Annotated in this window: 24 protein-coding genes (1 of these 24 running past the window's edge); 18 read left to right on the forward strand and 6 right to left on the reverse strand. The window is 75.7% G+C overall.

The annotated features are described in order from the left end of the window. Positions 1 to 397, reverse strand: partial view of an aldo/keto reductase gene (locus BJP25_RS18870; protein WP_075976297.1) — the 5' portion only. The gene continues 551 nt to the left of window position 1, outside the view; the window shows 397 of its 948 coding nt (coding positions 1-397); its start codon is at positions 395 to 397; its stop codon lies beyond the left edge, outside the window. A gap of 74 nt (positions 398 to 471) precedes the next feature. Between BJP25_RS18870 and BJP25_RS18875 the strand changes: the two genes are divergently transcribed. Continuing rightward, a complete protein-coding gene (locus tag BJP25_RS18875; RefSeq protein WP_075976298.1) occupies positions 472 to 2,049 on the forward strand; it encodes an APC family permease in 1,578 nt (525 codons plus the stop codon). 63 nt (positions 2,050 to 2,112) lie between these two features. Here the strand turns inward: BJP25_RS18875 and BJP25_RS18880 are convergent, their stop codons facing one another. From BJP25_RS18880 to BJP25_RS36280, 3 genes are all read right to left on the reverse strand, one after another. Then, on the reverse strand, positions 2,113 to 3,564 hold the full coding sequence (locus BJP25_RS18880; protein WP_084794181.1) for a DUF885 domain-containing protein: 1,452 nt from the start codon (positions 3,562 to 3,564) through the stop codon (positions 2,113 to 2,115). Further along, entirely contained in the window at positions 3,561 to 4,799 is a 1,239-nt protein-coding gene (locus tag BJP25_RS18885; RefSeq protein WP_075976300.1) for a cation:proton antiporter, read from the reverse strand. The genes BJP25_RS18880 and BJP25_RS18885 overlap by 4 nt, the downstream gene beginning before the upstream one ends. 84 nt (positions 4,800 to 4,883) lie before the next feature. Beyond that, on the reverse strand, positions 4,884 to 7,784 hold the full coding sequence (locus tag BJP25_RS36280) for a helix-turn-helix transcriptional regulator (protein ID WP_075976301.1): 2,901 nt from the start codon (positions 7,782 to 7,784) through the stop codon (positions 4,884 to 4,886). Positions 7,785 to 8,253: 469 nt separating this feature from the next. Between BJP25_RS36280 and BJP25_RS18895 the strand changes: the two genes are divergently transcribed. From BJP25_RS18895 to BJP25_RS18940, 10 genes are all read left to right on the forward strand, one after another. Then, positions 8,254 to 9,465, forward strand: a complete 1,212-nt coding sequence (locus tag BJP25_RS18895; RefSeq protein ID WP_158075681.1) for a phytanoyl-CoA dioxygenase family protein — start codon at positions 8,254 to 8,256, stop codon at positions 9,463 to 9,465. Positions 9,466 to 9,479: 14 nt separating this feature from the next. Continuing rightward, the gene (locus tag BJP25_RS18900; protein ID WP_084794183.1) at positions 9,480 to 11,126 is read left to right on the forward strand and encodes a fatty acyl-AMP ligase; all 1,647 of its coding nucleotides are present in this window, start codon (positions 9,480 to 9,482) and stop codon (positions 11,124 to 11,126) included. After that, positions 11,126 to 20,455, forward strand: a complete 9,330-nt coding sequence (locus tag BJP25_RS18905) for a non-ribosomal peptide synthetase (RefSeq protein ID WP_075976304.1) — start codon at positions 11,126 to 11,128, stop codon at positions 20,453 to 20,455. The genes BJP25_RS18900 and BJP25_RS18905 overlap by 1 nt, the downstream gene beginning before the upstream one ends. Continuing rightward, entirely contained in the window at positions 20,452 to 27,498 is a 7,047-nt protein-coding gene (locus BJP25_RS18910; protein ID WP_075976305.1) for a hybrid non-ribosomal peptide synthetase/type I polyketide synthase, read from the forward strand. The genes BJP25_RS18905 and BJP25_RS18910 overlap by 4 nt, the downstream gene beginning before the upstream one ends. Further along, positions 27,495 to 28,523 (forward strand): methyltransferase, encoded by a 1,029-nt coding sequence (locus BJP25_RS18915; protein ID WP_075976306.1) that lies wholly within the window; start codon positions 27,495 to 27,497, stop codon positions 28,521 to 28,523. Before BJP25_RS18910 ends, BJP25_RS18915 begins: the two co-directional genes overlap by 4 nt. Further along, positions 28,520 to 29,821, forward strand: coding sequence for a cytochrome P450 (locus BJP25_RS18920; RefSeq protein ID WP_075976307.1), 1,302 nt, complete (start codon positions 28,520 to 28,522; stop codon positions 29,819 to 29,821). The genes BJP25_RS18915 and BJP25_RS18920 overlap by 4 nt, the downstream gene beginning before the upstream one ends. Before the next feature lie 22 nt (positions 29,822 to 29,843). Next, positions 29,844 to 30,509: a DUF6875 domain-containing protein gene (locus BJP25_RS18925; protein WP_075976308.1), complete on the forward strand. Its 666-nt coding sequence runs from the start codon at positions 29,844 to 29,846 to the stop codon at positions 30,507 to 30,509. Then, a complete protein-coding gene (locus BJP25_RS18930; protein ID WP_075976309.1) occupies positions 30,506 to 31,660 on the forward strand; it encodes an FG-GAP repeat domain-containing protein in 1,155 nt (384 codons plus the stop codon). The genes BJP25_RS18925 and BJP25_RS18930 overlap by 4 nt, the downstream gene beginning before the upstream one ends. Before the next feature lie 5 nt (positions 31,661 to 31,665). Beyond that, positions 31,666 to 31,875, forward strand: coding sequence for an MbtH family protein (locus BJP25_RS18935; RefSeq protein WP_269844556.1), 210 nt, complete (start codon positions 31,666 to 31,668; stop codon positions 31,873 to 31,875). 106 nt (positions 31,876 to 31,981) lie between these two features. After that, on the forward strand, positions 31,982 to 33,367 hold the full coding sequence (locus BJP25_RS18940) for an MFS transporter (RefSeq protein ID WP_075976311.1): 1,386 nt from the start codon (positions 31,982 to 31,984) through the stop codon (positions 33,365 to 33,367). Between the two features lie 170 nt (positions 33,368 to 33,537). Here BJP25_RS18940 and BJP25_RS18945 read toward each other — a convergent pair whose 3' ends face one another. Beyond that, positions 33,538 to 34,362 (reverse strand): serine/threonine-protein kinase, encoded by an 825-nt coding sequence (locus BJP25_RS18945; RefSeq protein WP_075976312.1) that lies wholly within the window; start codon positions 34,360 to 34,362, stop codon positions 33,538 to 33,540. 224 nt (positions 34,363 to 34,586) lie between these two features. On the opposite strand from BJP25_RS18945, the gene BJP25_RS18950 reads away from it, so the two are divergent. The 7 genes from BJP25_RS18950 to BJP25_RS18980 all read left to right on the forward strand — a co-directional run bounded on the left by BJP25_RS18950 (position 34,587) and on the right by BJP25_RS18980 (position 42,401). Next, positions 34,587 to 36,164: a hypothetical protein gene (locus tag BJP25_RS18950; protein ID WP_198943551.1), complete on the forward strand. Its 1,578-nt coding sequence runs from the start codon at positions 34,587 to 34,589 to the stop codon at positions 36,162 to 36,164. Next, positions 36,161 to 36,592 carry a hypothetical protein gene (locus tag BJP25_RS18955; protein ID WP_075976314.1) on the forward strand — a complete coding sequence of 144 codons (432 nt, stop codon included), beginning with the start codon at positions 36,161 to 36,163 and terminating at the stop codon, positions 36,590 to 36,592. Before BJP25_RS18950 ends, BJP25_RS18955 begins: the two co-directional genes overlap by 4 nt. Beyond that, positions 36,589 to 38,346: a hypothetical protein gene (locus BJP25_RS18960; protein WP_075976315.1), complete on the forward strand. Its 1,758-nt coding sequence runs from the start codon at positions 36,589 to 36,591 to the stop codon at positions 38,344 to 38,346. Before BJP25_RS18955 ends, BJP25_RS18960 begins: the two co-directional genes overlap by 4 nt. Before the next feature lie 62 nt (positions 38,347 to 38,408). Then, positions 38,409 to 39,257, forward strand: coding sequence for a class I SAM-dependent methyltransferase (locus BJP25_RS18965; protein ID WP_075976316.1), 849 nt, complete (start codon positions 38,409 to 38,411; stop codon positions 39,255 to 39,257). Position 39,258: 1 nt separating this feature from the next. Then, positions 39,259 to 39,987 carry a class I SAM-dependent methyltransferase gene (locus BJP25_RS18970; RefSeq protein WP_075976317.1) on the forward strand — a complete coding sequence of 243 codons (729 nt, stop codon included), beginning with the start codon at positions 39,259 to 39,261 and terminating at the stop codon, positions 39,985 to 39,987. Beyond that, a complete protein-coding gene (locus BJP25_RS18975; RefSeq protein ID WP_075976318.1) occupies positions 39,987 to 40,826 on the forward strand; it encodes an LLM class flavin-dependent oxidoreductase in 840 nt (279 codons plus the stop codon). Before BJP25_RS18970 ends, BJP25_RS18975 begins: the two co-directional genes overlap by 1 nt. A 156-nt stretch (positions 40,827 to 40,982) precedes the next feature. Further along, on the forward strand, positions 40,983 to 42,401 hold the full coding sequence (locus tag BJP25_RS18980) for a DHA2 family efflux MFS transporter permease subunit (RefSeq protein ID WP_075976319.1): 1,419 nt from the start codon (positions 40,983 to 40,985) through the stop codon (positions 42,399 to 42,401). A 50-nt stretch (positions 42,402 to 42,451) separates the two neighbouring features. On the opposite strand, the gene BJP25_RS18985 is transcribed toward BJP25_RS18980, so the two are convergent. Further along, positions 42,452 to 43,135 (reverse strand): HAD hydrolase-like protein (locus BJP25_RS18985; protein ID WP_075976320.1); only part of this gene is annotated, 684 nt, incomplete at its 5' end.

Consider the following 43,135-nt stretch of genomic DNA (forward strand, 5'->3'; position numbering starts at 1 on the left):
CGACCGGCACGTCGGGGTCGACGCGGTGCAGGAAGTAGATGTCGACGTGGTCGGTGCCCAGCCGCCGCAGGCTCGCCTCCAGCGCCGACCGCAGGTACTCCGGGCGGCCGTTGAGGGAGAAGTCGTTGCCGTCGAAGCGAACCCCGCCCTTGGTGGAGAGCACGACCTCCGACCGCCTGCCGCGCAAGGCGCGACCGACCAGCTCCTCGTTGGTGAACGGCCCGTAGACGTCCGCGGTGTCGATGAGGGTGACGCCGAGGTCGACCGCCTGGCGGATCACGCTTTCCGACGTGCTGTCGTCGCGGCTGCCCGGGTCGTAGGCGAAGGACATGCCCATGGTGCCCAACCCGATGCGCCCGCACACCGGCCCACCGGCACCCAGGTTCGTGGTAAGCATGTCGCCATCCTAGTTCAGCTGCGCCCGCAGCTGTGTTCACAACCCGTGCCCACCAGTTCCTCTGTGGAGGCAGCATGACCACGACCGATTCGGTGCGGCCGTTACCGGGCCAGGACGACAAGCTCCGGCGGGAGCTGGGCTACTGGAGCCTGACCGGCATCGCCTTCGGCGGGATCATCGGCTCCGGCTGGCTGTTCGGCTCGTTCTACGGCGCCCAGGCCGCCGGGCCCGCCGCGGTCCTGTCGTGGGTGATCGGCGGGTGCGCCCTCGGGCTGGTGGCGCTGGTGCTCATCGAACTCGGTTCCGGCACACCGCAGGCGGGGGGCCTGGTCCGGTGGCCGTCGCTGGCCAACGGGCCGCTCGCGGGGACCCTGGTCGGGTGGGCGATGCTGCTCGCGGTGGCGAGCACGATGGCCGCGCAGGCCTCGGCGATCACCCAGTACGCCGACCGCTACCTGCCCGGCCTCTACGTCGACGGCGCGCTGACCCCGCTCGGCAAGGTGGCGGGCGCGGGCCTGCTCCTCGTCCTGGTCGCGCTGAACTGGTTCGGCGTCAAGCTCTTCGCCCGGCTGAACCTGCTGGTCACCGCGATCAAGGTGACCATCCCGGTCCTGACCGTGGTGGCACTGGTCCTGTCCGGCCTGCACCCGGAGAACGTCGCGGCGGGCGGTGGTTTCGCCCCGTTCGGCTGGCCCGCCGTGCTGACCGCGATCGCCAGCGCGGGCATCATCTACGGGCTCGACGGCTTCGCCGCCCCCATCGACCTGTCCGGCGAGGCCCGCAACGCCCGCCGCGACATCCCCCGCGCCGTGCTGACCGCCATCTGCCTGTCGATGCTGCTGCACGTCGTGCTGCAACTGACGTTCGTGTTCGTCGTCCCCACCGACAGCCTGGCGGGTGGCTGGCAGGGCATCGACTTCTCCTCGCCCTTCGGTGAGCTGGCCCTGCTGCTCAACCTGAGCTGGCTGGCCACCATCATCTACGCCGACGCCGTCTTCTCCCCCTCCGGCTCGACCTACGTCATCGTCGCCGCGGGCAGCCGCGAGACCTACGCCGTCGCCAAGAACAAGGCCCTGCCCCGCCGCTTCGGCCGGGTGAGCGAGCGCGCGGGCGTCCCGCGCAACGCCATGGCCCTCAACTACGTGCTGGCCGTCCTGTTCCTGCTGCCCTCCAGCGGCTGGCAGCAGATCATCGGCGTCGTCGGCGTCCTGGCCGTGCTCACCTACGCCCTGTGCACCGTCGCCGCCGCGTCGTTCCGGCTCGCCGCCCCGCACCGGCTGGCGGGCTGGGTCCGCGGGCTCGGCTGGATCGCCCCCGCGGGCTTCGTCGTCGGTTCCGAGCTCATCTACTGGGGTTCCTGGCAGAACCTGCGCATCGCCCTGCCCCTGCTGGCGGCCTCCACCCTCCTGTTCGCCGCACTCCGCCGCCGCGACCTCGACATCCGCCGCGAACTGCGCACCGGCGCGTGGCTGGTCTGCTACCTGGCCTGGCTGCTCCTGGTCTCCGCCCTGGGCACCTTCGGCGGCAGCAACCTCATCCCCGCCCCCTGGGACACCGTGCTGGTCGCGGCCCTGGCCCTGCTGACCCACCGCTGGGGCGCCCGCTCCGGCGCCGCCTTCCTCCGCAGGCAGGACGAGCCCACCGGGGCCTGACACCAGCCTGACACCAGTCTGACGCCGGTCAGCGGGGCGACCTCCCACGGGCCTGGTCCGAGGTCATCGGCGCAGTGCCGCGCGCAGCGGTGCCAGCCCGATCGGTCCCAGCGCCAGCGCCTCGGCGTAGAAGTCGCGGCGGTTGCCCGCGCGGTCGGCGAGGTCCTGCCAGGCCAGCGCTCCCCAGGTGTAGGTGAGCGCTTGGCCCGGCCAGGCCGCCGAGCGCAGCACGGTGAAGTACAGCCCGCCCGCGTCGAAGGCGGACTCCTCGGCCAGGAACTCCGCTGCTGCCTGCACCGACCACGGGTGGCCGGTGTCACCGAGGGGGACTCCGGTGTGGACGGACAAGTCGGCTAGCGCCATCGCCGCGTTGAGGCGCAGGCCCAGCAGGTAGCCCAGGTGCTCCGCCCTGGTCGGCAGCGCGCCCGCGGCCAGTGCCAGGCCCTCCGCGTGCACGGCCCAGCCCTCGGAGTTGCCCGCCACCGGTCCGCAGGCGGGTAGTGGGGCAGCGCCCAGTTGCACGTGGTGGCCGGGCACGCCCTCGTGGTGCACGGTGGTCACCTGGCTCCACATGGGCCGCGGTGCCGGGTCGCTGACCGGCCAGACGAGCCTGCCCCGTCGGCTGCCGTCGGCGGCGGGCGGCTGGTAGCGCACCGGGCCCGGCTCCTCGCGCACGTCGACCTCCAGCTCACCCAGCCCGGTGACGGGCAGGTCAGTGCTCGCCGCGCCCACCCTCGCGACCAGCCACGCGCGCAGTTCGGCCGGGCCCGCGACCTGCCACGCCGGGTCCGCGTCGAACGCCGCGCAGGCCGCGCGGACGCCCTCGGGGGCCAGCGCGGCGCACTCGGCTCGCACCCGCTCCAGCTCGGTGAGCAGGCCCGCGCGCAGGTCTTCCGGGGAGACGTCCTCACCGAGGTGGAAGCGGGCGGCGGCGCGGTAGCGGTCGGGGCCGATGCCGGGCTCGTCGCGGGAGCCGGGGAGCACCTCGGTGGCGAGCACGTCGGCCAGTTCCGCGTACCCGGCGCGCGCGGCGGCCGCCTCGGGGGTGTCGCCGAACTCCACGCCGCCGTCGGCCCACGAGCGCACCGCGCCGAGCACCATCTCGACCTGGTTGCGCACCGGCGCCACCGGGGCGTGGCGCAGGGTCTCGGCGTAGCCGCGCAGCGCGCGGGGCACACCGGCCAGCGCCTCGGCGGACGCCTCGGGGTCTCCTGCTGCCAGCAGCGCGGTGACGTGCTCGCGCAGCTGCATCGGCGGGCTGGCGATGAGGTTGACCTCGGCGTCGAGGAACGCCTCGGCGTGCGCCGCCTCGGCGGTGAGCCGTTCGGCGAGGGCGGCGTCGTCGCCGGGGTCGGTGCCGCGCAGCAGCTCCGCGCGGGCGGCCCGGCCGTCCGGGGAGTAGTCGGTGAGCGCCCCGGGCGGCACCGGGGTGCCCGCCAGCGCGGCGCGGACGGGGTCGAGGGTGGCCAGCCGCGCGGCGAAGTCCGCCGCGGTGGCCATCTGCGCTGAGCTCATGCTGCTGCCGCCTTCTTGGTCTCGGCGCGCACCAGGCGCGCGTGCAGTGGTCCGGTCATCGCCGTGGTCACGAGGGTCATGAGGATCAGCGCCAGGTAGAGCGCGGGCGGCAGGATGCCTGCCGCGAAGGCGGCTTGGAGGACCACGAGTTCGGTCAGGCCGCGGGTGTTGAGCAGGATGCCCAGCTCAAGCGCCTCGGGGTGCGGGCTGCCGCCCAGGCGGGCGCCCAGGTAGGTGCCGCCCACCTTGCCCAGCACGGCGAGCGCGACCGCCACGCCGGTGGCCACCCAGGGGACGCCGTCGATCCGGGCGGTGAACACGCCGATGCCGGTGACGAAGAAGAAGACCGGCACCAGCACCCGGCCCACCCGCGCCACCGGGGCCACGGCGGCGGTCCACCCGCCGTCCGGTCCGTCGTGCGGGATCGCCAGGCCGAGTGCGAGGGCGAGCAGGATCTCGTTGACGCCGAAGGTCTTCGCCACCAGCGACAGGCCCACCGCGCTGAGCCCGATGAGGACGGACAGGGCGAGGTGGGCGCGTCCGGCGGGGACCTTGCGCAGCAGCACGGCCAACACCGCGGCGAGGAGACCGATGCCCACCAGCACCCCGATCCGGCCCAGCACCGCGGCCGGGGTACCACCGCCCGCCACCGCGATCGCCAGCGCCAGCGCGGCCCACGCCACCAGGTCCACCAACGCCGCGGCGCTGAGCGCCAACCGGGCTGTGCGGGTGCGCATCAGGTCGCGCTCCACCAGGATCCTCGCCAGCACCGGTACGGCGGTGACGGTCAACGAGATGGCCAGGACCAGCACGTACGCGGTGGCGGGCGCGGTACCGCGCAGCGCGGGGCCCTGGCCGAGCAGCCACACCGCCATGGCGACGCCGAGCGCGGCGGGCAGCACCAGCGTCCCGACGACAGCGCCGACGAGCACGCGCGCCCGCGGCGCGGCCGTGCCGGACTTGAGCTCGTGGCCGACACCGACCATGAACAACCCCAGTCCGCTGTGCGAGACCACCGACAGCGCGTCCAACCTGCCGTCGCCGAACAGCGCCTCCCGCAGACCCGCGCCCCCGACCCACAGCAGCAGCGGACCGGCGGCCAGGCCGAGGGCGATCTCCCCGACCACCTCCGGCTGGCCGACCAGCCTCGCCAGCCACGCGCCCAGGCGGGCGGCGGCCAGCACCACCACGAGCGCGAGCAGCGCGAACGCGGCCCAGCGCAGCGCGTCGGGCATGGCTTCTCCGTTCAGGAGCAGGGAAGGGTGGGCGGGAAAGGCTGGCAGGGCAGGGCAGGGTGGGGCGGGAGGCGGGGCGGGGGATCAGGCCCGGTGGGCGAGCGCGCCCCCGGCGACCGGCCTGCACCGGGCGACCACGCTGGCCACCGCGGCCCGGGAGCCGACGCCGAACTTGGCGAAGATCCGGGTCAGGTGCGCCTCGACGGTCTTGTCGCTGACCCCGAGCCGCTGGGCGATCTGGCGGTTGGTGTGCCCGCTGGAGACCAGCGTGGCCACCTGCCGCTCCCGGGCGGTCAGCGCGTCGAGCCCACCCTCGGCCTGCGGCTGCCCGCCGGAGCTGTCGACCTTGCGCTGCTCGGCGATGGCCTGGCGGACCAGGCCGTCCGCGCCGCACTCGCGCAGCAGCTGCTCGGCGCGGAACAGCTCGCCCTCCGCGGTGCGCCTGCCCGCGGCCAGCAGCCCGCAGGCGCCGACCAGCCGGGCGCGGCCCGCCAGCAGCCGCCGCCCGCGGGCGGTGAACCCGGCGTCGGCGCGCGCGGCCAGCGCCGCCGCGGCACCCGGGTCCCGTGCGGCGACCAGCTGGGCTCGCGCGCACTCGGCGAACGGTGCCCAGTGCAGGCCGAGGCCGTCGAGCGCGGTGACCCACTCGCCCGCGCGGGCGGTGCGGCCCGCGGCCAGCTCGACGCGCACCATCAGCTCGCCCGCCTCCGCCCTGGCGGGCGGGAACAACTCGGTGATCATGGTCGTGGGGCAGCGGTCGTCGGCGAACACCGTGCCCGCCGCGGCCAGCGCGCCGACGTGGTCGCCGCCCGCCAGCCTGGCCTCGGCCAGCCCGAGCCAGGTCATCGGCCACCACGCGGTGCGCGCCCGGCCGGTGACGGCGGTGGCCGCCTGGCCCGCGGTCACCGCGGCGGCTGCCGCGCCGCGCGCGGCCTCGGCCCGGCACCGGGCGAACAGCGCCGTGGCGCGCAGCTGCGGGGCGGGCAGCACGGCGGCGGCCTCGACCGCCTCGGCCGCCCACTGCGCCGCGGTGGTCACCGCGCCCAGGTGCAGGGTGGCCGTGGACAGGGCGCTGAGCAGCCGGGGCAGGTCCACCGCGCGCCCGCGCGCCTTGGCCAGCGCCACCACGTACTCCAGGTGGCGCACGGCGTCGGCGCCGTCGTCGACGTGGACCAGGCACCAGGACAGCCAGAGCACGCCGTCGACGTGGCGCAGCAGGTCGTCGTCGGTGAGCCGGTCGGTGAGCTCGCAGGCCTCGGCGGCCAGCGCCCGCCCCGCCTCGTGGTCGTCGACGCCGAGCCTGGCCAGCGCGGCCGCGGCCAGCGCGCGCAGGTGCAGGCCCCGGTCGTCGAGGTGGGCGGCGGCGCGCGCGGCGGCCTCCGCCCGGTCGACCTCGGGGTCGACCTGGTGCGAGCCCGCCAGCACCGCGTTGACGGTGCGCTCGACGACCAGCGCCACCTGCTCGGCGCCCGCGGCCCCGGCCTCGGCGCCCGCCAGCGCGTCGCTGGTGGCGGTGACGGTCTGGATGTGCCTGCCCAGCAGCCGGGTGGCCATCGCGCGGGCCACCACCAGCCGGGCGCGGCCGGGCCAGTCGCGCGGGTCGAGCAGCTCCATGGCGTGCGAGTGCGCGGTCTCGCTGTCGACCAGCCTGCCCGCGCGGGCCTGCGCCTCGGCCAGCGCCAGCAGCAGCTCCCGGCGGCGCCCGCGCGCGGCGGGCCGGTCCGGCAGCAGCCGCAGCGCGGTCTGCAACCACTGCGCCGCCGACGCCGGGTCCCGGGTCAGCGCGGCCCCGGCCGCCTCGGCGAGCAGCTCGACGGCCGCGGTGTCCCCCGCGCCCGCGGTGCGCTCCAGGTGCGGTGCCACCGCCAGCGCGGACGCCCCGCGCCCGCGCAGCACCGCGGCGGCCCTGGTGTGCGCGGCGATCCGCTCCCCCGGGCCGATGGCCCGGTAGGCCACGTGCCGCACGACCGGGTGCCGGAAGGCGAACCGGGACGAGGTGCCCAGCTGGCGCACCAGGTCGCGGCCCGCCAGCTCGTCCATGGCGGCGAGCACCGCGCCGGGGGTCAGCTCGGCGACCTCGGCGACCAGGCAGGTCTCGAACGGCTCGCCGAGCACCGCGGCGGCGCCCGCCGCCGCCCGCACGGTGGGGTGCAGCCCGGCCAGCTCGGCGCGCAGCACGGCGGTCAGCCGCAGACACGGGCCGTCCACCTCGGTGCCGTCGGCGCGGCGCGAGTGCGCGAGCACCTCCAGGTAGTAGGGGTTCCCGCCGCCCGCGCGGTGCACGGCGGCGCGCTCGGCCACGTCCAGCTCCGGGGCGGTGGTGGCCAGCAGCTCGTCGGCGGCGTCGCGGTCGAGCGGTTGCAGCGCCAGCACCAGGTGCGGGCTGAGCTTGGCCGCGCTGCTGAGCGGGGCGCCCAGCCAGGGCACCGACTGCCGGGGCCGGTGGGCCATCGCGACGAGCACCCGGCCCACCGGTGGGTGGCGCACCAGGTGCACGAGCAGCTCGGCGGACTCGCGGTCGGCCCAGTGCACGTCGTCGAGGAGCACGACCAGCCCGTGCGGCCCGGAGAGCTCGGCGAGCAGGTCGCGCACGGCGCGGTGCAGCTCGCGGCGCGCCTCCGGGGCCGGTGGCGGGGCGCCCGCGGCGCCCGCGCGGTGCAGCCCGGCCAGCGCGGGGTGCGCGAGCAGCTGGGCCCGGCGCGGTTCGGCGGCCTCGGCGAGGTGGGCGTCGAAGGCGTTGGCGAACAGCGCGAACGGGGTGGCGCGGTCGGCCTCGACCGCCCGCGCGCTGAGCACGACCATCCGCGATGCCGCGGTGTCGCGCTGGAGCTCCAGCAGCAGCCTGCTCTTGCCGACGCCGGGGTCGCCGATGACCTCGACGGTGCGGGCCCGGCCCCTGCCGACCTCGGCGACGGCCTGCGACAGCAGGCGCAGCTCCGCCCCCCGGCCGAAGATGGTCCGGGTGGTCGCGGTGTCGCGCCTCACCGCTGGTGGGCAGGCGATAAGCGGGCGCTGACCCGGGTGGTGATCGTTTCCCGTGGTGCCTGCATGGGTGAACCCGGGTGCATTTCCGCGCTCCTAACCCCCGTGGCCTGCGTTTCGTCCTGTCTACCCGGAAAAGCACAAACACGGCAAGGCTGACCTGCCACTTCACCCGGTTGGTCCACCTCTATTTCACGCTGCGTGATTTGGTTAAGCCGGTCAAGGGGGCAGGGGGCGTCAGGGATTTCCCTAACTTGCCGGGTGGGGGGTGGGGCGACCTACGCTGGCAACCACGAAGGGGGAGGATTGCCCGGCGCCCCGGGGAGCGGGCGCACGGCGGCCGCGGCGGGAGCCGCAGGGAATCGACCGACCTCCTCGCTGTCCCCCGGTACCCATTCCGCGACATCCGCGCGGTATTGCGCTGGGCACTGGAACCGCACGCTGAAACACGGGAGCTGGAATGCGCGAACTGGTGGATTCGACACCCATCGCGGCCGACCCGGACGCCCTGCGCGCCCGCGTCGCCGAGGACGGGTACGTGTTCCTGCGCGGGCTGCTCGAACCAGGACCAATCCGGAAAACCGCTCACCAGGTGCTGGCCGCATTGCAGGCCGAGGGCTGGCTGTCGCCCGACGCCGAGCCCGCCGAGGCCGAGCTGCTGCCGCCCGCGCGCGACTTCAAGAACGCGAACTTCGTTCCCGGTTATGCGCGGGTGCAGAAGGTCGAGGGCCTGCACAGCCTGCCCCACCAGCCCGCGCTCACCGCCGTCCTGCGCGCGCTGGTCGGCGACGACGTGTTCTGCCACCCGCGCAAGGTCGCCCGCCTGGTCTGGCCGACCGGCATGGGCACCACCCCCGGCCTCTACGTCCACCAGGACTTCGTCGTCGAGGGCGTCGCCGACATGTTCACCACCTGGGTCCCGTTCGTCGACTGCCCCCCGGAGCTGGGCGGGCTCGCGGTGCTGACCGGCTCGCAGAACCAGGGCGTCGCCCCCCGCTTCGACCACGTCGACCAGGACGACGACCGGTGGGCCACCACCTCCTACCGGGTCGGGGACGTGCTGCTGTTCCACTGCCTGACCGCGCACGGCGCACTGCCCAACCGCACGTCGCGGCTGCGCCTGTCGGCCGACTACCGCTGGCAGTCGGCGGCCACCCCGGTCCCCGCGGACGCCCTGCGCCCGCACCTGTTCGGCGCGCTGCCGGACTGGGACGAGCTGTCCGCGGGGTGGGCGGAGCCCGGCTGGGTCACCCCGCCCGCGGGCGTCCGCACCGTGGAGCGCACCGGCGGCGAGGCGGCCAGCGTCCCGCCGTCGCGGTTCGTCACCGTGCCGGAGCAGTCGCCCACCGACGGTGAGCACGTCGTCCTGGCCGGCCTGTTCAACAACATGAGGGATGCTTTCCAACCGGCGCGGGCGGCGGGCCGCACGGCCGCGATCGACTACCGGATCACCGGCCAGGACGGCGCCGACCACCACTGGCGCCTGGCCGTGGCCGACGGGGGCTGCACCGTGGTGACCGACCCGCCCAGCCCCGGCGAGGTGACCATCAGCTCGGCCTTCTCCGACTACCTCCGGATCGTGTCGGGAAAGCTCGACCCCTTCGCCGCGCTGTCCACCGGCAAGCTCCGCATCGAGGGTTCTCCGGAATTGGCCGTGGAACAGCTCACCTGGTTCAGGGACTGAGGACGGATCCTGCGATGATTATTCCCGCTTTCGATTCCTTCTCCGCCATCCTCGCGCACCGCGCGGAGCGGACGCCGGACCGGGTGGCATTTCGTTTCGTGTTTGGCGACGACGTCCGCGAGATGACCTACGCCGAATTGTTCGGGAAGGTCTCGGACGCCGCCGCCACAGTGCGCGAACGGGTGCGGCCGGGCGAGCGGGTGCTGCTGATGCCCGCCCCGGGGCCCGGTTTCGTGGTCTCGTTTCTGGCCACCCTGCATTCCGGGGCGATCGCGGTGCCGAGCTATCCGCCGGTGACCGCGCGCAACCTCGACCGGCTGCGCGCGGTGGCCGCCGACGCCGACCCGGTCGCCGTGGTCGCCGAGACCCCGGTGCTCGACCTGCTGCCCGCCGACGACCCGGCGTTCGCGGGCCTGGTCAGGCTGGACGCGGCCACCCTGGGGCAGGGCGGTGCCCGCGTCGACCCGCGGGCCTGGTCACCGGCGTTCCTGCAGTACACCTCCGGCTCCACCGGCACGCCCAAGGGCGTGATGGTCAGCCACGCGAACCTGCTGCACAACAGCGCCGTCATCGCCGCGCAGATGCGCCTGGACGAGACCTCCGAGCTGGTCAGCTGGCTGCCGCCCTACCACGACATGGGCCTGGTCGGCGGCGTGCTGCAACCGCTGTTCGCCGGGTTCCCCTGCACCCTGCTCTCCCCGCTGGAGTTCCTGCAGCAGCCGATGCGCTGGCTGCGGCTGGTCTCCCGGTACCGCGCCACCGTCAGCGGCGGCCCGGACTTCGCCTTCGAGCTGGCCGCGCGCCGGTTCCGGCCCGCGGAGGACGACGACCTGGACCTGAGCGCCTGGCGGGTCGCCTTCACCGGGTCCGAGCCGATCCGCCGGTCCACCCTGGACCGGTTCACCGAGGTGTTCGCCCCGCACGGGTTCCGCCGGTCGTCGTGGTTCCCCTGCTACGGCATGGCCGAGACGACCCTGTTCGTCAGCGGCGGTCCGGTGGGGGTGGACCCCGTCGCCCGGTTGGTCGGCGACGATCCGCGCGACGGCGCCGTCGAGCACGTTGCGTGCGGGGAGCTGCCGGCGGGCCTCGACGTCCGCGTCGTCTCCCAGGACGGCGACACCCCGCTCGCCGACGGCGAGGTGGGCGAGGTCGTGGTGGCCGGGGACAGCGTCGCCGAGGGCTACTGGAACGGGCGGGCCAGCGAGCAGTTCGGCCTGCGGTTGCCCGGCACCGCCGCCGGGTTCCTGCGCACCGGTGACCTGGGCGCCATCGTCGACGGGCAGCTGCACATCACCGGCAGGCTCAAGGACGTCCTCATCATCCGCGGCCGCAACCACTACCCGCAGGACGTCGAGGCCGCGGCCGAGCGCGCCCACCCGCTGGTCCGCGCGCACGGCGCCGCCGCGTTCACCGCCCCCGGCGAGGACGGCGACCGGCTGGTCGTGGTGGTCGAGGTGTTCCAGCGCGGCGACGCCGCCGACCTGGCCGCCGCCCGCACCGCCGTGCGCCGCGCGGTGGCCGAGGAGCTGGGCCTGCACGTCGACACCGTGGTCCCGGTCAAGGCCCGCGCCCTGCCGCGCACCGCCAACGGCAAGCTGCGCCGCCAGGAGTGCCGGACCCGGTTCGTCGAGGGCACCCTCGACCCGGTCGGGAGCGCGTGATGGGGGCGCTGGAGGACCTGGTCGGGCTGACCGCCGCCCGGCTGCGCGTCGACGTCGGCGAGGTCGGCCCGGACGACGCGCCGCTGGCGCTGGGCTTCGACTCGCTGCTGGCCATCGGCCTCGCGCACGACGCGGAGGCCGAGCTGGGCCTGCGGCTGCCGGTGGCCGACGTGCTCGCGGGCGCGACGCTGCGCGAGCTGGCCGCGGCGGCGGGCGCGCCCACCCGCCCCGGGCCGCGCCCCGCCGAGCGGGGGCCGGAGCCGCCGCTGTCGGCCGGGCAGCGCCGGATGTGGCTGCTCGACCAGGTCGACCCCGGCGCCTACACCCTCGCCGCCGCCGTCACCCTGCCCCCGGCGCTCGTGCGGACCGCGCTGGGCGGACTGGACCGGGTGGTAGCCAGGCACGAGTCCTTGCGGACCACCTTCCCCGCCCCCGGGGGGACCCCGCACCAGCTCGTCCACCCGGCGGCACCCGTGCCGGTGGGCACCCACCGCACCAGGGCGGAGGCGCTGGCCGCGCTGACCGCCGAGCCGTTCGACCTGGCGACCGGGCCGCTGCTGCGCGCCGCGCTGGTGGACACCGACGCCCCCGAGCTGGTGCTGGTCGCCCACCACATCGTCTGCGACGGCTGGTCGCTGGAGGTGGTGCTCGACGAGCTGCTCACCACCGACCCCGCCCCGCTGCCCCTCCAGTACGCCGATTACGCCCTGTGGCACCGCGACCTGCTCGACGGCGGCGAGCGCGAGCGGCAGCTGGCGCACTGGCGCCGGGTGCTGGCCGACCCGCCCGCGCCGCTGGAGCTGCCCGCCGACCACCCGCTGGGCGCCACGCCGAAGGGCGCGGTGCACGAGCAGCCCGTCCCCGACGACCTGCGCGCCACCCTCGGCGCGGTGGCCGCCCAGCACGGTGTCACCGAGTTCACCGTCCTGCACGCCGCCTACGCCGCGTTCCTCGCCAGGGTCACCGGACAGCGCGATGTCATCGTCGCCACCCCGGTGGCGAACCGGCCGGACCCGGCGCTCGACCCGCTGGTCGGGTTCTTCGCCAACACCGTCGCGCTGCGCGTCGACCTGGGCGACGACCCCACCTTCGCCACGCTGCTGCGCCGCTGCCGCGACGCCGTGCGCGCCGCGCAGGACAACCAGGACCTGCCCTACGAGGAGGTCGTGGACGCCGTCGTCGGCACCCGCGTGCCCGGTGTCGCGCCGCTGGCGCAGACCATGCTGACCCTGCGCCGCGAGCGCGGGCGCGACGGCCTGCGCGCCGAGCAGCTGGGCACCGGTGGCGCCAAGTTCGACGTCTCACTGGAGGTCACCGACCGCGGCGAGCACTGGCTGGCCCGCTGGGAGCACCGCGCCGACCGGTTCGACCCCGAGACCGCCGCCGCCTTCGCGGGCTGGTTCACCGTGCTGCTCAGCGCCGCCGTCGACCGCCCGATGACCAGGGTCGGGGCGCTGCCGCTGATGACCCCGGCCGAGGCCACCGCGCTGGTCGACCTGGGTGAGGGCGAGTACGTCACCGACGCCGCGCCGGTGCTCGACCGCTTCGCCCGCGCCGCCCGCGTGCACGCCGGACGGGTCGCGCTGCGCCACAGGGGTGTCGAGGTCACCTACGCCGAGTTCGCTGAGCGTGCCCGGCGCCTGGCAGCCGAGCTGGTCGAGCGCGGCGCGGGCCCGGAGTCGCTGGTCGGCCTGCACGCCGGGCGCGGCCCGGACACCGTCGTCGCGCTGTGGGCGGTGCTGCTCTCCGGTGCGGCGTACCTGCCGCTGGACCCCACGCACCCGCCCGCACGGCTGGCCGCCATCGTGGCGGCCGCCGAGCCGGTGCTGGTGCTCGCCGAGCCCGGCCTGCCCGAGCTGCCGGCGCCCACGCTCCCGCTGCGCGGCAATGGTTCTACAGTAGATAGTGACCATACATCCACAGTGGATCCAGTAGCGGTGCGACCGCTGCCGGAGAACCTGGCCTATGTGCTGCACACCTCCGGCTCCACCGGTGTGCCCAAGGGCGTCGCGGTCACCCACGCCAACCTGGCGAACCTGCTGCGCGCCATGGACACCACGCTCGGCGGCGGCACCCAGACCTGGCTGGCGCTGACCAGCACCGCCTTCGACATCTCCGTCGTCGAGCTGGTGTGGACGCTGACCACCGGCGCCACCGTGGTGCTGCCCGACGACCGGCCCGTCACCGAGCAGCTGACCGGCATCACCCACTTGCAGACCACGCCGTCCTACGCCACCCGCCTGCTCAGCTCCGACGCCCCCGCACTCGCGGGCCTGCGCGCGCTGATGCTCGGCGGCGAGGCCATCACCCCCGCCCTGCGCTCCCTGCTCGCCCAGCTCCCGCGCACCAGGCTGATCAACGGCTACGGCCCCACCGAGGCCACCGTCTACGCCACCACCGAGTCCATCGACCCCACCGCCGACCACACCCCCATCGGCCTGCCGGTCGCGGGCACCACCGCCCGCGTGCTCGACGCCGCGGGCGAGGCGATGCCCACCCGCGCCGAGCTGTGCCTGGGCGGGGCCGGGGTGGCCCGCGGCTACCTGGGCAACCCGCGGCTGACCGCCGCCCGCTTCCGCCCCGACCCGCACGGCGAGCCCGGCTCCCGGCTCTACCGCACCGGTGACCTCGCCCAGGTCGACGCCGAGGGCACCCTGCACTACCACGGCCGCGCCGACCAGCAGGCCAAGGTGAACGGCTACCGGGTGGAGCTGGGCGAGGTCACCGCCGCGCTCACCGCCCACCCCGCCGTGTCCGCAGCGCACACCGCCATCACCCCCGGCCCGGAGATCACCGCCTACCTGGTGGGCGCGGTCGACGCCGACGAGCTGCGCGCGCACCTGGCCGGGCTGCTGCCCGCGTGGATGCACCCGGCGCACCTGGTCGTCCTCGACGAGCTGCCGCTCAACCCCAACGGCAAGCTCGACACCCAGCGGCTCCCGCTGCCCGCGCGCACCGAGCGCGTCCACGAGGACCCGCGCGGCGCGACCGAGACCGCCGTCGCCCGGGTGTGGTCGCGGCTGCTGGACGTGCCGAACCCCTCGCGCACCGACGACTTCTTCGCCTCGGGCGGGCAGTCGTTGCTCGCCGCGCAGCTCACCGCGGGCGTGCGCGCCGAGCTGGGCCGCGAGCTGACCGTGCGCGCGGTGTTCGAGCACCCGACCATCGCCGCCCTGGCCGCGCACGCGCGGACCTGCCCGCGCTCGGCGGACCGGGTCACCGCCCGCCCGCGCCCCGCGCGGCTGCCGCTTTCGGCCGCGCAGCGCCGGATCTGGGTGCAGGCGCAGCTGACCGGCACCGACGCCTACGTCATCGCCGGGGCCGTGCACATCACCGGTGAGCCGCCGGTGGCGCTGCTGCGCGCCCGGCTCGACGCCCTGGTCGCCCGGCACGAGGCCCTGCGCACCACCTTCCCCGCCGACGCCGAGGGGCCGCACCAGGTCGTGCACGCCCCCGCGCCGGTGCCGCTGCCCGTGCTCGACGCCGCCGAGCGCGAGCGGTGGGTGGCCCGCCCGTTCGACCTGGCCGCCGGGCCGCTGCTGCGGGCCGCCCTGGTGCCCACCGCCGACGGCGCGGAGCTGCTGGTCGCCGTGCACCACATCGCCTGCGACGGCTGGTCGCTCGGCATCCTGCTCGGTGAGCTGACCGGCGGCCCCGCCCCGGAGCTGGCCGTGCAGCACGTCGACCACGCCTTGGCCGAGGCCGACCGCGACCACGGCGCCGACCTGGCGCACTGGGCCGGTGCGCTGGCCGAGCTGCCCGAGCCGCTGCGCCTGCCCGCCGACCGCCCGCGCCCCACCGAGTGGGACGGCCGCGGCGGCGACCACTGGCAGGAGCTGGACCCGGCGCTGGCCACCCGGCTGCGCGCCACCGCCGCCGCGCACGGCGCCACCCCGTTCATGCTGCTCGCGGCCGCGTTCGCCGTCCTGGTGGGCCGGTTGTCCGCGAGCACCGACGTCGTGGTCGGCACCCCGGTCTCGCACCGGCCGGACCCGGCGCTGGAGCCGCTGGTCGGGTTGTTCCTCAACACCGTCGCGCTGCGCGTCGACCTGTCCGACGACCCGGGGTTCGACGAGCTGCTCGGCCGGGTCCGCGAGGGCGTGCTGAGCGCCCACGAGCACCAGCGCGCACCGTTCGAGGAGGTCGTCCGCCACCTCGGCGCGGTGTCCACACCGGACACCCACCCCGTGTTCCAGGTGCTGCTGTCGGTGCGCCCCGGCCTGCCGGAGCGCGTCGAGGCCGACGGCGTGACCTACCGGCCGGAGCCGCTGCCGACCGGCACGGCCAAGTTCGACCTGTCGGTGGAGGCGGTCGACCTCGACGGCGAGCGGCCCCGGCTGCGCTGGGAGTACCGCGCGCAGCTGTTCGACGCCACCACCGTCGCCCGCTTCGCCCACCACCTCGACGTGCTGCTCGACGCGCTCGCCGCCGCCCCGTCGACCCGCGTCGGCCTGCTCCCGCTGCTCACCCCCCACGAGCTCGCCACCGCCGTCGCGCACCCGGACCCGGTCGCGTCCCCCGGCGCCGCGGACCGCCTGCGCGCGGCGGTGGCCGCCCACCCCGACCGGGTCGCGCTCGTGCGCGGCGCCGAGCAGTTCACCTACGCCCAGCTGCACGACCGGGCCCAGGCCTTGGCCGCCCGGCTGCGCGCGCTGGGCGCCGGCCCGGAGCGGCTGGTGGGCCTGCACAGCGTGCGCAGCCCGCACACCGCCATCGGGCTGTGGGCGGTGCTGCTGTCCGGCGCGGCCTACCTGCCGCTGGACCCGTCGCACCCGCCCGCCCGGCTCGCGGCGATCGTCGACGCCGCGGACCCGGTCGCCGTCCTCACCGAACCCGAGGCCGGTCCGGCACCGCGGACCACCGCACCGTTGGTGGACCTGACCGCCGACCACCCCGCCGCCGAGCCGTCCCCGGCCCAGGCGCACCCGGCGTCGTTGGCGTACGTGCTCTACACCTCCGGCTCCACCGGCACCCCCAAGGGCGTCGCGGTCACCCACGCCAACCTGGCGAACCTGCTGCACGCCATGGACGACTTGCACGGCGGCGACGAGCCGCAGCGGTGGCTGGCGCTGACCAGCCCCGCGTTCGACATCTCCGTCGTCGAGCTGGTCTGGACGCTCACCACCGGTGCCACCGTGGTGCTGCCCGACACCGCCGCGGCGGACCCCGACGACCTCGCCGGGATCACCCACCTGCAAACCACCCCGTCGCACGCCCTGCGCCTGCTGTCGCGCGGCACGGCGGCCCTGCGCGGGCTGCGGGCCACGATGCTCGGCGGCGAGCCGATCGGCCAGGCGCTGCGCGACCTGCTGGGCGAGCTGCCCGACACCCGGCACACCAACGGCTACGGCCCCACCGAGGCCACCGTGTACGCCACGACGGCCACGATCGACCCGGCCGCCACCGACACCCCGATCGGCCGTCCGGTCGCGGGCACCGGCGCGGTCGTGCTGGAGCCCTCCGGCCTGCCCGCCCCCGACGGCGTCGTCGGTGACCTGCACCTGACCGGTGCCGGGGTCAGCCGCGGCTACCTGGGCAACCCGCGGCTGACCGCCGACCGGTTCCGCCCCGACCCGCACGGCGCCCCCGGCGCCCGCGCGTACCGCACCGGCGACCTGGTGCACCGCGAGCCCGGCGGCGTGCTGCGCTTCCACGGCCGCGCCGACCACCAGGCCAAGGTGAACGGCTACCGGGTGGAGCTGGGCGAGGTCACCGCCGCGCTGGTCCGCCACCCGGCCGTCCGCTCCGCGCACACCGCGCTGGGCCGGGCGGGCGAGATCGTGTCCTACGTCGTCTGGGCCGGGGAGCCGGAGCCGGAGGCCCTGCTCACCGACCTGTCCGCGGGCCTGCCCGGGTACATGCTGCCCGCGCACCTGGTGGACCTGCCCGAGCTGCCGCTGACCGTCAACGGCAAGCTCGACACCCGCGCGCTGCCCGTCCCCGAGCCGGTGGACCGGCCGGTGCGCGCTCCCCAGGGCGAGGCCGAGCGGGCCGTGGCGGCGCTGTTCGCCGAGCTGCTGGAGGTGCCGGTCGGGTCTGCGACCGACGACTTCTTCCGGCTGGGCGGCCACTCGCTGCTGGCGACGCGCCTGGCCACCCGGCTGGGCGTGCCGCTGCGGCTGGTGTTCGACCACCCGACCGTCGCGGGGCTGGCCGCCGCCGCGGCCGAGCACGCCCCGCTGGCCGCGCCGGTGAGCGGACCTCGCCCCGAGCGGCTGCCGCTCTCGGCCGCCCAGCGCAGGGTGTGGTTCCTGGAGCAGTTCTCCCCCGGCGGTTACGCCGTCCCGGTCTCCGCCCGGATCACGCCGGCACCGAGCACCGAGCGGCTGCGAGCCGCGCTCGACGCCCTGGTGGCCCGGCACGAGGCGTTGCGCACGACCTTCCCCACCGACGGCGCGGGCCCGGTCCAGCGCATCGCCCCACCCGCCCCCCTGCCGCTGCCGGAGATCACCGAGGACGAGCGGGCGGCGTTCACCGCGCGGCCGTTCGACCTGGCCGAGGGCCCGCTGGTGCGCGCGGCGACCGTGCGGCACGCCGACGCGATCGAGCTGGTCCTGGTGCTCCACCACGCCATCTGCGACGGCTGGACGCTGGACCTGCTGCTCGACGAGCTGGTCGGCCTGCTCGACGGCACCGCCCCCGCCACCCCCGCGACCCAGTGCGCCGACCACGCCCTGTGGCAAGCGCGGCTGCTCGACGGCGGCGAGCACGACCGGCAGCTCGCGCACTGGCGCGGCGCGCTGACCGACCCGCCCGCCGCCCTGGCCCTGCCCACCGACCGCCCCCGGCCCCGCGACCCCGCCGTCGCGGGCGCCCGGCACACCACCACGCTGCCCGCCGAGCTGGTCTCCGGGCTGCGCGAGCTGGCCACCGGGCACGGCGCGACCCTGTTCAGCGCCCTCTACGCCGCCTACACGACCACCCTGGCGCGGCTGAGCGGGCAGCCGGACGTCATCGTCGGCACGCCGGTCGCCGGGCGCACCCGCGCCGAGTGGGAGACCACCGCCGGGTTCCTGGCCAACACCACCGCCCTGCGCACTCCGGCCGAGCCCGGCACCCCCTTCGCCGAGCTGGTGCGCCGCTGCCACCGCACGGTCCTCGACGCCCAGGAGCACCAGGACCTGCCCTTCGAGCACCTGGTGGAGCAGCTGCGGCTCCCGCGCGACCACACCCGCAACCCGCTGTTCCAGGCCATGCTGGTGCTGCGCCACGACCGGGGGGCGCGGGTGGGCGCCTGCCACGTGGTGACCACGCGGGGCCACGACACCGGCGCTGCCAAGGTGGACCTGACCCTCGCGGTGGTCGACCGCCCCGAGGGCCTGGAGCTGTCCTGGGAGTACCCGACCGCGCTGTTCGACGCGCGCACCGTCGAGGGCTTCGCCGAGGTGTTCACGACGCTGCTGCGCGCCGCCGTCGACGCGCCCGACACCCCTGTCGACGCGTTGCCGCTGCTGGCCCCCGCGCGTCGGACGGCCGCGCTGGCCGCCGGGGAGGCACCGGCTCCCGAGGGCGGTGACATCCCGGTCCTGGAGCGGTTCGCCGCACAGGTCGCCGCCGCGCCGGAGGCCGTGGCACTGCGCGACGACAGCACGGCGATGACCTACCGGCAGCTCGACGAGCGCTCCCGCGACCTGGCCGCGCACCTGCGGGCGCTCGGCGTCGGACCGGGCACGCTGGTCGGCCTGCACGCCCACCGCGGTGTCCCGCTGGTCGTCGGGATCGTGTCGGTGCTGCGCGCGGGCGGCGCCTACGTTCCCCTCGACCCGGCCTACCCGGTCGGGCGCACCCGCGCGATCCTCGACCGCGCCCGCCCGGCGCTCGTGCTGCACGACGCCCCGCCGCCGGTCGAGGGCATCCCGCTGGTTCCGCTGGACATCGAGGTGCCGCGCGCGGTCTCGGCGCCGGACCCGGCGCACCCGCTGGACCTGGCGTACGTGATCCACACCTCGGGCTCGACGGGCGCGCCCAAGGGCGTCGCGGTCACCCGGGCGGGCCTGGCGTCCTCGACCGCCGCCCGGCTGGGTGTCTACTCCGGACCGGTGCGCGGGTTCGTCCTGGTGTCCTCACCGGCCTTCGACACCTCGGTGGCGTCGATCTTCTGGAGCCTGGCCGCCGGTGCGGAGCTGTACCTGCCGCCCGCGGGCACCGAGTTGGACCTCGACCGGCTCACCGAGCTGCTGTCGCGGCCCAGCGCCACGCACCTGGTCTGCCTGCCCTCGCTCTACCGGCTGCTCGTCGAGCGCCTCGGCGGCGCCGGGCTGCGCGCGGTGGCGGTCGCGGGCGAGGCGGTGGACGCCGACCTGGTCGACCGCCACCACCAGCTGCACCCGGACGTCGCGCTGCACAACGAGTACGGGCCCACGGAGAACACCGTGTGGAGCACCGTGTCCCGGCTGCTGCCCGGTGCGGGGACCCCGATCGGCACCCCCGTGCCCGGCTCGTCCGCCCACGTGCTAGACCCGCGTGGCGCGCCGTGCCCGGACGGTGTCGCGGGCGAGCTGTGGCTCGGCGGCGCGGGCCTGGCCCGCGGCTACCTCGGTGACGCCCGCGCCACGGCCGACCGGTTCCGCCCCGACCCGCACGGCGCCCCCGGCGCCCGCGCCTACCGCACCGGGGACCTGGCCCGCCGCGACGCCGACGGCGCCCTGCACTTCCTGGGCCGCACCGACACCCAGGTCAAGATCCGCGGCTACCGGGTCGAGCCGGAGGAGGTCGCCGCCGTGCTGCGCGCCCACCCCGGCGTCGGCGCGGCGCACTGCGCGGCGCGGCCCGGACCGGCGGGCGCCGAACTGGTGGCCTGGTTCGCGGGCACCGGCCCGGCACCAGTGGAGCCCGAGCGGCTGTCGGCGCACCTGGCCGAGCAGCTGCCGCCCTGGCTGCGCCCCGCGCACCTGGTGCCGGTCACCGACCTGCCCCGGCTGCCCAACGGCAAGGTCGACGGCGCCGCGCTGCCCGACCCGGCCCCGGCACCCGCCGTCGCCACCGGGCCGCGCACCCCGGCGGAGGAGAAGGTCAGCGAGGTGCTGGGCGCCCTGCTCGGCCGCACCGCCGTCGCGCTGGACCAGAGCTTCTTCGACCTCGGCGCGCACTCGCTGCTGCTGGTGCGCGCGTGCGAGCTGCTGCGGCCGGTGAAGCCGGACCTGCGGGTGGTGGACCTGTTCCGCCACACCACCGTCCGCAGCCTCGCGGCGTTCCTCGACGACACCGCCGCCGAGCAGGCCCCCGCCGAGGACCTGCCCGCCGAGCCCGCCGCGGGCCGCTCCCGGCTGGGCAGGCGCCGCTCCCGGCTCGCCACCACCTCCGCCGACACCACCCTGGAGGCACCGTGACCACCCAGCTGCCCGCGACCCGCGCGGTCCCCGAGCCCGCGGCCGACCCGGCCGCGGTGCGCGCGGTGCCCGCAGCAGCGGAGCCGCCGCTGGACGCCATCGCCGTGGTCGGGCTGGCCTGCCGGGTGCCGGGGGCGGACTCCGCCGACGCGTTCTGGGCCAACCTGCTCGCGGGCGTGGACTCGGTCACCGACGGGCCGGGCGGGGCCCGCGGCGAACTGGGCGGCGCCGACCTGTTCGACGCCCCGTTCTTCGGCTTCAGCCCGCTGGAGGCCCAGCGCACCGACCCGCAGCACCGGCTGTTCCTGGAGTGCGTGCACACCGCGCTCGACGACGCCGGGCACGGCGACCCCGCGCGCAGGCCGGTCACCGGGCTGTTCGCCGGGTCCTCGGCCTCCACCCACCTGCTCGACCTGCTGGCCAGCCCCCGGCACACCGCCGACCTCGACGAGTCCGAGCTGGTCATCGCCTGCGACAAGGACTACCTGGCCACCCGGGTCGCCCACCGGCTCGACCTGCGCGGCCCCGCGCTGGTGGTGCAGACCGCCTGCTCCACCTCGCTGGTCGCGGTGCACCTGGCCGCCCAGGCGCTGCTGGCCGGGGAGTGCGACCTGGCCGTGGCGGGCGGGGTCGCGGTGCGCGGCCGCCCGGCCGGGGCCACCGCGGGCGGGCGGGGCACCGGCCGCGACGGCATGGTGTCCCCCGACGGGCGCTGCCGCGCCTTCGACGCCGACGCCTCGGGCATGGTCCCCGGCGACGGCGTCGGCGCGGTCGTGCTGCGCCGCCTCGACGACGCGCTGGCCGCGGGCGACCGGGTGCTCGCCGTGTTGCGCGGCACCGCGGTCAACAACGACGGCACCGCCAAGGCCGGCTACACCGCGCCGTCGGTGAGCGGGCAGGTGCGGGTCATCCGCGCCGCGCACGCCGCGGGCGGCACCGACCCGGCCGAGGTCGGCTACGTCGAGGCGCACGGCACCGGCACCCGGCTGGGCGACCCGGTCGAGGTCGCCGCGCTGGCCGAGGCGCTGGGCCCCGGCGCGCCCTGCTGGCTGGGCTCGGTGAAGACCAACATCGGCCACCTGGACGCGGCGGCCGGGGTGATCTCGCTGATCAAGGCCGTGCGCGCGGTGAGCACCGGCACCATCCCCCCGACCCTGCACTTCCGCGCCCCGAACCCGGAGCTGGGCCTGGCGGGCAGCCGCTTCCGCGTCGTCACCGAGCCCACCGCGCTGCGCGGGCCGGTGGCGGTCAGCTCGTTCGGCATCGGCGGCACCAACGCCCACGCGGTGCTGGAGGCCGCGCCCGCGCCCGCCCCCGCCGACGCGCACCGGCCGTGGCAGGTCGTGCCGGTCAGCGCCCGCACCCCGGCCGCGCTGGCCGCCGCCGTCGAGGCCACCGCAGCCGCGCTGGCCGGGCGCACCGGAGCCGACCTCGCCGACGCCGCGCACACCCTGCAGGTGGGCAGGCGCCCGTTCGAGCACCGCGTCGCGGTGGCCGCCCGCACCGGTGACGAGGCCGCCGCCGCGCTCGCCGCCGCCCGACCGGGCGTGGTCGGGCGGCCCGGGGTGGCGTTGCTGTTCTCCGGGCAGGGCGCCCAGCACCCGGGGATGGCCGCCGGGCTGCGCGCCACCGAGCCGGTGTTCCGCGCCGAGTTCGACGCCTGCCTGGCGGTCGCCGCCGACCTCGGCACCGACCTGCGCCCCGCCCTCGCCGACGCGGGGTTGCTGCGGCGCACCGAGTTCGCCCAGCCCGCCCTGTTCGCCGTCGAGCACGCGCTGGCCGTGCTGTGGGCGTCCTGGGGCGTGGTGCCCACCGCCGTGCTCGGCCACAGCGTCGGGGAGCTGGCCGCGGCCGTGGCCGCCGGGGTGCTCGACCGCGACGACGCGCTGGGCCTGGCCGTGGTCCGGGGCCGGGCCATGGCCGCCTGCCCGCCGGGGGCGATGCTGGCCGTCGCCGCCGCGGTCGACCCCGCGCAGCTGCCGCCCGGGGTGGAGGTGGCCGCGGTGAACGCCGCCACCCAGACCACCGTCGCGGGCCCGCGCGCGGCTGTCACCGCCTACGCCGAGGAGTGCGCCGCCCGAGGCGTGCGCACCCGGCTGCTGCACACCTCGCACGCCTTCCACACCGCCGCGATGGAGCCCGCCGTCGCAGAGGTGAGCGCGCACGCCTCCGGAATAGTGCACAGGATCCCGCGGATCCCCTTCCACTCCACGCTCACCGGCGGCCCGGTGTCCACTGTGGATGACGCGTACTGGGGCTCGCAGCTGCGCTGCCCGGTGCGCTTCGCCGACGCCCTGGCCGGGGTCACCGCGCCGGTGCTCGTCGAGGTCGGACCCGGCCGCGGGCTGGTCGAGCTGGCCGGACCGCGCGCCGTGCCGAGCCTGCCCACCGCCACCGGCACCGACGACCCCGCCGGGACCATGGCCGCCGCCGCGGCCCACCTGTGGCGCGCCGGGGTGCCGGTGCGCTGGAGCGGCCTGCACAGCGGGCAGCGGCGCAGGCGCGTCAGCCTGCCCGGGTACGCCTTCGAGCGCACCAGCCACCGCCTCGACACCCCCGCCACCCCGGCCGCCCCCGTCGCCACCCCGGCGCCCCTGCCCGCCCCGGCCGCACCGCCCACCGGCACCGCGGCCGCGGTCGCGGCGGTGTGGGAGCGGTTCCTCGGCGTGCCGACCGTCGGCCAGGACGAGTCGTTCTTCGCCCTCGGCGGGCACTCGCTGCTCGGGCTGCGGGTGCTCGACGAGCTGGCCGAGCTGACCGGCGTCCGGCTGCCGCTGGCCGCCCTCTACGACCACCCCACCGCCGCCGAGCTGGCCGCCGCCCTGGACTCCGCCGAGCAGGCCGATCCCGCGGACGCCGACCCGGCCCAGGCAGGCCCGATCCTCCCCGTGCCGCACGACGGCGCGCCGCTCTCGCCCACCCAGGAGCGGTTCTGGCTGCGCCAGCGGGCCACCCCCGGCGACACGGCGGGGACGGTGGCCACCGCCGTCCGGCTCGTCGGGGACCTCGACACCGGCGCCCTGGACCGGGCCTGCGCCGCGCTCGCCGCCCGGCACGCGGTGCTGCGCGCCCGCTTCGCCGACACCGCCGACGGCCCGCGCCAGGTGCTGCTGCCCGGCCGCGGCCTGCCGCTGCGCCGCACCCGCTGCGCCGACCTCGCGGAGCTGGCCGAGGTGGCCGCCGCCGAGTCCGCCCGCCCGTTCGACCTCACCGCCGAGGCCCCGGCCCGCGCGGTGCTCGTCGAGCTGGCCGACGGCACCCACGCGCTGCTGCTGACCCTGCACCACATCGCCACCGACGCCACCAGCAACGCCGTCCTGCTCACCCAGCTCGCCGACGGCTACGCCGCCGAGGTGCGCGGCGAGCCCGCCGACACCACCGCGGGCACCCAGTACGCCGACTACGCCGCCTGGCTGCGCGCCCGCCCCGAGGCCGAGCGCACGGCCGCCGCCGAGCACTGGCGCACCGCGCTGGCCGGGCTGGGCGGTGGCGTCGAGCTGCCCACCGACCGCCCGGCCGGGCGCGCGATCAGCTCGGCCCGGCTGCACCGCACGATCACCGGGTTGTCCGCTGTGGACGGTTTCCGGGAGCGCACCGGCGCGCCCGCGTTCGCCACCCTGCTCGCCGCGTTCCAGGTGCTGCTCTCGCGCCACGGCGCGGGGGAGCGGTTCGTCGTCGGCACGCCCACCACCGGCCGCGAGCGCCCCGAGCTGGCCGAGGTGGTGGGCCCGCTGTTCACCACCGTGCCGCTGGTCGCCGACCTCGCGGGCGCGCCGACGTTCACCGAGCTGGTCGACCGGGCCAGGTCCACCGCCGCCACCGCGTTCCGCAACGCCACCGTCCCCGCCGAGCCCTTCCTGGCCTCCGGCTACGACGTGCTCTTCGCCGTCCAGGACGCCCCGGCGCCGCGGGTCACCCTGCCCCGGCTCCAGGTGGAGCCGCTGGAGCTGGGCGAGGGCACCGCCCAGTGCGCGCTGACCGTCTCCGCGGTGCGCGACGGCGACGCCCTGCGGCTGCTGGTCGACTACGACGCCGCGCGCTTCGACCGCGAGACCGTCGACGCCCTGCTGGACCGCTACGCCCGCCTGCTCACCACCCTCCCCGCCTCCCCGGACACACCCGTCACCGGCGCGCCGCTGCTGTCGGTCCCCGAGCAGCGGGCCGCGCTGGACCTGCTCACCGACCACGCCGACCTGCCCTGGACCGACGCCACCGTGCACGGCCTGGTCGCCGCCCAGGCCCGCCGCGCGCCCGACGCCCCCGCGCTGGTCTGCGGCCCCACCGCCCTGACCTACGGCCAGCTCTGGGACGTGGTCACCACCCGCGCCGCCGAGCTGACCGCCCGGGGCGTCGGCCGCGGCGACGTCGTCGCGGTGTGCCACCCGCGCTCGGCGGAGCTGGTCGTCGACCTGCTGGCCGTGCTCGCCGCCGGGGCGGCGTTCCTGCCGCTGGACCCCGCGCACCCGGTCGAGCGCAGGCGCCGGATGCTCGACGACTCCCGCGCCGCCGCCCTGCTCGGCGGCACCGACCTCGGCCCGCACCGCGGCACCCCGGGCGGCGCAGGCGGCCACGCCGGACCCGACGACCTGGCCTACCTGATGTACACCTCCGGCTCCACCGGCGAGCCCAAGGGCGTCGCGGTGCCGCACGCCGGGGTGTGCGCCGACCTGGCCTGGCGGCGGGCGCTGACCGGCCTGGGGCCGGGCGACCGGCTGCTGCACACCGTCTCCTTCGCCTTCGACCCCGCGGTCTGGCAGCTGTTCGGCCCGCTGGTCACCGGCGCGGCGGTGGTCGTGGCCGAGCCGGACGAGGCCGCCGACCCCGCCGCCGTGCTGGCGCTGCTGGCCGGGCAGGCCATCACCGTCGCCGACTTCGTCCCGGTGCAGCTCGGCCGCGTCCTCGACGCCGAGACCGGGCAGCTGGCCGGGCTGCGCCACGTGTTCTGCGGCGGCGAGAAGCTCGCCACCGACCTCGTCGAGCGCTTCCACGCCCGCACCACCGCCGAGCTGCACAACCAGTACGGCCCCACCGAGGCCACCATCGACACCACCTCCTACCGGCTGCGCCGCGGGCACCCCGAGCACGAGGTGCCCATCGGCCGCCCGGTGGCGGGCAAGAAGGTCCTCGTCCTCGACCAGGCGGGCGCGCTCGTGCCCCCCGGCGTGGTGGGTGAGCTGTGGATCGGCGGCACCGGGCTGGCGCACGGCTACGCGGGCAGGGCCGGGCAGACCGCCGCGCGCTTCCGCCCCGACCCCTTCGGCGCCCCCGGCGCCCGCGTCTACCGCTCCGGTGACCTCGCCCGCTACCGCCGCGACGGCGTCCTGGAGTTCGCGGGCCGGGTCGACTCCCAGGTCAAGGTCAACGGCGTGCGCGTCGAACCGGCCGAGGTCGAGCGCGCCCTGCGCACCCACCCCGACGTGGCCGAGGCCGCCGTCGTAGCCCGGCCCGTCGGCGGGCGCACCGCGCTGGTCGGCTACGTGACCCCGCGCGCGGGCACCGCCGCAGGCCTCGACACCGCCGCCGTGCGCCGCGCCGCCGCGGCCGCGCTGCCGACCGCGTTCGTCCCGGCCCACGTGCTCGCCCTCGACGCGCTTCCGCTGGGCCACACCGGCAAGCTCGACGCCAAGGCGCTGCCCGAGCCCACCGAGCAGGGCACCGGGCGCCCACCCGCGCCCGGCACCGAGACCGCGCTGGCCGACCTGTGGGCCGCCGCCCTGGGCCGCGACGCCGTGCCCGCCGACGCCGACTTCTTCCGCCTCGGCGGGGACTCCCTGGTCGCGGTGCGCCTGGTGCGCACCATCCGCGCCCGCTTCGGCGTCGACCTCGCCCTCGCCGACTTCTTCGCCGCCCCCACCGTCGCGGACCTGGCCGCCGCCGTCACCGCCGCGGCACCCGCGTCCGGTCCCGCCCTGCTGCGCCGCGGCAGCGCGGACGCCCCGCTGTCGTGGTCGCAGCGCCCGGTCGCGGCCGCGGTCGCCGCCGGGGCCACCGGCATCGACGTGGAGCTGACCGTCAGCGCCCGCGTCAGCGGCCCGGTCGACCCCGACGCCCTGGCCGAGGCGTTGACCGCCGTCGTCGCCCGGCACGAGGCGCTGCGGGTGGCCGTCGACGGCGACCGCCAGCACCCCGTGCCCGCCTACCCGGTGCTGGGCCGCACCGGCCCGCTCGACCCCGCGGCGGGCCGGATGCTCGCCGCCGAGCTGCACCCCACCGACGACGGGCACCGCATCGCCCTGCGCGCGCACCGGCTGGCCGTCGACGGCCTGTCCGCGGGCATCCTCGCCGCCGACCTCGCCGCCCTCTACCGGGCGCGCCTGGCCGGGGACCCGGACCCGCTGCCCCCGCTGGAGCTGCACCACCCCGACTACGCGACCTGGGAGCGCGCGCGGATCACCGACGCCGACGCCGCCGACGCCGCCCGCCAGTGGGTCGAGGAGTTCGGCGCGCACCCCACCACCCGCAGCACCGGCCCGCTCTCCGCCGCGACCCACCTGCTCGACGCGCGGGCCACCGCCCGATTCGCCGAGGTGGCCCGCGAGCACGGCGTCTCCGCCCGCACCCTGCTGCTCGCCGTGCTCACCGACGCCGTGGCGGCCACCACCGGGCCGCTGCCGGTGGCCGTGCCGGTCGGTGCCGCCGCCCGCGCCGGGCTCGACGGGGTGGTCGGCCGGTTCGTCGACCTCGCCGTGCTGCGCCCGCTGCCCGCCACCGCCCCGTTCGCCGCGCACGTCGCCGCCGTCGCCGACGAGGGCCGCGCCGCGCTGCGCCGCCGCACCCGCCTGCCCTACACCGCGCTGGCCGCGCTGGCGCCCGCCCCGCTCATGGCCGACCTGGCCGACCCCGCCCCACCGCTGGGGCCGGGGCTCACCGCCGAACCGCCCGCGCAGCGGTGGACCGACTTCGGCCTGGCCCTGCACGCACACCACATCGACGACAGGTTGGAGCTGGTCATGCCCTACCCGCAGGACTCCACCGGGGCGCCCGCCCTGGCCGCCGCGCTCTTCGCCCGGCTGGCCGAGCTGACCGGGCAGGTGCGGCGATGACCGGCAGCCTCGCCACCGACCCGCGCCAGCGGGTCAGCGCCATGATCGAGGGCTACCGGCGCAGCGCCGTGGTCCACACCGCCGCGCAGCTGGGGGTCCCCGCCCACCTCGCGGGCACCCGCCGCCCGGCCGCCGAGCTGGCCGCGCTCACCGGCGCCCGCCCGGTGCCGCTGACCCAGCTGCTGCGCGCCCTGGTCGGCTACGGCCTGCTCGACCAGGACGACGACGAGCGCTTCGGCCTCACCGACGCCGGGGAGCTGCTCGACCCCGCCCACCCGCACTCGCTGCACGGGCAGGCGCTCTACTTCGGCGGCCCCAGCTACCTGGCCTACTCGGGGCTCACCGCCGCGCTGCGCGAGGGCGGCATCGCCTTCGACCACGTGTTCGGCGAGCCCTACTACACCCACCTCGACCGCGACCCGGTGCTGGCCGAGCACTACCACCGCATGATCGTGCTGCCGCACGGCACGGGCGCGCTCATCGCCAGCCTCACCGACCTGTCCACCGCCCGCGAGGTCGTCGACATCGGCGGCGGCAACGGCTCGCTGCTCGCCGAGCTGCTCACCCACCTGCCCCGGGCCACCGGGGTGCTCTTCGAGCTGCCGCTCACCGAGCCCTCGGCGGTGGCCACCCTCGCCGCGGTCCCCGGCGGCGACCGCTGCCGGTTCGTGGCGGGTGACTTCCGGGCGGAGGTCCCCGCGGGCGGTGACGTGCACCTGCTGTTCCGGGTGCTGGCCAACTGGCCCGACGACGTCGCCGCGACGATCCTGGGCAACTGCCGCGCCGCGCTGGCCCCCGGCGGGCGGCTGCTGGTGTTCGAGATGGCCGCCCCCGACCGCGTCGAGGAGGGCCAGGCCGTCGTCGACGGCGACATGAACGCCCTGGCGCACCTGGGCGGCGCCGTGCGCACCCTGGGCGGCTTCCGCGGCCTGCTGGAGCGCGCCGGGTTCGAGGTCACCGCCGTCAAGCAGGTCCCCGGCACGTTCTGGACCCTGCACGAGGCCACCCCGGCCGGTGCGGCATGAGCGCCATCCCGAGGCTGGCCGGGCCCCCGCTGCTCGGCCTGAACGCGCGCTTCCTGCGCGACCCGCTGGGGCTGTTCCTGCGCGCCCAGCGCGAGCACGGCGACCTCGTCGAGCTCGACCTGGGCGTCGCGGGCAGCGTCTACGCCGCCTTCCACCCCGACGGCGTGCGCCAGGTGCTGATGAACGGCCGCCGCGCCCACCGCCAGCTGCTGCGCCAACTGCTGGGCAAGGGCCTGTTCACCAGCCCTACCGGCGACGACTGGACCCGGCGGCGCAGGCTGCTCACCCCGCTGTTCCGCGCCGAGCGGCTCGCGGCGATGACCCCGCTGCTGCTGCGCCCGCTCGACGCCGCGTTCGACCAGCGGTGGCACCCCGGCGCCCGGGTCGACCTCGGCGCGGAGATGAAGCGGATCACCGTGGCGATGATGGTCGACGCCACCTTCGGCGCCCGCGACGACGTCGACCGGCCCGCCGCCCGCGCCGCGCTGAGCTTCCTGCTCGGCTACGTCGACCACCAGCTCTTCGCCTTCCCCACCATCCCCCGGTCCTGGCCCACCCCGGCCAACCGCCGCTACCGCGCCGACATCGCCGCGCTGCGCGCGATCATCGGCACGGCGCTGGTGACCCTGCGCCGCAAGCCGGGCACCGAGCCGACCTTCCTCGACGGCCTGCTCGCCCACCAGGGCGACTTCACCGACCACGAGCTCGTCGACGAGGTGCTGTCGATCTTCATCGCGGGCACCGAGACCACCGGCACCGCCCTGGTCTGGGCCCTGCACCTGCTCAGCGAGCACCCCGAGCACGCCGAGGCGCTGCGCACCGAGGTCGCGGGCGCGCTCGGCGGCGCCGACCCCACCGGCGAGCGGCTGCGCGGGCTCACCCGCCCGCGCGCGGTCGTCCGCGAGGCGCTGCGGCTCTACCCCCCGGCGTGGGCGCTGCGGCGGGTGGTCGACGAGCCGCTGGAGATCGCGGGCCACGAGGTCCCCGCCGGGGCGCGGCTGATCGTGTCCTCCTACGCCACCCACCGCCACCCCGGGGTCTGGGAGCGGCCGCTGGAGTTCGACCCGCGGCGCTGGCTGGGCGGCGAGGGCCGCCACCGCTTCGCCTACTTCCCCTTCGGCGCGGGCGCCCACCAGTGCGTCGGCAACACCTTCGCCCAGCTGGAGGGCGACCTGCTGCTCACCAGGGCCGCCCAGCGCTTCCGCCTGGACCGCCCCGCCGCGCCCACCACCGGCACCAAGCCCGCGATCGCGCTGACCCCCGTGCCCACCCCGCACCCGCTGCTGCTGCCCGCCTGACCGCCCACGGAGGAACAGCCCGATGAGACCCGACAGCTCCCCACCGGGAGCCTGCCCCGCGCCCAAGAGCCCGGTCTCGCTGACCGACCTGCGCCACGCCCACGAGGTGCTGGACTGGCTGCGCGACTACATCAGCAAGCCGCACCCCGACCTGGGCCGCGGCGGGCCGGTGTGCCCGTTCGTCCCGCAGTCGCTGCGCACCGACCAGGTGCGCATCGTGCTGCACCCCGAGCTGGACGGCTCCGACCCCGGGGCCATCGCCGAGCTGCTGCGCGGCTACCTGGAGGTGTTCGTGGCGGGCACCCCGGACTCCGCGGTCGCCCGCCGCCAGCGCAGCTTCGTCATCGCGCTGCCCAACGTCGCCGAGGAGCACCTGCCCCTGCTCGACGGCGTGCACCGCGCCGTCAAGCCCGACATGGTCGCGGGCGGCGCCATGATCGGGCAGTTCTACCAGGGCTGCCCGGAGGTGGCCGTCCGCAACCCGGGCTTCCACGTCTCCACCGGGCCCGTCCCCTGCTTCGTCATCCGGCACATGGCCCCGCACGACGTGCTGTTCCTGCACGAGGACGCGGGCTGGTTCGCCGAGTACCACAGCCGCTTCGCCCGCGAGTTCGCCGCGGGCAAGGTCACCGACCCCCTGATGGTCCAGCTGTTCCGGCGGGCCGAGGAAGAACTGGAGAACCGATGAAGACCACCACCCGCCGCGCCCGGCTGGCCGCGGTCCTGGGCGCCGCGGCGCTGACCGCCGTCGGCTGCGCCCTGCCGGAGGAGGCGGCGTTCCAGTCGCCGGACACCCTGGAGATCGGTGACGGGCCCGCGTCGCTGGCCGTCGGTGACGTCAACGGCGACGGCATCCCCGACGTCGTCACCGGCGACTTCCTGTCCAAGGCGGGCACCGTGTCGGTGCTGCTGGGCGACGGGAAGGGCTCCTTCGCCGACCCGCTCAAGTCCGAGGTCGGCCCGGTGCCCTCCGACGTGGGCCTCGGTGACTTCAACGGCGACGGCGTCCCCGACGTCGCCGTCACCAACTTCATGCTCGGCGCGGTGTCGCTGGCCTTCGGCGACGGCAAGGGCTCCTTCACCGGCCGCGTGCAGTTCGACGCGGGCAAGGACCCCAACCGCGTGCTCGTGGCCGACCTCGACGGCGACGGCAACGACGACGTCGTCACCAGCAACTACGTCGGCGGCGACATCTCGGTGCTGATGGGCGACGGCGAGGGCGGGCTGTCCGAGGCGGTCAAGACCACCGTCGCGGCCACCCCGATCCGGCTGCTGGCCGCCGACCTCAACGAGGACGACGTGCTCGACCTGGTCGTGGGCCACTTCGGCTCGCACGACGTGTCGATCCTCTACGGCACCGGCCGCGGCGCCTTCCGCGCCCCCGAGGTGCTCACCACCGCGGACGACCCGGCCGGGCTGGCCGCCGTCGACCTCGACGACGACGACCACCTGGACCTGGTGGTGGCCAACTACGGCTCCAACGACGTCTCGGTGTTCCTCGGCGACGGCGAGGGCGGGTTCGGCGACGCGCGCCGCTACCCGGTCAACGGCGGGGCCCCGGCGGGCGTCGCCGTCGTCGACCTCAACGGCGACGACTACCTCGACATCGCCGTGGCGAACTCGGCCACCGACGACGTCAGCGTGCTGCGCGGCGACGGCTCCGGCCGCTTCAGCGAGGGCACGACCTACAAGGTGGGCGACGACCCGCGCGGGGGCCTGGCGGGCTTCGACGTGGACAACGACGGCAACACCGACCTGGTGACCGTCAACCACAACTCCGCCGACATGACCATCCTGCTCAACCAGGGCGCGGGCGGCTCCGCCCGCGCGGGCCGGTGAGCCGGGTGGCCCCCCGCACGCGCGTGGTCGTCAACCACGAGGAGCAGTACTCGGTCTGGCCCGCCGACCGCCAGCCCCCCGCGGGCTGGGAGCCGGTGGGCCCGGAGGGCACCGAGGACGAGTGCCTGGACTGGATCGAGCGCACCTGGACCGACCTGCGCCCGCTGAGCCTGCGGCGGGCGATGGCGGCCGCCGAACCCCCCGCCGCGCCGTGAGCAGAACGGGCGAAACCACCATCCACCCCTATCACCCTGGTACGGAGCGAAACGGTCTCGGTACTCTCGGTGCACCGCACGCTGACCAGAACTCGGGGAGCTGACCATGTCCACCGTCGACGCCGACGCCGAGCGCGCGCCGAGCGCGTTCCGGCTGCTGAAGGCGAACCGGCCGCTGCGCGCGCTGTTCACCGCGCGGGTGGTGTCCTACGCGGGCGACTCGCTCAGCCTCGTCGCGCTGATGCTCCACGTGGCGAACACGACCGGGCAGGGCCTGGCCGTGGCGCTGCTGCTGCTGGTCGGCGACTTCGTCCCGTCGCTGCTCGGCCCCATCACCGGGGCCATCAGCGACCGGTTCGACCTGCGCCGGGTGATGATCGTCTGCGAGGTCGTGCAGGGCGGGCTGATGCTGGCCATCGCGCTGGCCCTGCCGCCGCTGCCGCTGCTGCTGGCCCTGGTCGGCGCCCGCGCCATCGCGGGCCAGGTGTTCCAGCCCGCCTCCCGCTCGGCCATCCCGGCCATGGTGGGGGAACGGGACCTGGAGACCGCGAACTCCTCGATCGGCTTCGGCTCCAACTGCGCCGAGGCGTTCGGGCCGCTGGTGGCCGCCGCGCTGCTGCCGTTCATCGGCGTCCAGGGCGTGCTGCTGGTCGACGCCGCGTCGTTCCTGCTGTCCGCGGTGGTGCTGCTGGCCACCAAGGCGATGCCCCCGGCCGCGCCGGAGGCCGACGAGGGCGGCCTGCTCACCTCCGCGAAGGTGGGCCTGGGCTACATCCTGCGCACCAAGGCGGTGCGGATCATCTCGCTGGGCTTCTGCGCCGTGGTGATGTTCAACGGCGTGGACGACGTGGCGCTGGTGCTGCTGGCCAAGGACACCCTGCGGTCCGGGGACTCCTCGGTCGGCCTGCTGCTCGGCGCGGTCGGCATCGGCCTGCTGGTCGGGTACGCGCTGCTGACCCGCTACAGCGGCAAGCTGGCCATGCCCACCCTGCTGGTGGCCGGGTTCCTGGTCTCCAGCGCGGGCAACTTCCTGACCGGTCTGGCCTGGTCGGTGGCCGCGGCGTTCGCCGTGCAGGCCGTGCGCGGCCTGGGCATCGCGGGCATGGACGTCGCCTCGTCGACCATGCTGCAGCGGATGGTGCCCGCGGGCATGCTCGGCCGCGTCTTCGGCAACCTCTACGGCGCGATCGGCGTCGCGGCGGCGGTGTCCTACCTCGCGGGCGGTGTGCTGCTGGACGCGACCAACGCCCCGGTCACGCTGATGATCGCCGGTGGCGGCGGCGTGCTGTTCACGCTGGTGGTGGCGTTCTCGCTGCCCAAGGCGCTGCGCAAGCACACCGACCCGGAGCCCGAGCCGGACGCGGCCACCGCGCCGGACCCGGACAAGCCCGCCGACGGCACCGGCGTGCCCGAGGTGCCCGCGCTGCACACCCACGCGGGACCGGGCAGCTCGGTCGAGCTGGACACCCCGGCCGAGCAGAAGCGCGGCTGAGACTGGGGCCTGTCCTCACAGCCTGCTCTGTGAGAGTCGTGATCAGATCGGACGCCGTCGGTGCCCGGACGAGGGACCTCGTACTGGATGTACTTGGTCCTCGGCCGGTGCCGCAGGCGTTCGATCTGGCGCGGCTATCGCTGGGCGTGGCTGTGAGGACAGGCCCTAGGTCACCGCGGTGGCGCGCCCGCCCAGGCGCGCACCGCGGTGGCCAGCTCCTGGCAGGTGCTGTAGCGGGCCGCCGGGTCCCGGTGCATCGCCCGGTCCAGCACTCCGGCCAGCACCTCGCCGTCACCGGGCAGCCGGGCGCGCACCCACTCGCGCAGCCCCGGCTCCTCGGCCAGCCGCCACGGCTGCACCCCGGTCGCGCACACCAGCACCAGCGCACCGAGGGAGTGCACGTCGGCGCGGTGGTCGGTGGGCAGGCCCGCCAGCTGCTCCGGGGCGGCGTAGCCGGGTGACCCGGCCGAGCGCTCCGGTCGCGGCTGGTCGGAGCTGCCCGGCACCCTGGCCTCCAGGGCGATGCCGAAGTCCGACAGGTAGCAGTGCCCGTTCGCCCGCGGGGCGACGAGCACGTTGCGCGGCGTCACGTCCCGGTGCACCAGGCCCCAGGCGTGCACGTGGTCGAGCGCGGAGGCCAGCTGGTCGACCACGTCGGCGATCCGCGCGGGGCGCAACGGCCCCTCCTCGTCCAGCACGTGCTGCATGTCCGAGCCGTGCACGTGCTGGTACACCGCGTACGGCGGCCCGCCCGGCCCGCCGAGCAGACCGGCCGAGAGCACCCGGGTGACGTGCGGGTGGTCGAGCCCGGCGGCCATCCGCGTCGTCGACAGGAACCGCTCGCGCACCCTGGGGTCGTCGGCGACGCCGCGGCGCAGCGTCTTGACCACCACCCGCCTGCCCAGCAGGCGGTCCTCGGCGAGGTAGACCACGTTGGTCCCGGACCCGCCGATCTCACCGTGCACCCGCATACCCGGGATGTCGGGCACCTCCACCGCGGGCACCTCCCGTCCGCAGGACACCGCCCGCACGGGCTACTCCCGTTGCCGTGACAGCCTTCCGCGTCCCTACCCTACATTCCGGACGCTGCCCCTGTACCCCGGTCGCCCCCGGTGGTTCAGTAGTGGGGAGAGCAGGAGCGCGGCCCGCGACCACAGCGCGGCCGCCCCGCCCCCCAGCAGGTCCGCCCCGAACCCCAACCAGTGGAGGTGGCAGAACCATGCCCCCAGCAGAGCACCGGGGAGTGCTCGCGCCGCCCGGTCCGCCCGGGTTCGACGAGCAGGCAGCCGAGATCCCCGACCACCTGCTCAGAAGTCCCGTGTGGACCGACGAGGCGGTCGCCGCCTCCGGCATCCCGGTGGTGGACGTGCCGTTCGTCACCGTGGGCGGTGGCATGGGGTCGTTCGTCATGGTCGACGTCCTGCGCATCGCGGGCGTCCGGCCGGAGCAGGTGAAGGTCCTGACCAACCTGCGGCACCCGTGGGAGAACTACGCCTACCTCACCGGCGTCTCCCAGCTCCCCCCGAACTACCGCATCCGCTCCGACGCCTCGTCCATGCCGGACAACCTCTGGGGCTTCCCCAGCTACGCCGCGCGCCGGGCCTTCCGCTCCCGCAGCGTCACCGGATTCCTCGCCCCGCTGTGGAACGTGCTGACCGAGAACCTGCTCACCGACTACTGGACCCCGCTGGCGGGCGAGGTGTTCGAGGGAATGCGGCGCGAGGCCGACCGCATCGGCTACTGGGACAGCGTCGCCCACGGCCAGGCCCGCATGGTCCGCAGGCGCGCCGCGGGCGGCTACTTCACCGTCTTCACCACCCAGGGCGCGCGCAGGCAGCGCGTCATCTACCGCAGCGCGCACGTGCAGCTGGCCGTCGGCTACCCCAGCATCCGGTTCCTGCCGGACATGCAGGAGTTCCGCGCCCGCCACGGCAACGCCCAGCGCTTCGTCAACGCCTACGAGCCGCACGAGCACGTCTACGAGGACCTCAAGTCCCGGCCGGGGACCGTGGTGGTGCGCGGCGGTGGCATCGCCGCCTCCGCGATCATCCACCGGCTGCTCAACGACCGCGAGCAGCACGGCGCCCAGACCCGCATCGTGCACCTGCTGCGCAACTACGTCTCCGGCCCGCACGGCCCGTCCCGGTTCATGCGCCGCCGCGGCGGCAAGGGCTGGGCCCACCAGGGCTTCAACTGGCCCAAGGCCTCCTGGGGCGGGCAGCTCAAGATGCGCCTGGAACGCGCAGGCGATGACGAGCGCCGCGAGCTGTGGAAGGTCATGAAGGGTTCGACGACCCCGTACCGCAAGGGCTGGCAGAAGCAGCTCGAACGCGCTCGCCGCAACGGTTCCTACACCGCCGTGCAGGGCACGATCGCCCGCGTCGACCGCACCGACTCCGGTTCCGTGCAGCTGCACTGCACCGACGCGGGCGGCGCCGCGCAGGCCATCACCGCCGACTACCTGGTCGACGCGACGGGCCTGATCGGTGACCTGCGCTCGCACCGGCTGCTGCACGACCTGGTCGAGGTCTCCGGCGCCCCGCGCAACGTGCTGGGCAGGCTGGACGTCAGCACCGGCTTCGAGATCACCGCGCTGCGCAGCGGACCGGGCCGCATCTTCGCCGCGGGCGCGGCCACCGAGGGCGCCTACTACGCCCCGGCCGACTCGCTGCTCGGCCTGCAGTACGCCGCGCTGCGCATCGCCGACCAGCTGGCCGACGACGGCTTCGGCAAGAAGATCACCAGTGCGCGCTCGGTGGCGCAGTGGTGCCGGTTCATGCGGGGGGTGGCCCCGTGACCCCGACGATGCTGGGCAGGTGGCAGTCGCGGCTGTTCGTGCTCGCCACCGCCGGTCTGCTGTGGACATTGGCGCTGAGCCCGCTGCTGCCGGTCGGCTTCGCCACCACCGCGGACACCTACGAGACCACGTTCGCCGCCATCGGTGTCACCGCCGCGGTCGGCGTCGTGCTGTGGGAGCCGGTCTACCAGCTCCTGCAGCAGTTCCGCTGGGAGAAGGACTGGCCTGCGGTGCTGACCCTGCTGGAGGGCATCCCCGAGGGCGTCGTCGTCTTCTTCCTGATGCGCGACGTGCTCGACTACGACGTGCGCGCGCTGCCCTTCACGATCCATTTCGGCACGACCTGGCTCCTGGTGTTCCTGTGCCTGCACGGGCCGCTGCGGGTGGTGTCGGTCCGCTGGCGATTCCGAGGTGGGAGACTGCTGTGACCCTCGACGAGTTCACCACGGCCGTGCGGCCGGGCACCGGCCTGGTCGGCCGGTACCCCGGTGCGGTGCTGCTGGTGCCCGACGACGTGCCGGGAGACGGCCTCGACCGGCTGCTCGGCCTGCTCTGCGACGGCGCGCCCGACGCGGGCGCCCGGCTGGAGGCGCTGTTCACCGACCCCGCGGCGGCCCCGGCGCCCGCCTTCGCCGCGGTGGTGCAGGGCGCCTTCGGCATGACGATCTACGTGCACGGCGCCCTGGAGGTCGCCGCGGACGGGCCGTCGGCGCAGCTGCGCGTCCGCGGCCGCGTCGACGGCGGGCTGCGCCGCTGCGACGCGCCCGACGACGTGGTCTCGCTGACCGTGCAGGCCCGCGGCGTGGACACCGCGGCCGCCACCGTCGGCGTGCGCAGCGGTGTGGTCTCCGGTGACGGCTTCGTGCTGCGCCGCAGGGGTGCCGAGCTGCCGGTGGAGGAGGCGGCGGACGAGGTGGTGATGGCCGCCGAGGCGATGACGACCTCCGGCGGGTCCGCGGCCGCGAACCAGGTGAACGGCTCCGGGGGCGGGGTGGCCACGCTGGCCCCGCCCGCGCCCGCGGCCACTCCCCCGGTCGCGCCACCGCCACCGCCTCCCGTGCAGTACACCCCGCCGCTGCCGCCGATCCCGGCCCAGCACCAGACCACCGCCTCGCCGTCCACACCGGACTGGCTGGGCGGCACCCCGCAGCAGGCCGCACCGACCACCGGTGCGCCGACGCCCACCTACGGCGGCCGCGTCGCCGCCCGGCTGCTCAGCTCGGCGGTCGTCGGCGGCGTGCTGACGGTGCTGCTGGCGCTGGTGCTGCCGGTCGGGTTCGCAACGCTGGAAGAGGTGCTGTTCTCCGGCTTCATCGGCTTGGCGCTGCTGTTCGCGCTCGGCGTCGTGCTCTGGGACCCGATCTACGACGTGGTGCGCAAGCGCCGCGCCGCCCAGGACTGGCCCACCCCGCTGTTCGTGGTGCTGGCCCTGGTCCCCGAGGCCGCGGCGGCCTGGGTGCTGCAAGCCTTCGCGCTGCCGCAGTCCTGGCTGGTCGACGAGGTCACCGCCGCCATCGACCTGGGTGTCGTCGCGGTCGCGGTCGGTGTCGGCACCGTCCTGCTCGGCCGGATCCCGGCCACCCGCAAGCTCCTGCACAGCGCGACCACGCCCACCGGCACCGGGGCGTCCACCGCCCAGCAAGGCCTGGGCAGCCTGCCGATGTTCCAGGGCACCCCGGCGCAGCAGTCCGCACCGGTGGCGGGCGCCTCCCCGCTGGTGTGGGGCATCAACTGCCAGCAGGGCCACTTCAACCGGCCCGACGCCCGCTACTGCGCCTCCTGCGGCACCGCCATGCACGGCCTGACCCACGAGCCGCGCCAGGCACCCCGCCCGGCGCTGGGCTACCTGGTCGACGGCGACGGCGCCTCGCACGTGCTCGACCGCGACCTGGTCCTGGGCACCGCCCCGCAGGGCGACGCCAAGGTCGCGGGCGGTCGCGCCGCGGCGCTGGCCCTGCCCGACGGCACCGGCCTGCTCGGCGACGCCCACGCCGACCTGGAGCTGCGCGAGTGGGACGTGACCGTGGTCGACCGCGGCCACCCGCAGGGCACCCACGTCCGCGAGCCGGACAGCGCCATGTGGGTCCGCCTGGCCCCCGGCCAGCCGTTCACCCTGACCAGCGGGAGCCGCGTGCGGCTCGGCACCCGCGACCTGACCTACCACGCCGCCAACACCCGCTGACCCACCCCCACCCCGGCCCACGACCGGGCCGGGCCCACCCCCGCCGAGGAGAAGAACCGCCCATGACGTCCGCCGCGTACCAGCCGCAGACCACCCGCTCCTTCTACAACAACTGGGGCGCCAACGAGTGGAACCGGCTGGAGAGCTCGTTCGAGAACAAGATCAACTACCGGATCCACCGCGAGGTCATCGCCGACCTGGTCAAGCCGGGTGACAAGGTGCTGGAGGCGGGCGCCGGACCGGGCCGCTTCACCCTGGAGATGACCCGCGCCGGGGCCACGGTCACCGTGTGCGACCTGTCCGACGTGCAGCTGTCGATCAACGAGCAGAAGGTCACCGAGGCCGGGCTGGCCGACAACGTCACCGGCTGGCACCAGGCCGACATCGTCGACCTGAGCCGGTTCCCGTCCGCGGGCTTCGACGTGGTGGTCTGCGTGGGCTCGGTGCTCAGCTGCGTGCTCGACCGCACCCCGGAGGCCTTCGACGAGCTGGTCCGCCTGGTCCGCCCCGGCGGCACCATCATCGTCAGCGTCACCTCCCGCTACGGCTACCTGCGCGCCGGGCTCAACGCGATCCTGCCGATGGCCGCCGCCGGTGGCCAGCTCGCCGCGATCGACTCCGCCGTGCGCACCGGCGACATCACCAACGTCCAGGCCGACTACGAGCTGCTCACCACCCACTTCTTCACCTGGGAGGAGCTGCGCGGGCACCTGACCTCGCGCGGCTGCGAGGTCGTCACCGCCTCGGCGTCGAACTTCCTGTCCGCCGACACCCCGCTGCTCGACGAGTCGCTGCTCGCCGACCCCGAGGTCATGGCGGCGTTCACCCGCTGGGAGCTGGAGGCCTGCCGGGCGCCGGGCAACATCGACGGCGGCACCCACATCATCGCCGCCGCGCGCAAGGCGGAGTGACGTGCAGGGCTACCGCCAGTCCACCTACGGCGACCGGCTCGCCGACATCTACGACCAGGTGCACCACGCCTGGACCCCGGTCGACACCGTCGAGACGGTGGCGGCGCTGGCCGACGGCGGCCCGGTGCTGGAGCTGGGCGTGGGCACCGGGCGCGTCGCGCTCCCGCTGGCCCGCGCCGGGGTGAAGGTCACCGGCGTCGACGTCTCCGAGCCGATGCTGGCCCAGCTGCGGGAGAAGGACCCCGAGGGGCTCGTGCAGACCGTGCTGGGCGACTTCATCGACATGCCCGTCGACGGCACGTTCAAGGTCGTGCTCATCGTCAACTCGCTGCTGCAACTGGCGGGCGCGGACACCCAGCGGCTGTGCCTGCAGCGCGTCGCCGAGCACCTCACCCCCGACGGGGTGCTGGTGCTGGAGGAGGCCAACCCGGCGGTGTTCACCAACCCCGGGCTGGAGGTCCTGCGGATGACCTCCGACGAGCTGCACCTGCTCGCCCAGCAGTACGACCCCGTGCACCAGCACTACTTCGCCCAGCACGTGATCATCCGGGGCGGCGAGGCCAGGCTCAACCCGATGACCCTGCGGCTGACCTCGACCTGCGAGCTGGACCTGATGTGCGAGTCGGCCGGGCTGGTGCTCGCCGAGCGCTGGGGCGACTGGGCGCGCAGCAGGCCCTACCTGGCCGACAGCCGCTCGCACGTCTCGTTCTACCGCAGGGCGGGTGCCTGATGCGCTTCGGGTTCTGCTTCGGCACGCTGCTGCGCGCCGACCCCGGCCCCGAGCGGCTCTGGCAGCTGCTCACCGAGGTCGAGCGGGCGGGCTTCGACTCCGCGTGGCTGTACAACACCAACGGGACCCTGCCCCCGGTGCTGGACCTGCTGGCCGAGGCGGTCCTGCGCACCGAGCGGATCACCGTCGGACCGCACGTGCTGGTGGCGGCCGGGATGCCCGCGCTGCCCCTGGCCGGGCGGCTCAGCGCCCTGGGCGCCGACTCCGGCGGCCGCTTCGTCGCCCAACTCGGCCTCGGCGGCCCGCGCGAGGCGCTGATCGCTGACCCGAGGGAGGCGGCCAAGGCCATGGAGGCCCTCCTCGGGGACCTGGCCACCTGGTTCGACGCCGACGAGACCCGCCCGCGCCCCCCGGTGTGGCTGGGCGGCCACTCGAACCGGGCGGCCCGCCGGGTGGCGGCGATGGCCGACGGCTGGGTGCCCTCGTTCATCGCCCCCGCCGAGTTCGGCGAGCGCCGGGCGATGATCGACGACCTGGTCGCCGCGCGCGGCGGCCGCAAGGAGGTCACCCACGCGGTGCAGGTCGTCTACGTCCCCCCGGAGCTCGACGGCCAGTCCTGGCTCACCGACCAGCTCGACGACGAGGTCCGCCGCCACAAGCCCGGCTTCGCCACCGAGGACATCTACGCCTTCGGCGGCTACCAGGCGGTGGTCGACCGGGTCGGCCAGTTCCGCGACCGGGGCGCCGAGCACGTCATCCTGGTCCCGGCCAGGCCCCCGGCCGACCCGGCGGCGGAGATCACCCGGTTGCACGAGGAGGTGGTGACCGCCTTTCGGTGACCGGCGGTGTCCGGGTTGGTACAGTTCGCCCGACCCCCGTGCACGCAGCGTGTCCGCCGCGTCACGGTGCGGCCCGGTGCGCGGGGTGGTCCCACCACCCCGCGCACCGCCCGCCGCCCGCCGGACCACCAGCCGAACCGCCCGATGAGGAGAGCGATGTCCGAGGTCACCGAGGCGACGCAACCCGCCCCCGCGGACTTCGACCGCCCCTTCGTCCGCACGATCGTCGTGATGGTCCTGGGCGGCATGATGGCCTTCCTCGACGCCACGATCGTCAACGTCGGGGTGGACACCCTCCGCACCGAGTTCGCCTCGGGCCTGGAGCAGGTCCAGTGGGTCGCCACGGGCTACCTCCTGGCGGTGGCGGTGGTGACCCCGCTGGCGGGCTGGCTGATCGACCGCTTCGGCGGCAAGCGCACCTGGCTGACCGGCCTGGTGGTCTTCGTGGTCGGCTCGACCCTGTGCAGCGCGGCGTGGTCGATCCCCTCCCTGATCGCCTTCCGCGTCCTGCAGGGCTTCGGCGGCGGACTGCTCGAACCGGTGATGCTGGCCCTGCTGGTCCGCGCCGCGGGCCCGGCCCGGGTGGGCAAGCTCATGGGCCTGCTGGGCGCGATCACCGTCGGCCCGGTGCTGGGCCCCCTGCTCGGCGGCACGATCCTGGCGGGCCTGAACTGGCACTGGCTCTTCCTGATCAACGTCCCCCTCGGCGTGGCGGCCATCGCCCTCGCCCTGCGCCACCTCCCCGACGACCGCCCCACCGACGCGGCTGGAGCGGTGCGGGCAACGGTGGACCTGCGGGGAATCCTTCTGCTGTGCCCGGCGAGCACCGCCCTGGCGTTCGGCCTGTCGCAGGCGGGAGAGGGCCGTGGCTTCGCCGCCCCGCAGGTGCTGATCGGCCTCGGGCTGGGTGTGGTCCTGCTGGTGGCCTACCTGGTGCACGCGCTGCGCACCAAGGTGACGCCGCTCATCGACCCACGCCTGTTCGCCCGCTGGAGCTACACCGCCAGCGCGGTCGGGATGACCGTGCTGGGCGTGGTGCTGTTCTCGCTGCTGTTCCTGATCCCCCTGTACTACCAGGACGTCCGCGAACAGGGCCCCCTGGCAGTGGGCCTCCTGCTGGCCCCGATGGGACTCGGGGCCCTGCTGGGCAACCCGACCGCGGCCAAGCTGCTCCCCCGCTTCGGCGCCCGCGTCCTGGTCCCCGCAGGCGGCGTGGCAATCGCGGCGACAGCGGTCGTGTTCATCACCGCAACCCCGACCACACCGTTCGCGTGGCTGGTCGCGTGGACGCTGCTGGCAGGATTCGGCGTGGGCTTCGTCGGCGCGCCCACGATGGGCTCGCTGTACCGAACGGTGCCGGACGAGATGGTCCCCCGCGCCACGAGCGCGGCGATGGTGCTCCACCAGCTGGGAGCGGCATTCGGCATCGCGGTGGTGGCCCTGGTGCTGCAACGGAACCTCGCCGGCGCGTCCCCGGAGAGCGCCTACCCGGCGACGTTCTGGGCGCTGGTGGTCGCCGCAGCCCTGATCTTCGCCGCGGGCCTGTCCCTCCCCCGAAAGCCCCAACCCGCCTGACCCCGCCTTCGACGGACTGGCCTAGGTGCTGCACGCGGTATCGCGAAGGATCACCTGCCCTCAACCGCGTCGGCTTGCCCGGCGATGCTCGTCAGTACCCCCGTAACGGATGACGGCGTCAAGCCGTCGAGCACCGCGTGTGCACCAGCACTCGTCAACTGCTCCAGAGACGTTGAGCCAGTCGCCACACCGACCACTGACGCACCGGCGGCCAAGGCAGCGTGCACATCGTTCTCCGTGTCCCCGATCAGGACCGTCCGAGCACCTGGGAATCTTGCACCGGTTGCCTCTTCCGCGCGCTGTCGAGCTATCTGAACCAGGTCGGCCCGCTCATCGGCGTCATCTCCGTACGATCCGAGTTGCAGGTCGAACGTGCTGGCGAGACCGAAAATCTCCAGCTTTACCTCAGCCACCCGTCGCAGATTGCCTGTCAGGACAGATTGCAGCACCCAGGGCAGTCGCGACACGGCATCTAGGGTCTCCTGCACGCCGGGAAGGACACGCCCCACTGTCGCCAGGTCGTGCCGGTGACTTTCATACTGCTCAACCAAGGCTGCCGCGTAAGCGCGAACGTTGTGATCCCCGCAGTCGACGTCGTTCAAGGCGAGATTGTCTCGCATGATTTGGAATTCAGTCCGACCACTGATGACCGCGAACTGAGCCTGGTCTTTACCGGCCACGGATCTGAACGCCTGCGCGGACAACCTGCTGCCGACACCGCGAGTCTCCAGCAA

The sequence above is a fragment of the Actinokineospora bangkokensis genome, assembly GCF_001940455.1.
GTDB lineage: Bacteria > Actinomycetota > Actinomycetes > Mycobacteriales > Pseudonocardiaceae > Actinokineospora > Actinokineospora bangkokensis.

Bases quoted from the DNA above. Each gene is read 5' to 3' on its own strand.
- BJP25_RS18875 (WP_075976298.1), top strand. From the start codon at position 472: ATGACCACGACCGATTCGGTGCGGCCGTTACCGGGCCAGGACGACAAG.
- BJP25_RS18880 (WP_084794181.1), bottom strand. From the start codon at position 3,564: ATGAGCTCAGCGCAGATGGCCACCGCGGCGGACTTCGCCGCGCGGCTG.
- BJP25_RS18885 (WP_075976300.1), bottom strand. From the start codon at position 4,799: ATGCCCGACGCGCTGCGCTGGGCCGCGTTCGCGCTGCTCGCGCTCGTG.
- BJP25_RS18900 (WP_084794183.1), top strand. From the start codon at position 9,480: ATGATTATTCCCGCTTTCGATTCCTTCTCCGCCATCCTCGCGCACCGC.
- BJP25_RS18905 (WP_075976304.1), top strand. From the start codon at position 11,126: ATGGGGGCGCTGGAGGACCTGGTCGGGCTGACCGCCGCCCGGCTGCGC.
- BJP25_RS18915 (WP_075976306.1), top strand. From the start codon at position 27,495: ATGACCGGCAGCCTCGCCACCGACCCGCGCCAGCGGGTCAGCGCCATG.
- BJP25_RS18920 (WP_075976307.1), top strand. From the start codon at position 28,520: ATGAGCGCCATCCCGAGGCTGGCCGGGCCCCCGCTGCTCGGCCTGAAC.
- BJP25_RS18925 (WP_075976308.1), top strand. From the start codon at position 29,844: ATGAGACCCGACAGCTCCCCACCGGGAGCCTGCCCCGCGCCCAAGAGC.
- BJP25_RS18930 (WP_075976309.1), top strand. From the start codon at position 30,506: ATGAAGACCACCACCCGCCGCGCCCGGCTGGCCGCGGTCCTGGGCGCC.
- BJP25_RS18940 (WP_075976311.1), top strand. From the start codon at position 31,982: ATGTCCACCGTCGACGCCGACGCCGAGCGCGCGCCGAGCGCGTTCCGG.
- BJP25_RS18950 (WP_198943551.1), top strand. From the start codon at position 34,587: ATGCCCCCAGCAGAGCACCGGGGAGTGCTCGCGCCGCCCGGTCCGCCC.
- BJP25_RS18965 (WP_075976316.1), top strand. From the start codon at position 38,409: ATGACGTCCGCCGCGTACCAGCCGCAGACCACCCGCTCCTTCTACAAC.
- BJP25_RS18975 (WP_075976318.1), top strand. From the start codon at position 39,987: ATGCGCTTCGGGTTCTGCTTCGGCACGCTGCTGCGCGCCGACCCCGGC.
- BJP25_RS18980 (WP_075976319.1), top strand. From the start codon at position 40,983: ATGTCCGAGGTCACCGAGGCGACGCAACCCGCCCCCGCGGACTTCGAC.